The sequence below is a fragment of the Bacillus sp. DX3.1 genome, assembly GCF_030292155.1.
Taxonomy (GTDB): domain Bacteria; phylum Bacillota; class Bacilli; order Bacillales; family Bacillaceae_G; genus Bacillus_A.
Window position 1 is genome coordinate 2,672,110 of sequence record NZ_CP128153.1, and the last position, 57,671, is coordinate 2,729,780.

Annotated in this window: 59 protein-coding genes and 6 pseudogenes (2 of these 65 only partly in view); 17 read left to right on the forward strand and 48 right to left on the reverse strand. The window is 34.1% G+C overall.

The features are described from left to right. From QRE67_RS28665 to QRE67_RS13160, 9 genes and pseudogenes are all read right to left on the reverse strand, one after another. On the reverse strand, positions 1 to 220 hold the 5' portion of the coding sequence (locus QRE67_RS28665) for an RRXRR domain-containing protein (protein WP_353507038.1). 5 nt of this gene lie to the left of the window's left edge; 220 of the gene's 225 nt are visible here — the first part of the coding sequence; its start codon is at positions 218 to 220; the stop codon falls past the left edge of the window. Positions 221 to 483: 263 nt separating this feature from the next. Then, positions 484 to 645 (reverse strand): annotated as a pseudogene (locus tag QRE67_RS13125) (serine hydrolase); the annotation flags it as partial. 286 nt (positions 646 to 931) lie between these two features. Next, positions 932 to 1,270, reverse strand: coding sequence for a DUF952 domain-containing protein (locus tag QRE67_RS13130; protein WP_286125279.1), 339 nt, complete (start codon positions 1,268 to 1,270; stop codon positions 932 to 934). Positions 1,271 to 1,395: 125 nt separating this feature from the next. Beyond that, positions 1,396 to 3,494: pseudogene (locus QRE67_RS13135) on the reverse strand (HelD family protein). 451 nt (positions 3,495 to 3,945) lie between these two features. Next, positions 3,946 to 4,092 (reverse strand): hypothetical protein, encoded by a 147-nt coding sequence (locus tag QRE67_RS13140; RefSeq protein ID WP_502873984.1) that lies wholly within the window; start codon positions 4,090 to 4,092, stop codon positions 3,946 to 3,948. Between the two features lie 155 nt (positions 4,093 to 4,247). Next, a complete protein-coding gene (locus QRE67_RS13145) occupies positions 4,248 to 4,700 on the reverse strand; it encodes a DUF2691 family protein (protein ID WP_286120614.1) in 453 nt (150 codons plus the stop codon). 2 nt (positions 4,701 to 4,702) lie between these two features. Then, positions 4,703 to 5,107, reverse strand: coding sequence for a gamma-glutamylcyclotransferase family protein (locus QRE67_RS13150; protein ID WP_286120615.1), 405 nt, complete (start codon positions 5,105 to 5,107; stop codon positions 4,703 to 4,705). 24 nt (positions 5,108 to 5,131) lie between these two features. Then, a complete protein-coding gene (recQ, locus tag QRE67_RS13155) occupies positions 5,132 to 7,249 on the reverse strand; it encodes a DNA helicase RecQ (RefSeq protein WP_286120616.1) in 2,118 nt (705 codons plus the stop codon). A 283-nt stretch (positions 7,250 to 7,532) separates the two neighbouring features. After that, positions 7,533 to 8,030 (reverse strand): annotated as a pseudogene (locus tag QRE67_RS13160) (LysR family transcriptional regulator substrate-binding protein). Positions 8,031 to 8,099: 69 nt separating this feature from the next. On the opposite strand from QRE67_RS13160, the gene QRE67_RS13165 reads away from it, so the two are divergent. After that, positions 8,100 to 8,459 carry a cytoplasmic protein gene (locus tag QRE67_RS13165; protein ID WP_286120617.1) on the forward strand — a complete coding sequence of 120 codons (360 nt, stop codon included), beginning with the start codon at positions 8,100 to 8,102 and terminating at the stop codon, positions 8,457 to 8,459. Between the two features lie 317 nt (positions 8,460 to 8,776). Here QRE67_RS13165 and QRE67_RS13170 read toward each other — a convergent pair whose 3' ends face one another. Continuing rightward, positions 8,777 to 9,229: a DUF6884 domain-containing protein gene (locus tag QRE67_RS13170; RefSeq protein WP_286125280.1), complete on the reverse strand. Its 453-nt coding sequence runs from the start codon at positions 9,227 to 9,229 to the stop codon at positions 8,777 to 8,779. Positions 9,230 to 9,512: 283 nt separating this feature from the next. After that, the gene (gene ppaC, locus QRE67_RS13175) at positions 9,513 to 10,445 is read right to left on the reverse strand and encodes a manganese-dependent inorganic pyrophosphatase (RefSeq protein ID WP_286120618.1); all 933 of its coding nucleotides are present in this window, start codon (positions 10,443 to 10,445) and stop codon (positions 9,513 to 9,515) included. 205 nt (positions 10,446 to 10,650) lie between these two features. Here ppaC and QRE67_RS13180 point away from each other — a divergent pair, with 205 nt between their 5' ends. After that, positions 10,651 to 11,454, forward strand: a complete 804-nt coding sequence (locus QRE67_RS13180) for an alpha/beta fold hydrolase (RefSeq protein WP_286120619.1) — start codon at positions 10,651 to 10,653, stop codon at positions 11,452 to 11,454. 45 nt (positions 11,455 to 11,499) lie between these two features. Here the strand turns inward: QRE67_RS13180 and QRE67_RS13185 are convergent, their stop codons facing one another. The 3 genes from QRE67_RS13185 to QRE67_RS13195 form a co-directional block, all read right to left on the reverse strand. Beyond that, positions 11,500 to 11,865: a carboxymuconolactone decarboxylase family protein gene (locus QRE67_RS13185; RefSeq protein ID WP_286120620.1), complete on the reverse strand. Its 366-nt coding sequence runs from the start codon at positions 11,863 to 11,865 to the stop codon at positions 11,500 to 11,502. Between the two features lie 145 nt (positions 11,866 to 12,010). Continuing rightward, positions 12,011 to 12,319: a YxcD family protein gene (locus tag QRE67_RS13190; protein ID WP_286120621.1), complete on the reverse strand. Its 309-nt coding sequence runs from the start codon at positions 12,317 to 12,319 to the stop codon at positions 12,011 to 12,013. Next, positions 12,307 to 12,756 (reverse strand): hypothetical protein, encoded by a 450-nt coding sequence (locus QRE67_RS13195; RefSeq protein WP_286120622.1) that lies wholly within the window; start codon positions 12,754 to 12,756, stop codon positions 12,307 to 12,309. Before QRE67_RS13195 ends, QRE67_RS13190 begins: the two co-directional genes overlap by 13 nt. A 618-nt stretch (positions 12,757 to 13,374) precedes the next feature. Between QRE67_RS13195 and QRE67_RS13200 the strand changes: the two genes are divergently transcribed. Together QRE67_RS13200 and QRE67_RS13205 are read left to right on the forward strand one after the other, a co-directional pair. Continuing rightward, positions 13,375 to 14,136 (forward strand): DUF1836 domain-containing protein, encoded by a 762-nt coding sequence (locus tag QRE67_RS13200; protein ID WP_286120623.1) that lies wholly within the window; start codon positions 13,375 to 13,377, stop codon positions 14,134 to 14,136. 523 nt (positions 14,137 to 14,659) lie between these two features. Next, positions 14,660 to 14,827, forward strand: coding sequence for a hypothetical protein (locus QRE67_RS13205; protein ID WP_286120624.1), 168 nt, complete (start codon positions 14,660 to 14,662; stop codon positions 14,825 to 14,827). A gap of 563 nt (positions 14,828 to 15,390) precedes the next feature. Here QRE67_RS13205 and QRE67_RS13210 read toward each other — a convergent pair. Beyond that, entirely contained in the window at positions 15,391 to 16,227 is an 837-nt protein-coding gene (locus tag QRE67_RS13210; protein ID WP_286120625.1) for a S1 family peptidase, read from the reverse strand. A 754-nt stretch (positions 16,228 to 16,981) separates the two neighbouring features. Here QRE67_RS13210 and QRE67_RS13215 point away from each other — a divergent pair. Further along, complete coding sequence (locus QRE67_RS13215) at positions 16,982 to 17,299, forward strand: hypothetical protein (protein ID WP_286120626.1); 318 nt, start codon at positions 16,982 to 16,984, stop codon at positions 17,297 to 17,299. Between the two features lie 63 nt (positions 17,300 to 17,362). Here the strand turns inward: QRE67_RS13215 and QRE67_RS13220 are convergent, their stop codons facing one another. From QRE67_RS13220 to QRE67_RS13245, 6 genes are all read right to left on the reverse strand, one after another. Next, positions 17,363 to 18,985, reverse strand: a complete 1,623-nt coding sequence (locus QRE67_RS13220) for a peptide ABC transporter substrate-binding protein (RefSeq protein WP_286120627.1) — start codon at positions 18,983 to 18,985, stop codon at positions 17,363 to 17,365. Positions 18,986 to 19,169: 184 nt separating this feature from the next. Further along, on the reverse strand, positions 19,170 to 20,186 hold the full coding sequence (locus QRE67_RS13225; protein WP_286120628.1) for a C40 family peptidase: 1,017 nt from the start codon (positions 20,184 to 20,186) through the stop codon (positions 19,170 to 19,172). A gap of 130 nt (positions 20,187 to 20,316) precedes the next feature. Continuing rightward, entirely contained in the window at positions 20,317 to 21,366 is a 1,050-nt protein-coding gene (locus QRE67_RS13230; protein ID WP_286120629.1) for a dipeptide epimerase, read from the reverse strand. A gap of 67 nt (positions 21,367 to 21,433) precedes the next feature. After that, on the reverse strand, positions 21,434 to 21,760 hold the full coding sequence (locus tag QRE67_RS13235) for a DUF3870 domain-containing protein (RefSeq protein ID WP_286120630.1): 327 nt from the start codon (positions 21,758 to 21,760) through the stop codon (positions 21,434 to 21,436). 443 nt (positions 21,761 to 22,203) lie between these two features. Further along, positions 22,204 to 22,968 carry a serine hydrolase gene (locus QRE67_RS13240; protein ID WP_286120631.1) on the reverse strand — a complete coding sequence of 255 codons (765 nt, stop codon included), beginning with the start codon at positions 22,966 to 22,968 and terminating at the stop codon, positions 22,204 to 22,206. A 250-nt stretch (positions 22,969 to 23,218) separates the two neighbouring features. Beyond that, positions 23,219 to 23,578 (reverse strand): FtsB family cell division protein, encoded by a 360-nt coding sequence (locus QRE67_RS13245; protein ID WP_286120632.1) that lies wholly within the window; start codon positions 23,576 to 23,578, stop codon positions 23,219 to 23,221. Positions 23,579 to 24,157: 579 nt separating this feature from the next. On the opposite strand from QRE67_RS13245, the gene QRE67_RS13250 reads away from it, so the two are divergent. Further along, on the forward strand, positions 24,158 to 25,084 hold the full coding sequence (locus tag QRE67_RS13250) for an aldo/keto reductase (RefSeq protein WP_286120633.1): 927 nt from the start codon (positions 24,158 to 24,160) through the stop codon (positions 25,082 to 25,084). Positions 25,085 to 25,129: 45 nt separating this feature from the next. Here QRE67_RS13250 and QRE67_RS13255 read toward each other — a convergent pair whose 3' ends face one another. Together QRE67_RS13255 and QRE67_RS13260 are read right to left on the reverse strand one after the other, a co-directional pair. After that, positions 25,130 to 25,729: a DJ-1/PfpI family protein gene (locus QRE67_RS13255; RefSeq protein ID WP_286120634.1), complete on the reverse strand. Its 600-nt coding sequence runs from the start codon at positions 25,727 to 25,729 to the stop codon at positions 25,130 to 25,132. Between the two features lie 240 nt (positions 25,730 to 25,969). Then, complete coding sequence (locus QRE67_RS13260; RefSeq protein ID WP_286125281.1) at positions 25,970 to 26,449, reverse strand: ankyrin repeat domain-containing protein; 480 nt, start codon at positions 26,447 to 26,449, stop codon at positions 25,970 to 25,972. A gap of 776 nt (positions 26,450 to 27,225) precedes the next feature. Here QRE67_RS13260 and QRE67_RS13265 point away from each other — a divergent pair. Next, positions 27,226 to 27,330, forward strand: a pseudogene (locus QRE67_RS13265) (site-specific integrase); the annotation flags it as partial. Between the two features lie 139 nt (positions 27,331 to 27,469). Then, positions 27,470 to 27,613, forward strand: coding sequence for a hypothetical protein (locus QRE67_RS13270; RefSeq protein WP_483298679.1), 144 nt, complete (start codon positions 27,470 to 27,472; stop codon positions 27,611 to 27,613). Positions 27,614 to 28,192: 579 nt separating this feature from the next. Here the strand turns inward: QRE67_RS13270 and QRE67_RS13275 are convergent. The 3 genes from QRE67_RS13275 to QRE67_RS13285 all read right to left on the reverse strand — a co-directional run bounded on the left by QRE67_RS13275 (position 28,193) and on the right by QRE67_RS13285 (position 30,936). Then, positions 28,193 to 28,423, reverse strand: a complete 231-nt coding sequence (locus tag QRE67_RS13275; RefSeq protein WP_286120635.1) for a hypothetical protein — start codon at positions 28,421 to 28,423, stop codon at positions 28,193 to 28,195. A gap of 122 nt (positions 28,424 to 28,545) precedes the next feature. After that, on the reverse strand, positions 28,546 to 29,019 hold the full coding sequence (locus QRE67_RS13280) for a GNAT family N-acetyltransferase (RefSeq protein WP_286120636.1): 474 nt from the start codon (positions 29,017 to 29,019) through the stop codon (positions 28,546 to 28,548). Between the two features lie 108 nt (positions 29,020 to 29,127). After that, on the reverse strand, positions 29,128 to 30,936 hold the full coding sequence (locus QRE67_RS13285; RefSeq protein WP_286120637.1) for a Xaa-Pro dipeptidyl-peptidase: 1,809 nt from the start codon (positions 30,934 to 30,936) through the stop codon (positions 29,128 to 29,130). A 534-nt stretch (positions 30,937 to 31,470) separates the two neighbouring features. Between QRE67_RS13285 and QRE67_RS13290 the strand changes: the two genes are divergently transcribed. The 3 genes from QRE67_RS13290 to QRE67_RS13300 all read left to right on the forward strand — a co-directional run bounded on the left by QRE67_RS13290 (position 31,471) and on the right by QRE67_RS13300 (position 33,840). Then, positions 31,471 to 32,088 carry a DUF47 domain-containing protein gene (locus tag QRE67_RS13290; RefSeq protein ID WP_286120638.1) on the forward strand — a complete coding sequence of 206 codons (618 nt, stop codon included), beginning with the start codon at positions 31,471 to 31,473 and terminating at the stop codon, positions 32,086 to 32,088. A gap of 56 nt (positions 32,089 to 32,144) precedes the next feature. After that, on the forward strand, positions 32,145 to 33,131 hold the full coding sequence (locus tag QRE67_RS13295; RefSeq protein ID WP_286120639.1) for an inorganic phosphate transporter: 987 nt from the start codon (positions 32,145 to 32,147) through the stop codon (positions 33,129 to 33,131). A gap of 289 nt (positions 33,132 to 33,420) precedes the next feature. After that, positions 33,421 to 33,840 (forward strand): hypothetical protein, encoded by a 420-nt coding sequence (locus tag QRE67_RS13300; RefSeq protein WP_286120640.1) that lies wholly within the window; start codon positions 33,421 to 33,423, stop codon positions 33,838 to 33,840. 131 nt (positions 33,841 to 33,971) lie between these two features. Here QRE67_RS13300 and QRE67_RS13305 read toward each other — a convergent pair whose 3' ends face one another. The 3 genes from QRE67_RS13305 to QRE67_RS13315 all read right to left on the reverse strand — a co-directional run bounded on the left by QRE67_RS13305 (position 33,972) and on the right by QRE67_RS13315 (position 37,856). Beyond that, a complete protein-coding gene (locus tag QRE67_RS13305; protein WP_286120641.1) occupies positions 33,972 to 35,018 on the reverse strand; it encodes a serine hydrolase domain-containing protein in 1,047 nt (348 codons plus the stop codon). A 169-nt stretch (positions 35,019 to 35,187) separates the two neighbouring features. After that, positions 35,188 to 36,840: a M3 family metallopeptidase gene (locus QRE67_RS13310; RefSeq protein ID WP_286125282.1), complete on the reverse strand. Its 1,653-nt coding sequence runs from the start codon at positions 36,838 to 36,840 to the stop codon at positions 35,188 to 35,190. Positions 36,841 to 36,995: 155 nt separating this feature from the next. Continuing rightward, on the reverse strand, positions 36,996 to 37,856 hold the full coding sequence (locus tag QRE67_RS13315) for a DegV family protein (RefSeq protein ID WP_286120642.1): 861 nt from the start codon (positions 37,854 to 37,856) through the stop codon (positions 36,996 to 36,998). Between the two features lie 314 nt (positions 37,857 to 38,170). On the opposite strand from QRE67_RS13315, the gene QRE67_RS13320 reads away from it, so the two are divergent. After that, complete coding sequence (locus tag QRE67_RS13320; RefSeq protein ID WP_286120643.1) at positions 38,171 to 38,818, forward strand: cupin domain-containing protein; 648 nt, start codon at positions 38,171 to 38,173, stop codon at positions 38,816 to 38,818. A 9-nt stretch (positions 38,819 to 38,827) separates the two neighbouring features. Here QRE67_RS13320 and QRE67_RS13325 read toward each other — a convergent pair. The 3 genes and pseudogenes from QRE67_RS13325 to QRE67_RS13335 all read right to left on the reverse strand — a co-directional run bounded on the left by QRE67_RS13325 (position 38,828) and on the right by QRE67_RS13335 (position 40,021). Beyond that, positions 38,828 to 39,144, reverse strand: a pseudogene (locus QRE67_RS13325) (hypothetical protein). A gap of 276 nt (positions 39,145 to 39,420) precedes the next feature. Continuing rightward, positions 39,421 to 39,813, reverse strand: coding sequence for a DUF2178 domain-containing protein (locus QRE67_RS13330; RefSeq protein WP_286120644.1), 393 nt, complete (start codon positions 39,811 to 39,813; stop codon positions 39,421 to 39,423). Beyond that, positions 39,806 to 40,021: a helix-turn-helix transcriptional regulator gene (locus QRE67_RS13335; RefSeq protein WP_286120645.1), complete on the reverse strand. Its 216-nt coding sequence runs from the start codon at positions 40,019 to 40,021 to the stop codon at positions 39,806 to 39,808. The genes QRE67_RS13330 and QRE67_RS13335 overlap by 8 nt, the downstream gene beginning before the upstream one ends. A 492-nt stretch (positions 40,022 to 40,513) precedes the next feature. Between QRE67_RS13335 and QRE67_RS13340 the strand changes: the two genes are divergently transcribed. Beyond that, positions 40,514 to 40,834, forward strand: a complete 321-nt coding sequence (locus QRE67_RS13340) for a hypothetical protein (RefSeq protein ID WP_286120646.1) — start codon at positions 40,514 to 40,516, stop codon at positions 40,832 to 40,834. 75 nt (positions 40,835 to 40,909) lie between these two features. Here QRE67_RS13340 and QRE67_RS13345 read toward each other — a convergent pair whose 3' ends face one another. The 5 genes from QRE67_RS13345 to QRE67_RS13365 form a co-directional block, all read right to left on the reverse strand. After that, the gene (locus QRE67_RS13345) at positions 40,910 to 41,629 is read right to left on the reverse strand and encodes an MIP/aquaporin family protein (RefSeq protein ID WP_286120647.1); all 720 of its coding nucleotides are present in this window, start codon (positions 41,627 to 41,629) and stop codon (positions 40,910 to 40,912) included. 344 nt (positions 41,630 to 41,973) lie between these two features. After that, the gene (locus QRE67_RS13350; protein ID WP_286120648.1) at positions 41,974 to 42,132 is read right to left on the reverse strand and encodes a hypothetical protein; all 159 of its coding nucleotides are present in this window, start codon (positions 42,130 to 42,132) and stop codon (positions 41,974 to 41,976) included. A gap of 839 nt (positions 42,133 to 42,971) precedes the next feature. After that, the gene (locus QRE67_RS13355) at positions 42,972 to 43,202 is read right to left on the reverse strand and encodes a hypothetical protein (protein ID WP_286120649.1); all 231 of its coding nucleotides are present in this window, start codon (positions 43,200 to 43,202) and stop codon (positions 42,972 to 42,974) included. A gap of 1 nt (position 43,203) precedes the next feature. Continuing rightward, entirely contained in the window at positions 43,204 to 43,443 is a 240-nt protein-coding gene (locus QRE67_RS13360; protein WP_286120650.1) for a hypothetical protein, read from the reverse strand. Between the two features lie 6 nt (positions 43,444 to 43,449). Next, positions 43,450 to 43,593 carry a hypothetical protein gene (locus tag QRE67_RS13365; protein ID WP_286120651.1) on the reverse strand — a complete coding sequence of 48 codons (144 nt, stop codon included), beginning with the start codon at positions 43,591 to 43,593 and terminating at the stop codon, positions 43,450 to 43,452. Between the two features lie 725 nt (positions 43,594 to 44,318). Between QRE67_RS13365 and iscB the strand changes: the two genes are divergently transcribed. Together iscB and QRE67_RS13375 are read left to right on the forward strand one after the other, a co-directional pair. Then, positions 44,319 to 44,945, forward strand: a complete 627-nt coding sequence (iscB, locus tag QRE67_RS13370; protein ID WP_286120652.1) for an RNA-guided endonuclease IscB — start codon at positions 44,319 to 44,321, stop codon at positions 44,943 to 44,945. Next, the gene (locus tag QRE67_RS13375; protein WP_286120653.1) at positions 44,927 to 45,565 is read left to right on the forward strand and encodes an HNH endonuclease; all 639 of its coding nucleotides are present in this window, start codon (positions 44,927 to 44,929) and stop codon (positions 45,563 to 45,565) included. The genes iscB and QRE67_RS13375 overlap by 19 nt, the downstream gene beginning before the upstream one ends. A 250-nt stretch (positions 45,566 to 45,815) precedes the next feature. Here the strand turns inward: QRE67_RS13375 and QRE67_RS13380 are convergent, their stop codons facing one another. The 5 genes and pseudogenes from QRE67_RS13380 to QRE67_RS13400 form a co-directional block, all read right to left on the reverse strand. Further along, a complete protein-coding gene (locus QRE67_RS13380; RefSeq protein ID WP_286120654.1) occupies positions 45,816 to 47,351 on the reverse strand; it encodes an MDR family MFS transporter in 1,536 nt (511 codons plus the stop codon). Positions 47,352 to 47,374: 23 nt separating this feature from the next. Beyond that, on the reverse strand, positions 47,375 to 48,082 hold the full coding sequence (locus QRE67_RS13385) for a cytoplasmic protein (protein WP_286120655.1): 708 nt from the start codon (positions 48,080 to 48,082) through the stop codon (positions 47,375 to 47,377). A 24-nt stretch (positions 48,083 to 48,106) separates the two neighbouring features. Next, positions 48,107 to 48,820: a polymer-forming cytoskeletal protein gene (locus tag QRE67_RS13390; RefSeq protein WP_483298703.1), complete on the reverse strand. Its 714-nt coding sequence runs from the start codon at positions 48,818 to 48,820 to the stop codon at positions 48,107 to 48,109. A gap of 10 nt (positions 48,821 to 48,830) precedes the next feature. Further along, a complete protein-coding gene (locus tag QRE67_RS13395; RefSeq protein ID WP_286120657.1) occupies positions 48,831 to 49,454 on the reverse strand; it encodes a YhbD family protein in 624 nt (207 codons plus the stop codon). 169 nt (positions 49,455 to 49,623) lie between these two features. Then, positions 49,624 to 51,401: pseudogene (locus tag QRE67_RS13400) on the reverse strand (SgrR family transcriptional regulator). A gap of 60 nt (positions 51,402 to 51,461) precedes the next feature. On the opposite strand from QRE67_RS13400, the gene QRE67_RS13405 reads away from it, so the two are divergent. Further along, positions 51,462 to 52,667 (forward strand): MDR family MFS transporter, encoded by a 1,206-nt coding sequence (locus tag QRE67_RS13405; protein ID WP_286120659.1) that lies wholly within the window; start codon positions 51,462 to 51,464, stop codon positions 52,665 to 52,667. Positions 52,668 to 52,690: 23 nt separating this feature from the next. Here the strand turns inward: QRE67_RS13405 and QRE67_RS13410 are convergent, their stop codons facing one another. The 5 genes from QRE67_RS13410 to QRE67_RS13430 form a co-directional block, all read right to left on the reverse strand. After that, positions 52,691 to 53,086, reverse strand: a complete 396-nt coding sequence (locus tag QRE67_RS13410) for a cytosolic protein (RefSeq protein WP_286120660.1) — start codon at positions 53,084 to 53,086, stop codon at positions 52,691 to 52,693. A 94-nt stretch (positions 53,087 to 53,180) separates the two neighbouring features. Then, positions 53,181 to 53,429 (reverse strand): GlsB/YeaQ/YmgE family stress response membrane protein, encoded by a 249-nt coding sequence (locus QRE67_RS13415; protein WP_286120661.1) that lies wholly within the window; start codon positions 53,427 to 53,429, stop codon positions 53,181 to 53,183. Positions 53,430 to 53,775: 346 nt separating this feature from the next. Next, positions 53,776 to 53,964: a DUF3970 family protein gene (locus tag QRE67_RS13420; RefSeq protein ID WP_286120662.1), complete on the reverse strand. Its 189-nt coding sequence runs from the start codon at positions 53,962 to 53,964 to the stop codon at positions 53,776 to 53,778. Positions 53,965 to 54,035: 71 nt separating this feature from the next. Then, entirely contained in the window at positions 54,036 to 54,821 is a 786-nt protein-coding gene (locus tag QRE67_RS13425; protein ID WP_286120663.1) for a class I SAM-dependent methyltransferase, read from the reverse strand. A gap of 102 nt (positions 54,822 to 54,923) precedes the next feature. After that, on the reverse strand, positions 54,924 to 55,772 hold the full coding sequence (locus QRE67_RS13430) for a hypothetical protein (RefSeq protein ID WP_286120664.1): 849 nt from the start codon (positions 55,770 to 55,772) through the stop codon (positions 54,924 to 54,926). Between the two features lie 234 nt (positions 55,773 to 56,006). Here QRE67_RS13430 and QRE67_RS13435 point away from each other — a divergent pair, with 234 nt between their 5' ends. Beyond that, positions 56,007 to 57,209 (forward strand): MFS transporter, encoded by a 1,203-nt coding sequence (locus tag QRE67_RS13435; protein WP_286120665.1) that lies wholly within the window; start codon positions 56,007 to 56,009, stop codon positions 57,207 to 57,209. A 71-nt stretch (positions 57,210 to 57,280) separates the two neighbouring features. On the opposite strand, the gene pduL is transcribed toward QRE67_RS13435, so the two are convergent. Further along, positions 57,281 to 57,671: the 3' portion of a phosphate propanoyltransferase gene (pduL, locus tag QRE67_RS13440; protein WP_286120666.1), read on the reverse strand. The gene runs 179 nt beyond the window's last position; only the last 391 of its 570 coding nucleotides appear in the window; the start codon falls outside the window, past its right edge — the gene reads right to left on this strand; the stop codon is at positions 57,281 to 57,283.

The window sequence follows — 57,671 nt, forward strand, 5'->3', positions numbered from 1 at the left end:
ACTTTTCCTCTGTTGTAATCGCGACCCCCACATATTTTGCACCGCTATCGACACCAATTGTAACAGGTTTCAATGTTTCACCGGTGGCATACTGCAATTGAATTGTAAACGGTGTATGCCTAAAAATCTTAGCTTTTCCTTGTTTAAGAAGAAGCCGTGCCTTACGAGTACTGCAAGGCATGAGCGGTTCTCCTCGTAAATTCTTGACAAATACACGCATGTTTTGTCCCTCCTAAGAGTTTGTTTCCCTTCGCCAATGTTTGTAGGTGTTAGCAACTTCTTATGAAAGAAGGCCTGTGGTTGACCGTCCCTTCCCAACCAGAACTGTTACAGAGCCACCATAGAGCCAAGAACTAGGGAATTATTCTTGGGTATGCAACCTACGAACGTAGTCTACAAAAGGCTGAGGCTAGACAATCAGGGCTTTTTGCAAGCCCCCACTTCAAAACGCGTTAGCGTTTAAGTGGTGGGTAGTTGACTCCACTTCGCTAAAGCAAATCCAATCGCAACCTTTGCAGCAGACGCTAGAGGAACCGATAGTTCACTATTATGCGAAGCTACAATACTTTTGTTTTTTGGAGAATAAACAACGATTCCTACTTGACCCGATTCGATTTCTTTTATTTTCTGGATCAATGCATCCATATGTATACCCCTTTTCGATTCCATTTTCCCACCCTCAATATTTCTATAACTGAAATCGAAATTCCTTTTATTATGTTAACTATATAAATCCATTTTGATTTTTCGACATATAGCCGCGACTATGGATAACAACAGGTGACCTGCACTCGTTTTCTCTCTTTGTTTTCACTTGGCATGGGACAGGAAAAGGATCTGACCGTTTCTATGCATGGCCGGATGCTCTCTCCCACCTAAAAAGAAGGGGTTTATGTCGGTTTTTTAATTTGTATTTATATAAATTACTCTTCTACTTATAATCTAGTGTAGCTGGTAAAACAAAGGCTCCATTTTCTTTACGAAATGCTATCACATTCACCACAGCATCTACATTTAATACACCGTAAATATGCGGATACTTCTGTCCATTGGAAGCCACTTCATATTTTATCTCCGCCTTAACAAGGTCTGGATCGATTACTAATAGTACTATTTCTGTTTCATTACTAAAATATTTCTTTGCAACTTCAGTAGATTGCTCTAAACTTGAGCAATGAATAAACCCTTCCTCTCTAAGAGAATCTTCAATGATTTCACCTGTCGTTTTTCCTTTTTCCCAATCTTTATGATTCATAACTTTTGTGATGATATTCATTCGCTTTTTCTTCCTTTCCGTTACTGTGTATATTCAAATTCAACAGTATATAAAAGAAAAAATCAAGAGGACTTTCCCATGCATTACGATGAAAAGCCCCTTGATTCATACATCTACTTCTATATTCTAGCCTCATATAGGTCATCAGGAATTTTCTGAAGTAACGGTGAACGCTCTCCAGAATAAAAAATCCATAAGTCATGCAGCGATCTCGTACATCCTACATATAATAATTTGGCATCGTGTTTCGTATCTTTATAATGCGCTTCATCCACATCTACAAGCAATACTGCATCAAATTCTAGGCCCTTTGCTAGGTAAACAGGAACAACTGAAATGCCGCCCTCATATTTGCTTTGATTGGCTTCTATCACATTAACAGAGATACCCGCTTTTGTAAGTTTTTCATAAATGTCACGACACTCTGCATCAGTTCTACCTACGACTGCAATGGTTTTCACATTATCTTTTTGCATTTTTTGTAGTGTAGAGAGAATGGCTTCAAATTGATCCTCAGCTGACACGATTTTCACTTTCTCTCCGCTACGGAAAACAGGTGTCGCAAGACCCACTGGTATTTCAGCACTTCGAATCACTTCATTTGCAAACTGAATGATTTCTTTTGTAGAACGGTAACTTCGCGTCAACTCGTAGTATCCCGATTCTTGAAATACCTGCTTAAAATCATCCCAATCCTCAATGCCTTGATAATCGTAAATAGCCTGGGATAAATCTCCTAAAATCGTAAAGGAATTTCCAAGCGTCATTTCCTTTAATATGAATAATTGAAACGGAGAGAAGTCTTGTGCTTCATCAATGACAACATGATGAAATTTCTGTCCTAGTTTAATTCCTTCTAAATGATGATGAATATAAATAAGCGGTGCTAAATCTTCTAATTGGACTTCTTTTTTTCTACAGTTTTTCGCTGTTTCTTGAACGAGTTCAGCTGGTAAGATTTCTAACAAATTTTCTTGTTTCATAAGCATACTGTAAAATGACAGTGCACTCATTTTCGGCCAATATTTCATATAAGCATTCAATCTCTTTGTTGCTTCTTTTTTCAGTAGTTTTTTCTCGTTCGTTCCTTCAAACTTTTTCAATTCCATCTCAATCCAGCGCTTCATTCGTCCGATAACACGTTCTCGTCTTTTTGCCACCGGATAATGTTTATATTCTATTTGAATCCATTTCTTAATTTCATCCATCTTAATAACCGCTCGGTCCCAAGCCTCAAAATCTTTTGTTGGTAAAAGATTCTTTTCAAAATGAATACAGCTTTCCTGAATGAACGATTTGAATTTCATCGTTCCCTTTAATTTACCAAGCAGAACCTTTTTCTCATCACGATTTATTGAAAAAGCTTGTTCCAATTGTGTTTCCGTACTTTTCACTTTCACTGGATCATTTAATGTCTGCAGTGCCCAGTCCTGAAATGTCGTTTGGCTAATATCACCTACACCAAGCTCTGGAAGGACACTAGAAATGTAATCAAGGAATAAACTATTTGGCGCAAATACAATCATTCTTTCCGCTTTCAATTGTTCCCGGTATTCATAAATTAAAAAAGCAAGCGATGTAAAGCGATCGTTGTTTTTCCGCTTCCTGCAACCCCTTGAATTATAAGTGGCATATTTTTTTCCGCTCGAATGATATCATTTTGTTCCGCTTGAATCGTCGAAACGATATCTTTTAACTTGTTATCTTTATTTTCACCTAATCGGTACAGAAGGAAATCATCTGCAAGCGATAGATCGTTGCTCCCTTTTACATATGTATCAACAACACGTTCTAGCTCTCGTTTGCGAATAGAAATGTTTCTTTTTAAATAAATATTCCCTTCAATTAATCCGTCTGGTGAATGATAAAAGGCTGGTTCCTCGCCACCGGTAAATGAATAAAACATACTAGCGACAGGTGCACGCCAGTCAATAACAATCGGCTTCATTGTATCTTCATCTGAAACGCCGACCTTTCCAATGTAAATAGGATTTGGTTCTAACTGTCCGTCTTCTTCAAAATCTAAGCGACCAAAGTATGGTTCTTGCACGCCAATGCGAAGATTTTTCCGACTTGACTCTCTCATACTTTCAAGTACTTGCTCTTTTATATCTTCTCCGTAATAGATCGGAACTTTCTCCAGTTTTTCTAATTGCTCATCCATTTTAGATAAAGTATCATTCATTCGCTGTAGCTCTTGTTTATAGATACTGTTCATTTCGATGATTCCCTCCTATTCGCTCGAAATTTTCAGTCGAACTATAATTTTATAAAAAATACAATTGTAAAGTCAATAGATAAGAGTTTTCTAAACCATAACAAAAAGACAGATAGTATCATCCTCTTAATAAAGGAACTGTACACAGCGAATGATATTGCAATCATCGAAAAAACGTATTCTTTCTCATTGGAACAATATGAAGATAGCAACAGCCGATGTTATGTCAGTGATGAACGTTTCAGGAAACTCCAGTAATGGAAAATATAAAAAAGGAAGCTACTCTACAGGATGGCTTCCTTTTTTGTTACACTTTGTCCTCGCTGTTTCAATATATAAGTCCTTAACAACCTCTTACTTTCTAAGTCACTCCATGAAATCATGTAATTGTAAATGAACCGACTTAATTTGTTTTAAACGTACTTTATTGTTACGCAATACATCGATTGTACTAGTCCTCAGTCGTAATATTTCTATTTTCTAAATAAACTGGTTGTGTAATCCGGTCGTATAAATCCTCTTCTAAGTTTCTCGTATACTCTTCTAGTTCATCTAATGCTTTGAGAGACTTTCTTTCCCACTGATTATTAGCCTTCACCAATTAGGCTTTTACGGGGGCATTTTATCTACCATCTAACTTCTTTGCTTCCTGCTGAACGTTGAGGTAGGGATATCGTCGCCCGCAAATAGCGGGATATAAACCAAAAAAAAACGAAATCTATCTAGATTCCGTTTTTCATAAAACTTCATTTATCAAACACTCATCCCTGTTCGATCGTCATTTAAATCTGTAACATATTCAACATCTGTAAAATGTTGTTTTATCGCATTTTCATACAATTGATTCAACATATTTTTATCTTTACAATACAGAGTTACATATTCACACTCTGCAATTAATAAAATAAGTTCGCAATCACTATGAAGAAATTCTTCATATGTTTCAATTTCTGTAATTCCCCCATGTTTAGGATAGATCTTAAAGTCCGTAAAAACGATATAATATTGTTGCTCATTGATTATTTTATGGACTTTAGTCCCCTCTATTACATAATTCTCTTTTGGAAATAAGTGCTCTTGTTTTCCATCATAAATTTCTACTGTTTCAATCGAAATTAGAAAATCTTTTAAATCCACAGGTTGCAAAATCTGAGACAAATACATTCCATATTCATTTGGAATCATAAAGCTAATGCCTCTTTCCAACTTTATCCCCCCTGCTTATTTCCACTTAATAACTTATTATAACGCACCCAATCACCAGAAATAATAGGGCGCTGCAGCATTTCCTCACTTTGTGCTACATATACATATGCCGTAATATTTCTATTTTCTAAATAAACCGATTGTGTAATCCGGTCGTATAAATCTTCTTCTGGGTTTCCCGTATACTCTTCTAGTTCATCTAATGCTTTTAGTACAGTATCGCTTACTTCATACACTTCTCCATGTACTTTTTCATCTATAGACGGAACCATTGCGGGATAATACTCGTTCGTATCAAATAGTTTTCCATAAGTCCATGCTTCTGCTGCGATACATGTTGAGTCTTGCAAATAATGAGCATTTATTTCATTTTTTCTTAGTGTGCCATACACAAAAACGTAGTGCATATCCCCTATCCCCTTAACACTTTTCTATTTTCGTATTTGCAAATAAGCTCGGATCATAAAATAACTCACAGCATTAGGAAGTTGTTCCTTCATAGACTTTAAGCCACCTTCTGCATTTTTCACAGCTGCTTCAATGAGAGATTCATATTCTTTTGGCACAAAGCTTGCCCAATCTACTTCCATTCCTTCTTCAAAGCTTCGAATCAAATGATTTTCAACTGTTTGACGAGACAGTCCTCTTTCTTTCGCAATCGCATCAAGCGCTTCGCCTTTCTTGTACATTTCATACGTTTCAAGATGAGAATTTTTCGATGCTTTTGCTGACTGTTTTCGTTCCGTTACAGTTTCTGTCTTAAGATTTTCCGCATAATCCGGATTTTTTTCAATAAAGTCGATCACTGCTTGTAAAAATTGAGAGCCATATTTGGCAAGCTTATGTTCCCCAATCCCTTTTACTTGTAGTAACTCGCCATCACTTTGTGGCATTTTCGCACACATATCTTTTAACGTCTGATCAGAGAAAATAACAAACGGTGGTACACCTTCTCCTTGTGCAATTTCTTTACGAACATTACGCAGCTCTTCAAATAATGGATGATCTTGAACAATTTGTCTCGTTTCCACTCTTTCTTTTCGTAGGACTGCTTCATTACCAAGCAATGCATTCTTTCCTTTTGCGGTTACTTTTAACGTTGGGTATGTTCCATGTTCTACCGCAATGAGTTCTTCTGAAATTAAAAACTCGATAAACTCACTGACCTCTTTTACACTGCGATTTGATAAAAGACCGTAAGTTGGTAATGTATGAAAATTAAATTCGATTACTTTTTTGTTTTTAGATCCCGTTAACACTTGGGCAATCATTTGTTTCCCAAAACGTTGATTTGTCCGAATCATACAAGATAAGACCATTTGTGATTCTCTCGTTACATCAATGCTTTCACGTTCATCTGTACAATTACCGCAGCGTCCGCAGTCTTCTTTCGGCTCTTCACCAAAGTATTGCAAGATGAATGATTGTAAGCATTGTTCTGTATGACAATAATCCGTCATATTTTGCAGCTTTTCTAGTTCATTTGAAAACCTTGATTCTCCTGTAGATTGATCAATTAAAAAGCGCTGCACCTGCACATCTTGTGAAGCATACAGCAAAATACATGCACTATCTAATCCATCACGACCAGCACGGCCTGCCTCCTGATAATAACTTTCCATATTTTTAGGAAGCTGATAATGAATAACATAACGAATATTCGATTTATCAATCCCCATCCCGAAAGCTGATGTAGCTACCATAACGCTTACTTCATCACGTAAAAAACGCTCTTGCTGTTCATTCCGATCGTGATCATTCATGCCCGCATGATAACGTGAAACTGACACACCCGCTTTATATAAATCTTCATACAGTTGATCGACAACTTTTCGAGTCGCTGCATAAATGATCCCGGATTCCTTTTTATTTTGGCGAATATAGTCCGCTAAAAAAGAATAGCGATCTTGTCCTTTTACAACAGAAAAAGATAAATTTTCTCGTTCAAAGGTCGTCATAATTGTATTGCTTTGATCGATTTCTAGCGTACTACAAATATCCTCACGCACTTGCGGTGTTGCAGTTGCGGTTAACGCAAGTACAAGTGGTTTTTCTGGAAGATAGTCTAAAATACGATGGATATGTAAATAACTTGGGCGGAAGTCATGTCCCCATTGTGAAATACAGTGCGCTTCATCAATCGCAATCATTGGTATTTTCATATCAATAAGCTGATCAACAAACTCCATTGAATCTAAACGCTCTGGTGCGATATACAACAATTTATAATGACCTTGCTTCGCTAATTGAATACGTTGATTTGCTTCTGTAATCGATATAGAACTATTAATATAAGTAGCTGAAATACCATTTTGTACTAACGTATCCACTTGATCCTTCATAAGTGAAATCAGTGGCGAGATAACTAATGTCGTTCCCTCAAATACTAATGCCGGAATTTGATAACAAATCGATTTACCACCGCCTGTTGGCATAATACAAACGGTATCTTTTCCATCTAATACATTTTTAATTGTCTCATCCTGTCCTCTGCGGAATGATGAGTAACCAAAATAGGACGCTAAAAGTTCTTGTGCTTTTGTAAACAAAAAAGATTCACCTGCTTTTCTTAGTCTTTCATCTACTAATATTATATCATTAGTTAAAAATCATTGTACTCTCTACTTCTCTCCATCTCTTCGCATGCTTACGAATAATCATTAAAAACTCGTGTAAAGTAGGAGAAAACCATTTATCCCGCATTAACGGGCAGTAATACCCCCACCTCAAAGTTCAGCAGAAAGCAAAGAAGTTAGGTGGGGGATAAACTGCCCGTAAAAGCCCGATTGGTTCAACTAATAATCAGTGGGGGATGAAGAAAACCCCCACTGATTAAAGTTTCACTTTATTTTTATGGTATGCAAGTTGTGTTGCAAATTTTGCTTCACTTGAAATGACAGCGTGTAGTTTCTTGTCTTTCTGCTCTTGCTCAATCGTAATAATTGGCAATAAAGAAATTCCTAATCCGCACATTACACATTGCTTTATTGCCTCAATGCTCCAAAACTCAAATGTACTTTCATGCTGAATCCCTTATCTTTGTAAATAATATTCAAAAAATGCTCGGTAACTGCATCCGCGTTCTGTGTACAAAAAGGTTTCCTCTTGAGAAAATTGGGCATCATACGAATCTGTTTGTGTAACAATGTAATCTTTCGGAAAAACAAACGCCATTTGCTCCATTACAAGTTGCTCAATATGTAAATCCTCTTCATAACGCTCGGTATCTAAGAGGAAAGCAATATCTATATTTCCACTCTTTAAATCATTTCTCAATTTCCTACACGTCGAAGCTTTTAATGTAATTTTCACTTTTAAAATCCTCTTCATCCCTTTACATTTAACATATATCGATATATTTTATTAGTATCTTTGTTTATATTTGTAGGAGGCAACATTTTGATTAACGCAATAGGTATCGCTTTTATTCTTTCTAATAAACTCGAAAACAAGAAAAAAGTTTATCTTAATGATAGATTTGCACTACTAGACATTATTGAATCTAAAGATGCATATGATTCTGAAGGCAACCCATTAGTAGAGCTAACCTGTAAATATAGTATTTATTTGGATGAAAAATACTACTGTAAATCTCTTGAAGACTATACTGGACAAGTATTCCCTTTCCTAAGTTCAAAAATAGGAAAAGGTCTTGTTAGAAATTTAAATTATTATTTTTCATATGTTGACGCATATAATAAAAAACCACCAGTTAAAGAGATAAGAAGACTTATGGAGCAAGTAATAAATTATAAATAACATTTAATGTGTTCTAAATGGAAATGCTCTTTAAAATAAGGGGGTATCCCTAAAGCCCCCTTATTTTTCAATAACTAATTATTAATCTTCATCTCGATATGTTAATTCAGCTAAAAATTCTTCCAGTGAATCACTATGTAATATCTAAAATTTCCACCTCATGATTTTCTAACCGCTCGAGCATACATAGCAATTTATCAATTTCATTCTTGTAGGACATTTTACTCTCTCCTCATCTAGCTTTTCGCCTTATAAGCCTATATTTCTAACGATACACAACACACTTATGTACAATATAAATCGAATTCTTTTAACTTTTACTGAATCTCGGTATGATTTTCAACCGCACACTTCAACTTCTGCAACATATACCCAATGCCTTTACAGCCTTCTAATGGATAAGAAATGATCTCTTCTGGATATAGCTTTGTCACTACTTTTTTATGTTTCTTTCCTGCAAGCAAGATAATTTCATCAAAGTCTAACAGCTTTTTATTAATCATCTGTTTTTTTAGTTGTTCTATACTAATAATCTCATCACTTTTCGAATCAAAAGCAAGATCATAGTTTTCTTTCACTATATCAGTTGGAAGTAAAAATCCATGCTTTGCGGATAAAATAACCCAATGTGTAAAGAATTGAGAAGCATACGCTTGGCACGCCTTTCCGAATGGACTAATGTATACATCTTTCGCTTCTGTTGGTCCCTTATCAGAGTACTTATCCCAAATTTTCTTTTTTCCACATGGAATGATGCATAGCCTTTTCATTGTTACGTTCTTACCTCTTTTCTTTTTCAATCCCATTTATAATCTGCTTCATTTTTTCATTATTACTTTTAAGATATGACATATTAATTACCAATAAGATCATAGCATTTTTAATTCTAAGATAAAAATATCAGGTTTTTCTTTTCTTCCTATCCAAGTTCCATTTTTCCTATATAAAACATTAAAATAACAGACGTTAATGTTTGGAATTTCATCCTTCCTAAAAACAAAAAAGAACAAGCAGACTGTATATCTGCTTGTTCTTTTACATCCAAAGTTACTCTTATAGAGCTTGGAATGTTTCTGTTAATACAGGAACGATTTGTTTTTTACGAGAAACAACACCTTTTAAAGTAGCTGTATTGTTTTCTAATGTTACATTATATGCTTTCTCAACAACTTGTGTTGATTTACCAATCGCAAGACCAACAGAATCGTTTGTTAAGATGTCAGTTACAACAAATAAGAATAGGTCTAAACCTTTTTCTTCTACTACTGCAGAGATTACTTTTTCTAATTCTGCTTGGTGTACAAGAACGTCGTTTGTATCAACAGCGTTTACTTGCGCGATTTCAACTTTTGCATCGCCCATTTGGAATTCTTTTGCGTCAAGGGAGATTAATTGCTCCATTGTTTTACCGCTTAAATCTGCGCCAGCTTTTAACATTTCTAAGCCATAGCTATCTGCATCAACACCAGCGATTTCTGCTAGTTCACGAGCTGCAGCTACGTCTTGTTCTGTGCAAGTTGGAGATTTAAATAATAAAGAATCTGAAATGATTGCAGATAACATTAATCCTGCAACCTCTTTACGAATTGCTACGCCGTTTTCTTTGTACATTTTGTTTAAGATTGTTGCTGTACAACCAACTGGCTCACAACGGTAGTATAAAGGATCGCTTGTCTCAAAGTTAGCAATACGGTGATGGTCGATAACTTCTAATACACGAACAGATTCGATATCGTTAGCACTTTGTTGACGTTCGTTGTGATCAACTAAAATAACGTTGTCCACTTCGTTTGCTACTGTCTCAACAAAACGCGGTCCTTCTACTTTAAAATGATCTAACGCAAATTGAGTTTCACCGCTGATTTCACCTAAACGTACAGGTTCAGCATTCATTCCTAATTCTTTTTTCAGTTCTGCATAAGCAATTGCAGAACAAATTGCATCTGTATCTGGGTTTTTATGCCCGAAAACTAGTACTTTTTCCATAATTTCCACCTCTTCATGAAAAGGATATCTTATAGAAGCAAATATGACAATATTTTAAACACATTTTTTTATAAATAAACAAAATTTCTTTCCTATTTTGTATAAAAAAACAGCTAATCCACTTTACCTTTAAGGAAATATAGGATAACGTGTTGAATAAATTTACTTATAACATATATTTTCAAATAAAAAGGAGGTACCATATATGCCGCATATTACGCTTGAAAATAATGTAAACTTATATTACGAAGATAAAGGTAACGGCACACCTATTTTATTTATACATGGTGTTTGGATGAGTAGTCGCTTCTTTCAAAAACAAATGCCTTATTTCAGTGAAAAGTATCGTTCGATTTCTGTTGATTTACGTGGTCATGGCCAATCATCCCATGTAGAAACCGGACATACGATTTCTACTTATGCCCATGACTTACACGCTTTTATAGAAGCATTATCTTTAAAAAATGTAATACTAGTTGGCTGGTCAATGGGAGCTTTTGTCGTGTGGGAGTATATAAAACAATTTGGAGAACAAAATTTAAAAGCGTCCGTGATCGTAGATGAATTGGCTTCGGATTACAAATGGCCTGATTTCCCTATTGGAGCATTCGATTTTCCAACACTGATTCACTTTATGAGAGAGGTTCAAACGAATCAAGTTGAATTTCTAAAAGGATTTATCCCTCTTATGTTTAAAGACCCTCTTTCCGAAGATGATTCCGCGTGGATGCTAGAAGAAGTTACGAAAGTTCCAGCATCTATTGCAAGCGCTATTCTTTTCGATCAATCCGCCGTTGATTATCGTGAGGATTTAAATAAAATTACGAAGCCGACTTTACTTTGTTTTGGGAGAGAAGAAAAATTAATTCCAGTTGCTGCAGGAGAACACTTACACAAACATATAAACAACTCTCAATTCGTTATTTTCGAAAATAGCTGTCATTGTCCGTTTTTAGAAGAGACAGACCACTTTAATAAAGTAGTAGATTCGTTTATTCAGTCTTTGTAACTGAAAAATTGAAAACTCCTTCATCACGAAGGAGTTTTCAATTTTTCAATGCTTTTGCTGGCGTAATTCTCCCATACATTCCTGTACAAGAGTTACCGCTTGACTCATCGCAGCTCCACCCGCAAATGCTGCTGCAACACCGCATGCCTCTAAAACTTCTTTATCAGAGCAACCTTGATCAATGCAACCTTTAGTATGATAAACGGTACAATACTCATCTTGCATCGCCAGACTAATTCCTAAGGCAATGAGCTGCTTTTCTCGTTTTGTTAATGTTCCTTCTTGAAAGCAAGCTTGTGTAAAGGCATTATACGCTTCTGCAACTTCAGGAATTTGTTGTGTGAATTTCCCGAGACCTTCTTTATAATGCAGCAGTGTTTCATTTGTAGAACCTTGTTGCTGGTAATCCATATAGCTATTCCCTCCACACTTCATTATGTACACGGTTTAGTATGTACGTGATTTTTAAACGTATTCAATATTAACGTTAAGTGTATATATTTTCTTTACAAACCAAAAATAGCTGTTAGGATAAAATCCCTAACAGCTATTTTTACTACTCATCTGAGTTATTTAAATTCGCTAAAGCGAAAATACCTTCTTCATCATCTAATTCAAGTTGTAATCTTGCTGCGAATGGATTTACATTGTATTCCGTTTCGAGCCATAAGCGAAGTGCTTCAATTAAGTTTGCTTGAATTAAAATTTGCTGACGACCATTGACTTCTACTTCAGCTGAAAAACCATAGTCATCATCATACATCAGTTCAACAAGAACTGCTTCAGGATCAACTTGTCTCTTTTCCGCGATATATACGCAAAGGGCGTTAATGAGCTCTTGCTCAGAAATTTTTATCGTTTCCATGCTGCTTCTTCTGCCTGTTTCTTACGTTGGTTTTTGAAATATTTAAATGCACGAACTGCTAACATTACGATACCAGCCATTACTAACATATTTACCATAAACGCTAATACAGAACCAAGAGCACCCATGTTTGCAAACAAGCTACCCATTAATAAACCACCAAGACCACCAAGTAATAATCCTTTCATGAAGCTTCCTTTATTACTTTTTGGCGCTGTGTTTGTTGCTTTTGTTTTTGAATCTGGTGTTGTTTTCTTCGCATTTACATTAGAATCTTTTTTGTTTAAATTTACTTTTGAATTTTGACCTGAGCTTGGAGTAAATGATTTTTTACCAGATTTATAGCTTTTCGCAGCAACGTTATCTGTGAAAACAAAGCTACCTGCAGCAAATACAACCATAAATGCAGTCAATACTGTAACGAATTTTTTCAACATATTATATCCATTCTCCTTTTATTATAGATATATGTGATATCTATCTTTCTTAAAAAATGAAAGATAGATGAACTTTAAAGTTAAATTAAAAGTTCATATGAACTTATTATATGAACTTTTAATAGAATAAGCAAGTATTATTTCTTAATCATGTTAACTTTATTTTAGATTGTTGTTTAAAGAAGACTTAAAATAGAAGCTCCTTTAAAGGATAAGATACAGCTTCCCTAATGGTTTTCTAAACGTTACTGTTTCTATTTTTATCTATATAAATCCATTTTGATTTTTCGACATATAGCCGTGGCTATGGTTTTCTCTCTTTGTTTTCACTATGTCTGGGCAGGAAAAGGATCTAACCGCTTCTATGCATGACCGGATGCTCTCTCCCACCTAAAAAGAAGGAGTTTATGTCGGTTTTTTAATTTGTATTTATATATCTTACCTCTTCAATACAAACATTGTTAACCTCTTTATGATATTCATTTTGCCTTCTATTGTAATGAAGCTAGTTTTGTTTTGTTAATCAAAAGGAAAAATCATGTAAAACAGAATTGACTTTGCTAGAAACAAAACATATTATAAGGTCATAAGAACTTTTATTATTTTGGAGGTGAATAGATGGAAACATTTCATCTCACACGAAACGAAATGGCAACGCTCCTTCTTTCTCTTAGAGGATGGAATACGAAAAAGCCTCTTAGTATTTTACAAGAAGCTTGGGCAAAGTCACATAAAAAAGATATTGAAAGTGGGCAAAGCGTTACAGCTTTTATTACAACTGCACTTTCACCTATTTTCGAGAAATTGATTAAAATTGAAGATACAGATATTGGTTTTTCTTTAAATGAAATCGTTGCTCTAGGTAATCAAATCGAAAATTCAAACTTCTCAATAACCGCTATGCAGAATTGGGTAAAACGAGATATAAAAGAAATGATTGGTTCTCCGCAAAAAGGTAAGAAATATTCTATCGAACAAGCAGCCTTATTATTCATTGTCGAAGATTTAAAAACAGCACTTGATTTTGAATCTATTCGTAAACTGTTAAGATTAATTGTAAATGATCCTGCTGATCGTAGCGATGATTTAATCAATCCGGTTCATTTATATATCGCTTATTCCTCTTTATTCGAGGAATTAAATCAAGAAGGTTGTTTACAATTTAACGCAACCGATACAATCCATACGATTGAACAAACTGTAAAAGAAAAAGCAGATAAAATAGCAAGTACTTTTCAGCAAATCAATAGCGATCAACGCGAAGCCATTCGTAATGCCATCATTATCGCAACGTTATCTGTACATACCGCTTATGTACAAATGTTAGCGAAACGCTATGTATCAGCAACTTTATTTTTACAGCAACTCGACATAAAGTGAAACTTTGATCAGTGGGAGCTTCATCCCCCACTGATCATTATTTTTACGAGCAGTAATCCCTCCCCTAACTTCTTTGCTTCTTGCAAAACTTTTAGACGGGGGTATTACTGCTCCTATTTTCCCCACATTATAATCTAAAAATCCAGTCAAAATGACTAATATACCTTAGATCATAAATCAAAGGTTTGAACAAATAATCCATCTTCTAGCCATTCTGCAATAAATGTAAATGGTGTAGCCTGATTTATTATTTTTTTACCAAGTACCTTTATAAGTATAAATATAAGGAAAGAATCCTGTTACCAATTCCACTGTTAAGTCAGAAATCTTCATTATAAATAGCTAACTCCTATCACTCAGTGTTAGTACAGTTTTATCCAAATTTTGAAATTTTATTAATTACTGCAAACTCAGTATGATAAAACTCTATTCAATACCAAAAAAAGTAAAGAAAAAATCCTACATAGTATCCTCTTTTAAACAGATATTAATGAGAGTAAGATGAAAAAGGAGGTACAGTACAATGAAGAAAAGAAAATATTTATTTGTTCTTATGTCCACTATTTTATCAACAGGATTATTATTCGGCTGTAATGGTGATGGCGTCGATGAAAACGAACCAGATCCAACAGAAGAGCCTTCTGAACAAAGAGAGCAAGATGAACAACAAAATGATAATAACAACAAATAATTCAGCATAAAAAATGAGAAAACTATAAAGTGAAACTTTAATCAGTGGGGTATTACTACCCGTTACTGCGGGATAAATAAACAAAGTAATCAGCCATCAAGTTACTGCTATGCTTATTTTTCTAACGTACACTTACGGTTATATAACCGTAAGTGTATTCACACTCAAATCCCTCTGAGGATATTCACCCTCAATTCAGTCGGACTCAGTTGACTAGCCATCCTTCCTTATTACTCCAACTCCTACAATGATTTACTGGAGGAACTGCAACAAATCCTCAAAAAAATCGAAGAAGAATACAGCGGTGACTTTGAACAGAATGACACAGGACGTTACCGTTTTTCATATATATCGGTCTCATCGTTACTAGCTTTTTCTAATTACATTTTATAAAATACAGAAAATTCAATTAAAAACTATTAATACACAAAATACTCAATGGTGTTCCCACCCCATTGATTCTAACGTATTCTCACCTCACTCTACTCCCCTCTTCCTGATAATTCGATAGTGGTTACTTTCATCCATTAATATAAAATATTATATACTAATGTTAAGTTATCCTAATCTTTCAAATATCCTGGTACCGTGTTGTAATACGTTTCATAAATCCAATCCTGCATTTCAGCAAGCCGCTTTGCCTTAATAACGCTCCCTAGATTGACCTCGGTCTGTATACGTGTCGTACCGATTTTTTCTCCTGACTCGTTATTTGTCTGTGCGTCAACTTCTTGTTTCACGGTTGCGAATACTATCCCAAGCAACGTATAAAGATGACCCTCTCGGTAGGGAGCGTCTTCACGCTGCAGTTCGACTTCCCGAACCGAAAATACAGGACTTCCACTACTCCCTTGATAACAAGCGCAATATATTAAAAATTCTTTCTTTCCATTGTAATCATAATAGGGATGCGTTGCTGTATATCCTCTTCGAAAAATCGGGAAATTATGTTGTTGGTCCCATAATCCAACGGGGTATCCAATCATAATAATGTCTTCCATCGGTGGTAAACTATCTTCAAATGATTCTGTAGGAAGATCAGCAAGATTCAGCATGGTGCAGTCCAACTCTTCCCCTTTTTCGCGAATCTCTTGTAACACATGTATCAAAGGTATCACTGCAAGATCTACTTCCTCATCCGGATGAAGAATCGCAGTGTTGTGCGCATACCCACATCCATTTTGAAAAATGTTCGCAACTTCATAATAATCATCCTCTGTATGTAACAATAATCTGATGAATGCTGCGTCTTTTATAACGTGCTTATTGGTTACAAGAAAGGGCAAACTACGATCTTGTTTTTTAGAAAAATCAAAGAAAAATCCAGTTCCTCTTCCGAGATTCGTTTCAATTTGTGCTGTTAGATATAATAAATGCTCTGCTTTCTTATCTAGTATCATATGTGTCCCTCACTCTTTTTTTCTATCCCTCCTACCTTACCATAGTTGAAAATTTCAGAAAACTAAAAAATATTTTATGTATGTTTCTATCCTGTCTTACAATGAAAAAAATCCACTATAATAGGAAGAGGACCCCATATGGCGCAACCATCCTACATACGTAAGTTAGAATTTTTGCATATCTAAATTGGAGCCTATACACCCCAGCGATTACAACAATATCAACAGCAATACACATCACAAGACTTTCATGACGGGGATTTATTCGACCTCCCTGCTCATCTTGGCCACCTCATTCTTCCAACACTTCAACGCTATAAAGAAAGACATGAAATCGACATTTCACGCCTTCACTCTATCGATGATATGATTGACGCCTTTACAATCCTACAAGATTCAGATTATGACCGCTGGGCACTTCGATGATGAAATTTAATCATAAACAGGAGAAATGTGTTTCGAACCTTTTCTACATTACCTATCTATTTTGAATTAGATTGTACTAATCGTTCCTTTTCTCAAATGCTACCCTTTCCTATGGAAAGGGTAGCATTTGAGAAAAGAGCATATATAGCTTACTTAAAAATTGTTCATATCATCACCAAATCCTTAAATTCCCTTTAAAACATCTCCTACACCTAATACCTTCATACTTATAATTATGAGCGATAAACATATACAAGATATACTTGTAATTTATATACTAGGTAACATGAAGTGTTCTACACTAACAAACGAAAAGAGGTTTCATTTTATGGACGAAAAACAAGATATACAAAACCTACTATTATCTCAGATAGAACAACTATCTCAATCATTTCATTACGATTTTTTATACGAAAAGGAAGAACAGGGTTCACTTTGCCAAATCCTTTTAAGAGATGATAACGGATCAATTGTGGCAACACCACTTAGTTTTCGTATGTTTGTTAATGAAGTAGCTGGTAATGGAGAACTTATTTTTTATAGTACTCAAGGTGAATTTAGTCGCCAAAAATTTGATATATATAAAGAAGACAGTATCGTCAAGTTACTATTATTTATACAAGAACGTTTAAAAACAAACCATTAACTAAAAAAGATAAACATACTAAAAATGAAACGAGACACCTGATGATAGGTGTCTCGTTTCATTTTATTTCTCCATATCCGTCCACTTCAAGCTAGTTGCTGGGCCAAATTGATGCACATATAAATCTTTCACATATGGTTTTTGTACATAAGACAGTCCGCGCTGGAAAACTGGTGCAATAACCGCATCATCTAACAACATTTTTTCTGCATCTTGCATTGCTTTCCATCGTGCTTTTTCATCATTTCCTAATTCCATTTTTGTCTTTTCGATTAATGCATCGTACTCTGGATTTGCGTATCCAGTATTATTGACTCCACTTTCTGAGATGAAAACTTCTAGGTATGTCATTGGATCTGGATAATCAGGTAACCAGCGAGATAACGACATTTCATATTCTTTCTTTTTCTCTAATGCTAGTTTTTGAGAGTGGGGTTGCAATTTCACTTTCACCGTTAATCCTGGTAAGCTTTTCTCCAGTTGCTCTTTAATGTATTCTCCTACTTTTTTAAAGTTTTCTAAATCATAGTTTAGTAATTCTAACGTAACTTCATTCGTTCCTGTTTCTTGTTTTGCATTTTCCCAGTATTCTTTCGCCTGTTTTACATTCGTTTTATTAAATTCAGTTGTTGTTGCGCGAAAATCTTTTTTATCTGGTCCTTTTAAAAATCCATTTGGAACATAATAGTTTGCTGGTACTGATCCATCATTTAAAAACGACGTCGCTAACCCTTTTTTATCAAAAGCCATACTTAGTGCCAAGCGAGCATTCTTATTTTTAAGCATCGGTACGTTTTCATTAAAACGGAAGAAATACATAACAGGGTCTGTATATTGCTTTAATCCCTTATCATTTTTATATTTATCTACAAATTCTGTTGAAATAACAGCACGATCAATCTTATCTGTCTCATATAAATTCACAACAGTAGAAATATCTTTTACAATTTGATAGTTTACTTCATCTAATTTCACTTCTTTTTTATCCCAATATTGATTATTTTTCTTCATTGTAAAATTCGCTTCATGCTTCCATTCTGATAATGTAAATGGTCCATTATAGATTGTCGTATTTGCTTCTAAACCATATTTATCTCCTTGTTCTTTCGCATACTTTGCATTAATCGGATAAAAAGATGGTAAACAAAGTAATTTTGTGAAATATGGAACAGGATGCTCTAGTTCAACAACGAGTGTTTTATCATCTTTTGCCTTAATTCCCAATTCATCCACTGCCAATTGTTTCTTATTTATTTTTTCTGCATTTTTCACATCGTACATAATATATGCATATTCAGCACCCGTTTCTGGATTCACGAGTTGTTTCCAAGCATACACGAAATCATGAGCTGTGACAGGATCTCCATTTGACCATTTTGCATCCCGTAAATTAAATGTATAGGTTTTCCCATCTTTACTAACTTCATACTTTTGAGCAATACCAGGAATAACTTCATCCTTTTTCGATAATCGGAATAATCCTTCCATTACATTATTTAATACGTTAAACGAAACGGCATCCGTTACTTTTAAGGAGTTTAATGATGGAATTTCACCTGTCTCTGTTAACTGTAATATTTTCTTCTCATCTTTTGGCTTGGTAGCAGTATTTTCTTTTCCACAACCAGCTAAAAATGAAGAAATAAGTAAAGTACTAACTAATGAAAAGCGAACAGCCTTTTTCATTCAAAAACCCCCTTTTCTAATTTCACTAGCTATCATCATTCTTATTGCGGTAAAGTGAAACTTTAATCAGTGGAGGTTTTCTTCATTCCCCACTAATTATTAGCCTTCACCAATCGGGCTTTTATGGGCAGTTTATCCTCCACCTAATCTTCTTGACTTCCTTCCGAATTTTGAGGTGGGGGTATTACTGCCCGTTAATGCGGGGTAAATAACGACGAGCACCAGCATATTCTTCAATATAACCCGGTGTATTCACAGGGATAATCTCCACTGTTTTCGCTGCATTTGGAGAGTGAATCATCTTTCCGTCCCCGATATACATACCTACGTGATGAACACTGCCCTTTCCTTGATTGTACGCAAAGAATAGTAGATCTCCTTTTTGTAAATTTTCTTTCTCAACAGCGATGCCGGCTTTCGATTGCGGTCCAGAGTCACGCGGAATAGTAATGCCATGTGATTTGTAGATTGTGTGTGTAAAGCCCGAGCAATCAAAACCAAAACCACTTGTTCCAGCCCATATATACGGCAATCCTAAAAATAACTTTCCAGTGTTCACCAAATCATCCCCCGTTGGAACAGGTATATCATTTTGTGTTGCATAAACAGTTCCATCATTTTTTCGCAACCATGCTTTTTGCCCATTTGGTAATAGCACACGATACGAAATATTATCTTCACTTAAAAGTGGTAAACGTGTGTTATAACTCACTTCTAATGATTTGTATTTATCAGAAGGGTTAATATATAAAATAGCTGTTGGTTTTGTAACGAGTACAAATGGTTGCTGTTTTTTATCTGCGAAATCTTTGTTATAAGTTAGCTGTTTCGCTGGCATCCAGCCTGGATATCCTTGTTCATTTCTAGGTGTTGGTTGCCCAGGTACAACTACTTTGACCCAATCACCTTGACGTTCAGTAATGGTAACTTCCTGTCCTAATAAAGCTTGCGTTTCTAATTTATTTGTACTTGTTAACCATAGTTTTTCATCAAGAGTCATTGATTTTGTCCATTTCCATAAATCAACGGGATTTGCCACTGAAGGTTCATCAATAGGACGAATTAAATTCGGGCCAGTCCATAATGTTGCCGCTGCAACATCTACAAATGCTTGATCTCCGTTTATTTCTTCAGCATTCGCTACGGAGAAAGAGGTAAAAACCAATAGACATGTAAATAATAATGAAACAACTTTTTTCATAAACATCCTCCTATTAAGATTTTATCCTGCTTTAACGGGCAATCCCTCTCAAATAAGTATGATAAGAAATAAGTGCCCGATTGATAAGAACTTTCCATCAGTAGGTAAGTTATACCTACTGATGGAAAGTTCACTTTATATTCACTGCATGATGCAGATTTACCATTGGTCCGCTAAATGTCATTCCAGTTGGTTCTTCCATTAACCATAAAGGAGCATCTAGATCAAAATAGTGTATGTTTGGATGAGCAGCTGCCACATGTGCAATTGCTGTAACTGAAAGTGATGATTCCATCATGCTGCCAACCATGCATTTCACACCAGCCGCTTCTGCAATATCAGCAATTTTCCAAGCTTCCCGTATGCCGCCACATTTCATCAATTTAATATTTAATAAATCGGCATAGTTCCCTTGTACAAGTTTTAAAGCATCCTGTGCTGAAAAAACACTTTCATCAGCCATAATCGGTGTTTGTACATGATTTTTTACATATTTCATCCCTTCCCAATCTTTCGCATGAACAGGTTGTTCAACAAATTCTATAGCTAGATTCCTTCTCTCCATTTCTTGAATTATCGCAACAGCTTCTTTTGGACTCCACCCTTGATTCGCATCTAATCGCAATGTGATATCTTTTGGAATACTACTTTTTATCGCTTCGATACGTTCTAAATCTAAAGTTGCTGTTTTACCAACTTTTATTTTTAGTGTTAGAAATCCTTTCTCCACATGACTTTTCGCTTCTTTTGCCATTACAGAAGGTTCATCAACACTTACAGTAATATCCGTTCGTATATCTTTCTTTCCACCTAATAATGCATAAAGTGGCATGTTATGAAATTGGCAATACGTATCATACAAAGCCATATCAACCGCTGCTTTAGCACTTGTATTGCCAACACAGCTTAATTGAATGTGTAGCAGAAGTGTTTGAAGTTGCAACAAATCCTTCCCAATTAATGCGGAACGAATTGGTCCTAAAATCGCTTCTTCAATCCCATTTGCAAAATCCCCTGTAATCACAGGAGTTGCAGTTGCAGCGCCTTTCCCGACAACCCCCTCATCTGTATGAACAAAAACATCAATACTTTCAATTTCAGTAACGGTACGCAAGGCTGTTTTAAATGGCTTATGGAGCTTGATATAGCGACGATTCACGGTTAAATCCATTATTTTCATCTCATTCATCCTTTCTGTTCAATAAAAAAATCCAGCCATAAGAAATGCTCTTACGGCTGGATTTTGTCTATGAAAGTGTAGACAAAGCAGCAATTTGATTATATTTTTTTTGCGCATCTTTTAATGCAACAAGCAATGCTTTTTGTGAAGAACCAAAATAGCGATTTTTAATTTCTCCCATTAAATTAGGATCGTTTATATTTCTATGTAAAAATAAATGCTTCACAAATTGAACAGTTAATGAAATCGTTGCCGAACAGTCCGCATCAACGATCTTCCCTGTATCCTTTTCAACAACGAATGCTACGAAGTAACTTTTAAATTTTTCTGTAATGGGATTATTTTGAGGTGCTTTTGCGTCCCCTACGATATAAATCGTATTAGAAGCGTACACATAAATCTTCCTTTCTCATATAAGGATAACGGTTTTCTTAACGGGCGAATGAGCTGGGAACTCATCGTTGATCAAGAAATGTATCCGCTTACCATACATTATATATAATTGACTGAATTTTAACAATATTTATTTTGATACAATGAAACTTCTATTAGTATGGAATTTCTTACCCCATTACTGATGATTAATCGGGTAAGAAATTCCATGTTACTTCCTTGATTCCCTTTAATTTTAATATATATAAATCCATTTTGATTTTTCGACATATAAGCCGCGGCTATGGATAACAAAAGGTGACCTGCACTCGTTTTCTCTCTTTGCTTTCACTTGGCATGGGGCAGGAAAAGGATCTGACCGCTTCTATGCATGGCCGGATGCTCTCTCCCACCTAAAAAGAAGGGTTTTATGTCGGTTTTTTAATTTGTATTTATATAGAAATTTTAATGCCCATTAATGCGGGATATATATTGCGTGATTAAATATCCAATCTCTGAAAATATATAATTCATATAATTTACACGTTCTACATCCGAGCTTAATACGGCTATATATACGGTTTGTTCTTTTATTTTAAATCGTGCTACATCATGCGTAGCGCACTGCAGTTCACCGGTTTTATTTGCTATTTTTAATCCTTCTATATTTGCTAACCTCCCGCATAATTTATGAGTAAATTGCTGTTGTAGCAGTGGCTGATAAAACTGTTCTTCTTTATCATAATGACGTAACAACGACACAATATCTTCGGCCGTCGTGAAATTATCTTTACCCGATTCTTTAGGAGCGTGCATCATATATCGCTGTATTTTCGTTCCATCTAGTTGTAATGAATCAATATGATTTTGAATCTGATTCATCCCTAATCGTTTTATGAACCAGTTTGTTGCTGTATTATCAGACACTGTAATCATAAATGTCAGTAAGTCTTGTATCGTTACATTCGGCGTGTACAAGGAAGATATAATACCACTCCCGCTCGTTTTCGGAAGAGATGAAACAGGGATTAATTCATATGGATTTAAACAGCCCTTCTTTATATGTTCTATTGCACACGCAAGTATTGGCAACTTCATAAGACTAGCAGATGGATGAACATATTGTTCGTTGTAACGATACGTTATCGATCCCTGTATCATGACACTTACATTTCCTTGTATGTTTCTAATCAATTTTTCTAATTCACATACAAATTCCTCTTTTTTCATATTGCCCCTCCTCTTTTGGCCATTATAGTACCCTATCTTTCTTACATTATTTATACAAGATTTCTACTTATTAAGAACGAATGATTATAATACAGTCATTTCTCATTCAATTAGTACAAAAGACGTTTATAATTGGTTCAATGACTTCGAATGATCTTACCAAAGAGAATCCATCAAAATATTCCAAAAAGACCACTATATCCCATGCATAATATATGCATGAAATATAGTGGTCTACATACTAATTTTCTTATTTAGGTATGACGAATACTGTTTCATTTGGTTTTGAAAAATGATATTCCTTCCTCGCAAATTTTAAAATTTGTTCTTCATTATCTGTTAAATTCCCAACCTCTTTCTTTAAATATTCCCCATCTTTTTTTAAAGAAATTACTTGTTGTTGCTGATTTTGTATCTCTTTTTGTTTTTCTTTAATCATTGTTTCTTGCTTATACAGTATATATTGAAGGTAAAAAGCTGTTGAAAATATAAATATGAAAACTAAGATAAACCGCCGTATTTTTTTTTTATTTATTGTCACTCCGGGTTCAATAGATTGCGATGAATTGTGCTGTACATTAGGAACATTTATTTTTCTGAGTTTCCTCATATTTTAAATCCCCCTAACCATTTTAATTATTTCTGTACTGCCACTAACATTAAAGTATATATAGCTTTATTCTCTTCACTTTAAATAACCTCCTGTATAAAGAAATCTCGTAAATCAATCAATTAGAGATACCTTTCGACGGCATCCCCATATAACTGAAGAAAAATTTATTTATTCGTGCTAAAAAATGATATTTTATGTATTTCCTTTTATTAAAGGTACTTTCTTAGCATCGTAGAATTATTATCCTATGCTATGACTAATTTACTAGAAAGAAGGTTTCAACATAGGCAGAGTAATTGGATTTGAGCTAAATAATCAAGAACCTGAAAAAGCCACTAACGTTTTATTCTAAAATTTTTAATTGGAAAGCTGCTACGCCTAATTTTGATTGTTGGGCTATTACAACAGGAAATAATAGAATTCCTGGTAGCATTCCAGCACCATACACTTATAATTATTTAAACTTAAATTAGTATAAAAATTCATTTTTTCTAAATCACTACATGTTCTTCAAACATATTACTTCCCCTCCCTAAATAGTTTAAAATGGATGGATTTTTTCAAGGAGGATAACAAATGAACTACCGTACACTAGGAAAAACAGGATTAACTGTTTCCGAAATTGGATTTGGAGCTTGGGCAATCGGCGGTGATGAGTGGGGTCCCGTAAATGACAATCATTCCATTGCAGCGATGGAAAAAGCGGTTGAACTTGGAGTGAATTTTATTGATACGGCGGATGTATACGGATTAGGTCATAGTGAAAAGCTTGTTGCACAAGTAATAAAAAAACGAAGAAATGATATCATTCTTTCCACAAAAGGTGGTTTAATCGGGCACCATTATGATCCAAACGGAGAACCTGTTTATGAAACAGCTGAAAAAATAATTGCTGTATGTGAAACAAGTTTACGTCGACTTCAAACAGATTATATCGATGTTTATTTTTGTCATATTTGGTGGGATAAAAAGGAGGAAACAGAAGCATTCCTTCGTGCATTTGAAATATTAAAGCGTGATGGCAAAGTAAGGGCAGTTGGTGTTTCCACCCATGATTTACAATATATGAAACACTTTAATAAAGATGGCGGTATCGATGTTGTTCAGCTAGATTACAGCATACTGAATAGAGATCCAGAACTGGATATTTTCCCATATCTACAGGACCATAACTTAGGAGCTGTCATTCGTGGACCGTTAAAAATGGGTATATTAACAGGAAAGTTTAGTGATCAAACAACATTCCCAGATGGCGATTTACGACAAGATTGGCCAAAAGAATCCTGGTTTAAGAATAGTCTACAAAAGGTCGAACAATTAAGATCATTATCTCATCAAAAACGAAGTTTAGGACAAATTGCACTTCGTTATGTACTCTCTCATCCTTCTGTATCTGTTGCGATTCCTGGAGCAAAAACAGCATTACAGGCCGAAGAAAATGCTGGTGCTTCTATACGCCCTCTCCTATCAGATGATGAATTAGCATATATTAAAGAACTGTAAACTAAAATCATCAGTGGAACTTAAGCCCCACTGATGATTTTTTATCTATACATAAAGATCTATATCATATTCCATTCTTTTTGCTGTTCTTTCTGCAATTTCTACACCTAATAAGTTTTTAATGATATGAAATGACATATTGATACCCGCAGAAATTCCTCCAGAAGTGATAATATGTCCCTCATCTACATATTTAACATTCTCAATCACTTCAACATTTGGAAATTCACTCCTAAACAATTCAATACTTGCCCAGTGTGTTGTCGCCTTTTTATAATCCAGTAAACCCGCCTTCGCAAGAAGTAAAGCCCCTGTACAAACAGAAGCCATTAATTTTACTTCTTTCATTTGTTCACGAATCCAATTTATAATATTTTCATTTTTAATTTCATATTCTCGTACACCTAACCCACCAGGAATAATTAATATATCCACTGTTGGCATATCTAAAATACTATAATCAGGTAGCACAATTAATCCATTTCTCGCTTTTATCGCTTTTCCATCTTGCGTAACAGTATGAACTGTAAACGGTTGGTTCCCATTCTTTTCAGCTGTAACGGAAAAAACTTCAAATGGACCTGCAAAATCCAATACTTCTACTTCATTGAATAATAAAATTCCAACAGTCCAATGATTCTTCATTTTCATCGCCCCTTTTTCTATATAAATCCATTTTGATTTTTCGGCATATAGCCGCGGCTATGGATAACAAAAGGTGACCTGCACTCGTTTTCTCTCTTTGTTTTCACTATGTCTGGGCAGGAAAAGGATCTGACCGCTTCTATGCATGGCGGACGCTCTCTCCCACCTAAAAAGAAGAGTTTTATGTCAGTTTTTTAATTTGTATTTATATAAGTATATATTCACTTTGCTATCATTCAATTAATTTTGTACAAGATGTAAAAGATGTTGATGCTCTTTTTCTAACGCAATATCAAAAGCTGTTTTTCCATCATCTCTCTTTATGCTTATATCAGCGCCCTTTTCAATTAACAGTTTTACAAGTTCTTCATCCCCTAGTAATGTAGCTTCATGAAGGCTTGTCCATCCACCACTTTGTGTTACATTTATATTCGCACCACGATCAATTAAAAACTCAACTAAACTAATTTTTTTATTCGCAACAGCTGCTTGAAGAGGTGTATTTCCATTGCGATTCTTTTCTTTCACATGAAGAGTTGCACCCTTTTCCAGCAATAAACTCGCAATTTCTATGTGGCCAAAATAAGCAGCTAAGTGTAATGGCGTCCACCCATCTTCACTGAAAGAATCAACGAGTGACTGATCTTTGTTTACCAATTCACTCACTTTTTCATACTCGCCGTTTATTACCGCATTTGTAATCGTAGCAATTTGATTCATCATTTCTCCTCCTATCTATGTATTCCACACATTACAACTATTCATTTTTCCAACTACATATATTTCAACAAAAATATAAATATTCCTTTTCAGACACAATTGTTGTTAACATAATATTATTATTGATAATGAACACTTGCTATTCTAATATTCTTTTCATTCTATTTTTAATAAAAGTTATTTAAAGGTCTTATTAATCCCCTGAACACGTTTTATGCGTATTAAGTACTATCCTATTATAAGGTTGATGAAAGAATAGTACACGTCGATTTGAAAGGCCGTTTTTTTATCAAACCAATTTTTTTGTATATTAAAAGACTTATCGTATCGATAAGTCTTTTAATATTTAATTGCATAGCGTTCTAGTTTTTCTCGAATCGCATTCGTAATAAAATTATCAATAAGTTCGTAATATCCAGATACTCTTTCACTTGGTTTGTATCTAAATATTGATTACCTGTTTCATTGTACATATATTTAAACCCTTTCTATCCAAAAATTAAACATTATTAAATACACATTCATTCTATTTTTATATAAAAATAGAATACAAAAACGTATTTTTATTTTTGTAATTCAACGTAATGATAATTAATTTTTATAATAAAAGAAAACCGTAAAAATGTGTGATTTTCTATGGTTTTCTTTTATTATTGTATTTTTACTACATAATCTTTCAGATAAATGAAAGATCTATCATTTATTTTTTTATAGAGAATTTAATCATAAATTAAAAAAGATTTGATTTAAAATGGAGTCTAATTTAATAGAAAATAATAACGAAAATCATTCAAGAAACTAATCTCAAATTTACGAAAGAAATAAAGATAACACCTCATTTCTTTAGACATTTCTATGTGCAATATTTATATGACTATAAAGTGAAACTTTAATCAGTGTTTTTTTTTCATCCCCCGCTGATTATTAGTTGAACCAATCGGGCTTTTACGGGCAGTTTATCCCCCACCTAACTTCTTTGCTTTTCGCTGAACTTTGAGGTAGGGATATTACTGCCCGATAATGCGGGATAAACAATTAGCACCCCGTCAAATTGAAGCAGCAGTTGATCATAAAGATAATCGTACAACGAAAGGAAATTACTTAAAGCAAAAGTTGATGAAAGATCAGGATACTGGGGGTTTAATTGGAGAAGATGAATTTTAAAAGGTGTACATATGTTACTATCAGTTACGTTAATTAGCTTACAATAATTATATTATGTTTTTTATTGTATCTACTCTTTCTAATAAGATTTCTATCCATAAAGTAAAAATAAAATGAATAAAAACGATAAATTATTATGTAATTTTTAAACAATAATTTATTGTTTTTATTTAAAAATATTTATACTACCTAGATAATTGGTCATTCCCTCTTCCTATTATCTTTTTATATTACTTCGTCCGGATGTATAAAATTTATGATCCTCATTTATCATTATGTACATCGGCATAATACTCATATATCCTTTGTAGGTTTTACCTTCAACCTACAAAGGATATATGAATCATGACTAACACATACTTTTATATTTTTTAATTGACGATTTATTAGATTGTGAAGTTGCTACAGTTTATTTTCGCATTGTTTTTTATCCAATATTTTTAAATTTAATTATAATTAGGAGCATTTTATTCGTAAACAAAAGCAAACTTTTCAAATAAATAGAAAAATAATATTTTAGTTTTCATTTGATTTATTATCAAGATTTAATCATTTTTAATCAGAAAATCTTACATGAAACTATATTAATCTATAACAATTTTGCCTTCTCCCTTTTCCTGTCTCTTTTACTATATAAGATTTCATAACGAGCCTTGTTAAAGAATCTGTTAGTGTTTTATATGATAAATTCGATAATACCAGTAAATCGTTCGTATACAATATTTTATGTTTTTCTAGCAATAATAATACAAGTCGTTCAGAGGGTTTTAATGCTACATCGCTTTCCAATATAAAATCTATATTTTTCATATAATAGAATACTCCTTGTAGTTAAAGTTAATTGTCATTTTATCTATTATTAATATAGAAATATTATATAATAAATTATTGATTATACCAATATAATTATATGATAGTGGATATCATGAGTTTTATGATAGTTTTAGTTCCCATATTTCTTCAATTACCTCTTGATCTGATAATACTTTCATTGTTGTATCTACAATTTGAAATCCATACTTTTCATAAAGAGACCTTGCTGCTTTAAGGTCACGGTTGGTACATAATTTTATGACTTTATAATTTTGTTTTTCAGCAAACTCGATAGCTGTTTCCACTAGTTTTTTCCCATATCCCCCTCCTCTTAAGTGCGGGTTAATAAGAAACAACCTTAATTGTGCTACTTCTTCATTTACTTTTGTTATGGCAATGGAACCATTTTCTTGCCCATTTACTTCTAGAATCCAAATACACTCTCGTGAATTGCAACTATTCTTCATGTAATCATCTACACTTTTGGCAATAAATTCTTTGAAAGTTTCATTATAATTGTATTCTTTGTTATAAATTTTATAATGTGATTCAATTACATACTCTCGATCATTTTCAGTGAATACACGGATCATATGTATCTTCCTTTCCTATTTTTTAACATCATTATATCAAAGTATTCATATGTATTTATGAATATCTTTTATTGCTAAATAAAAAACCTCCAAAAATGGAGGCTTTGTTTATTTTACAATCGGTAATATGAGTTCACTTAATTTTACCGTGAGTTTTGTTCCTGCTTTTGGGCGGATTGTATAGTCATAGTCACTAGAAATTAGCACAACTCCAATTTGATGTCCTGCCGGGAATACATAATCATCCGGCTGCATGTCCCATTTAAAAGCATAATCTTTTCCTGGTGTAAGTGCTGTTGATTGCTCATTTCCATTTAAATTTTGTGGATCCATCCACCCTCTTGTTACAATTTCTGGCTTTACTCCACCATAATCAACAAGTAAAGCTGTTAAGTTTGAAACAGGACGATCAAGATTTGCTTGTATTGAAATTTCAGGTGTGCCACTTATACGCATTTCTTTTTGTAATGTAGGTGTGACATATAATAAACGGTTTGGTGATTCTAATTCTGGATTTTCTACTAATTGATTTGATTGGATTTTTGCATCATCTAATAATGATTGAACATTTTGTGGTCTATTTAAGCCTGGCTCCATTTTTCCTGGTAATTGTGCAGTAGTATTTTTTAAATTCAAACGCATTTTTGTTGGAACTGCGGCAGGATCAGGCCAATTTTTTAACTTTTGCCATGTTTTATTTTCACGCTGTACATCTACCATTGGCTCATCCATAATTCCATTTTCAATCCCATACAACCAATAATCAAACCATTTATTTTGTGTTTGTTGCCAATTATTGCTGGATGTTCCTCCATGCCCACCTTGATGTAACCACATTTTACGAGGAATATTATTTTTTTCAAGAGCATCCCACCACTGTGAAAATTGCTTTGTTTTTACATTCCAATCATTTAAACCATGTACAACAAACACACTTGCTTTTACGTTTTTAGCATCTTTCACATAATTACGCTTGTCCCAAAAATCATTATAATCTCCAGTTTTTCGGTCTTGACCATCTGTAAGTTCTTTTATTATTTTCTGACATACTTCAGGATTTTCTCTTGTTAATACAGCTTCGGCCATATTATCCGCATCTTCTCCTTGATAGCCTCCAGGGGCAATTACTGCACCATTCGCACGATAATAATCATACCAATTACTAATAGCCGCAATTGGAATAATTGTTTTTAATCCTTCTACACCCGTTGCAGCGACAGCATTCGGTAATGTTCCATTATAAGAAGCACCTGTCATTCCTACATTTCCTGTAGACCACTCAGCTTGTACTTGTTTACCATCTTCTGCATATGCGTTTGCTCTTCCATTCAGCCAATCAATGACTGATTTTGTTCCAAGAATTTCTCGCTCATCACCAGTTGTCGGACAGCCGTCTGATTTTCCAGTACCTATACTTTCACCTAAAATTACCGCATACCCACGAGGAACATAATAATTTCCATAAGAACCGAGATTAACTGGTTCTGCGAAAGGTTTTCCTCCGACAGCATGTAACTCTTCATCAACATTGTATACAGGTACATTTTTTAATCCTGCTCTATATGGACTCATTTCATAAATAACGGGTACTTTCACACCTGGTTCTGTTTTTGGGCGCATTACCTTTACAGATACACGATCTTTTTGACCATCCCGATCACTATCAATCTCTGTTTCTACATATAGATTCTCTACAATTGCTTCGTCAAGTGAATAAATCGGTTTTGTCATTCCATTCTCTAGTTGAATTTTTGTTGATTCAGCTATCGTTTCAAACACTTTCCCGTTCAACGGAAGATTCGCTTCAGTTGAACTATTCTCTTTCTTTTCTGCATGTACTGTCATGCTAGACACTCCTGATAGTAGTGTTAGTGACAAAGCTGTGGATATTGCAATTGCAATCTGTTTTTTCTTCAAATCCCTTCCCCCTTTTTGTATAATTTCACTTCCTCTTCCAATATACAATAAAATAACAGAAAATTCGGTTATTTTCGCAGAAAGAGTTTGAGAAATCTATAAAAAAGGCTTCGTTAATATAAATTATTGGTACTTTGAGATATAAAAATCACCACCTAATGTAGCTTTTGAATAAAGATTGATAATGTAGTGTTATCTCAAGACGAATTAAAAAAGTTAGCTTGGGAGACACTTTTTTTGTGACGAAAATGGCTGTTTTTTGCCTTTTAAAACACTTACAGGAAATCAACATTTTTGCTTTAGACTGTGTTAAATATTAATGTTGATATTTAACACAAAGAAAAGGCCTAATTTTTTGTTCTTTTTATATGTCTTCTTCAACTAACGCAACCCGTTTATCTTAATATGAGGTTAATTGTTTTGAGACCTTAATTTAATAAACATTCATGGATTAAATTGCGCTACAAGGAAATATTAAGGCTGTATTATTCACGCTTGATATTTAAACCCATTGGACAAAGTGGAGGTAATAGCATGGCCATAAGAAAAAAAGACAAGTTTACAGATCATTTAAGTAATATTTCTTTAAATTTAAAAGAAAGTGCTAATTATTTCGCGGACTATAAACTAAAAAACGTTAGTGACCTTAAAATTTTTTCTGAAAAAATGAAGGAATATGAATCGAAGGGGGATTCTTTGGTTCATGAAGTTATCAAAGATTTACACAATGCTTTCATTACTTCCATTGAACGAGAAGATATTTTATCTCTTACCTTGAGCATGGATGATGTTTTAGATGGGCTGGAACATACTGCTGCTCTATTTGAAATGTATTCTATAGTAAATGCTGATAATTTTATGCTTAAGTTTGTTGATGCCATTCGTAATTGCACTGCTGAAATTGTGGCAGCGGTTGAAATGTTGGCAACAAAGAAATTACTAAACATGAGGGATCATGCCATCAAAATTAAAGATTTGGAATCAAAATGTGATGGGATTTTGCGTGAATCCATTAAAAATCTGTTTGCTAATGAAAAAGACCCTATTCGTATTATTCAATATAAAGAAATCTATGAAGAGCTCGAAAACATTGCGGATTTCTGTCAGAATGTAGCCAACACATTAGAAAGCATTATCATGAAGAATGCTTAACCTAATATAGTTCTGGAGTGAAAATTAATGTAGTCAAAAAATATGTGGAGGTTCTAATGACAACAATAATTGTTATCCTTATTCTTGGTTTAATTTTCGAATTCATTAATGGATTTCATGATACGGCTAACGCAATTGCAATGTCAGTTTCTACAAAGGCTTTATCACCACGATTTGCGGTTATTTATGCAGGTGTATTAAATTTTATAGGTGCTTTAATATCAGAAGCCGTAGCAAAATCGATTGGCGGTAAAATTGCTGATCCTTTTCAGGTTGAAAATGGCTTGTTAATCGTCATTGCCGCTCTTATTGCAGCTATATTTTGGAATCTGTTTACATGGTACTATGGGATTCCTTCTTCATCGTCACACACTTTAATCGGATCTGTTGCTGGAGCTGTTATTTTTGGCTCAGGAATACATTCTATAAACTGGAAAGGTTTCACAGATATTATAAAAGCCCTAATCATTTCTCCTTTTTTAGCTTTTATAGTAGGATTCATTCTAATGAAAATATTAGCAATTGCCTTCAAAAACGTAAATCCTCACCGTGCAACTCGTGGTTTTCGAGGGTTTCAAGTCTTAGCTTCTGGTTTAGCTGCATTTTCTCATGGAGGAAATGATGGACAAAAAACAATGGGAATTATAGTTTTTGCTTTAGTAGCAGGTGGTTACCAAACCACATTAGATGTACCACTTTGGGTAAAAGTTACTTGTGCAGCGACCATTGGTCTAGGAACAACGGTTGGTGGAATGCGGATTATTAAAACTGTTGCTAAAAAAATATTTAAAGTTCAACCTATCAATGGATTTGCTGCAGATTTAACATCATTTACAGTATTACAAGGTGCTACTATGTTAGGACTACCAGTATCAACTACACATGTATCTTCATCTGCCATTTTAGGTGTCGGTTCCGCTAAACGTGTTCGGGGTGTAAATTGGGGAGTCGCTCTAAAAATTGTGACGACTTGGGTTATTACACTGCCAATATCGGCATTAATAGCTGGTTTAGTAATGATTATAATAAAAATTTTCATATAAGGATGTTAAATGAAAAAACAATGGTTAAGTGTCTAATAATGGAGATGTCTTTCGTACGACTATCTATTTGCAGTTGTATGCCTTTAGACTGTAATTCAATTTCATGTTTTTGAATGCTGGTATGAACGAGCGATTCAATATTAATTATCTCTTTCTGTAAAAGGTCTCTTTCTAATTTTACAAACCGTAACACTAAACTTTTTATTTGAACATAGGAAAATCTATGTAAATGCTAGATAATAAAGTATTTATATCATACAAGGGTATATTAATCATGAGGTGTTGTATCATGTTAAAAAAAGTATTTTTCGCTTTAATATGTATCTGTTTTCTATCAACAAATACAATGGCACAAACAAATAAACAGATTGAAGTATTTGACTGTCAAAAAGAAATGGTAATACAAAAACAATCTCTAGATACGACTATACAAAAAGAAGCTATACAATATGCAAAATCAATCACTGGTGTATACAGAAATCTGAATGTTGTTCCAAAAATCGGACATATGATAAAAATCCCTTTATCCAAACCTGTTACAATAACAAATCAATGGATACATACGAATATAGATGAAGTTCTCATTTTGCTTCCACTTAAAGAAAAACCGTATATCATGATTTATGATGATGAAAATAATCCTCATTTTTATTATGTGCAAGGTCATCCTGAAGGTTTGCTAAAACAATTGAAAATCAAATCATACTGAATACGTATATTAAAATTGGGTTCTGTTAAAGCTTATTGTTGATTTTAGAAAATAGGAAAGAGGGCTTCCATTAAGCCCTCATCTTTCTTATAGAATAAACGCACCCTAAATGAAATAACGTATCTTTGTATTTAATTTAATTGTGGTACTAGTGACTTGACTATTTCTCCAATTATACCCTTAGTTTGATGAATGCCTAAATCTGAATTTGTCATAATAACAGCACCCGTTTCTAAATAGGGAAACGCAATCATCATACATTGATATCCAACTCCCCAACCTAGTGATGAAATTTCAAGTTCTTGACCTGATTTGTCAAGAAAGATCCCTAGGCCAGTCCACTTTGAACACCCTTGAGGTGTTAACATTTCCTTTATCATACTTTCAGAAAGACCAAGTTTTCCACTACCTTTTAATGAATTAATTAATTCGATTACCAAGATAGCTAAATCTGTCGGTGTTGTCCGAAGTCCAGCAGCGGCTGGATATGGATATATTGGATACTTTTCACCCAATAATTTCCCATCTTTATTGTGTCCACAAGCAAAATTATTTCTTTTTACTTCTGGTATAGAATATTCTAGCTTGCTATTTTTCATATTTAATGGTTCAAATATCAACTCATCCATTAATAGCTTAAAAGGTTTTCCGGAAATGTCTTCTATAAGTTGTTCTATTATACAAAAACCAGCGTCTGAATATTGAAAATCACTTTCAGGTTCATACTTAACTTCAATAGGTTCTGGACAATATGATTTTCTACCCTCAAGAAGGTCAAGCATTGTAGGGTTGCCTTGAATAGAATCATATTCACAAAAACTTCCTTCAGGGTCAATTACCCCGGATTGATGACTAAGTAGTGTCCGTAAAGTAACTTTTTTATATTGAGTACATACATTTTCAGGAACCTTCCAAGATATAAGCCGTTCATTTACATTCTCATCTAAGTCAAGGATACCTTGTTCAGTTAATTTTAATACTAGCATTGCCGTGGCAAACTTACTTATGGAACAGGCATTGAAAATGGAGTCACTGTTTACTTTATTGTTGGTTCCCGCCTCTAGTACACCAAAACTTTCTTGCAAATCAAGGATACCATTATTAATTAAGGCTATACTTAAACCCGGTATATTGTAATGCTTCATTCGTTCATGAATATTTATGTTCTTTAGTTCCAAATGAATTTCCCCTTTTTATCTACTAATTGATAAAGTTTAACTATACATTCTGTTCAAATACAGTCCTCTTCAAATTTATTTAATAGAATTTCCCCTTCTATTTACATTCACTATATTATTAAAATCGTACAACCTTCGCTAAATTATTTAAATATAGCCAACAATCAATTTAAAATTCTTCCTTTTCAAGCTGTATGTAATCATCAATATCTTTATTTATTTGAAGTAATGATTCCCTCCAAAAATCAGGATTCGCAAGATCAATTTGAAAGTACTGGTTCACTAACTCTTCAACTGGTCTTTTCCCTGTGTCACTTAAGAACAGTTTATATTTACGATTAAATTCACTACCTTCCTGTTTTGCAATCTCTAATAAGCCTAGACTTAAGAGATAACCAAATGTATAAGGGTAATTATAAAAAGGAACGTTAGCAGTATAAAATTGATCGTATTTCATCCAAACAAAAGGCTGATATTCAGTTAATCGATTTCCATATGCGATTTGTTGTGAATCTATAGATAATTTCTCTAATCCATCCGCACTTAAAGGTCCTTTTTTTCTTTCTTCATAAAATGACTGTTCAAACATAAATGAAGCTCGAATGGCCATCAAATAATTAAAGCTATTTCTAATTTTCCAGTTAAGTAACTCTTTTTTTATCTCTCGACGATCTGTTTTTTCAACCAAATGATCCACAAGTACCATTTCAAAGAAAATAGATGCAGATTCAGCCATACTCATTGGAAGATAATCATCTAAAAAGGAATTAGACGGATTTTGACTGATTTGATAAAAGTGCCAAGCGTGCCCTAATTCATGAGCTAAAATTCTTACACTATTAAGCGTACCATCATAGCGTAAAGAAATTCTAGATTCCCTTTCACTTAAAAAAGGAACACAACATCCACTTGATGATTTACGGTCTCTCGGTTCTGCATCTACCCATCCATATGTAATTGCCTGTAATGCAAATTGCGCTAGTTCTTCATCAATATTTTTTAACGCATCATATATTTCTTCCACACCTGTTGAAAAAGGAATTTCAATCTGTTCATTTTCTCCCGTTGTCATAAATTCATGCCATGTTAATGTGTCTGAATTATTTTTTTGGAAATCTAGAAAACTTGTTAATTTTTCAAGGTTCTCTTCGATTGTATTCCACATTTCAGATAATACATGATGAGAGATCCCATTCACTTGAAGCGATTCTGATAGTACATCTTTCTCTATCAACATTTGATTTTTCACATTTCGTAATCTTCCCATGTGATTGAGAACTAAAGCAAACAAATTTTTCTCCTGCTCCAATGTCTCTGTTAAAGAATGAAATACAGTTGAACGTGTATTCATGTTTTCATGGTTCATAGCAAGATGATTTGCTTTACCAAATGAAAGTATCTCTTTATTTCCTTTATTATCATAGTGAATTTCTAATTTGTTTCTTAATTGTATGTACATATCTTCCCAAGCTTTTAATTCATCTCTCATAAAATTGATATTTTTGTTTTCAGTGAAGTTACTCATATCAGTTTTTGAGTCTTGTAATAGTATACGAGCTTCTGTTTTGAGGTTATTTATGTTGGTATGCAGTAAAGTGATTGCAGATTGATCAGTTTTTTCGATAGTAAGACAGTAATGGTAATACTCCGCTTTTTCAATTCTTTGTATGATTTGAAAGAGTATTTTCGAGTCTTTATTTTCTTTATATTCTTCTATTAACTGTTGAATTGCTGCTATTTCTGTGGAAAGAATAGGGTCTTTATTTTCAGGATACAACCTATCTAAATCCCAGCGTGTTGGATGATGTACCGTTTGATTGATCATACAAACCTCCATAATAAGTTTTCGATTCTTCGTATATAGTTTACTTACAAATTTAATTATATATAAAATATTCAGAATAATAAATATTAAAAACTTATAAATACATATATCATTTACCATTAAAAAAAGGATTGATCAAAATGATCAATCCTTTACTCTACCTCATTTAAGAATACTAATGTTAAAACGCCTGGTCCTGTATGAGCTCCAATTACGGCCCCAATTGTATTTATTACAAATACTTCACAACCAAATTTTTCAACGATTAATTCTTTTAGTGCGTTTGCACTTTCTATGTCGTCACCATGTGTAATTCCGATGGTTTGACTCTTTAAGTCTTTTCCACGTTCATCCATTATTTCCACGATTCGATTCAAGACTTTCTTTCTGCCTCTCACTTTTTCAAGTGGAACAAGCTTTCCTTCATCAACATTTAAGATCGGTTTAATATTTAATAAGCCACCAATAAATCCAGCTACTTTACTTAAACGGCCACCTCGAACTAAATACTGTAAATCAGCTACTGTGAAAATATGCTCCATATGTTTTGTTAGAAAAGCAACACGGTTCAAAATTTCTTCTTTCGTTGCACCATTTTGTGCCATTTTTGCTGCTTCTAACACTACAAGTCCTTGACCAAGTGAAGCGCATTTTGTATCAATAATTTCTAAATCAAAACCTGCATATGTTTCTTTTACTTCTTCTTTTATAACGACCGAAGATTGATATGTACCCGATAGTTCAGATGAGAAAGCTAAATAAATACAAGGAATATTTTGCTTAGCATATGTAACAAATGTTTCTTGAAACGCTTCTAATGATGGTAGCGATGTTTTATATACTTCGCCTTCTCTCATTTTCTGTAATAAGCGAACCGACTCTAATGTTACTCCGTCTAAATACTCAGTTTCTGCTTCATCATATACACGAAGTGGAATCAAATCTATATCGTAAGTACGCAGCAATTCTTTTGGTAAATCAGCCGCACTATCCGTAATAATTTTAACGCTCATTCTTAAACCTCTATTCTTTTATAAGTATACTAAAATAAGACCATTCTCTTTTAAATTATATACGTAAAACGATGATGAAGAAAGAGATAGTGTTATCAAAGTATTCTATATTCTATGCACGGAATGTTAAAGAATTCACTCTATTTATAATGACTATTAGGGAAATCGACTTTTATTTCAACAGCCACAAATATTAATTATGTACCTTGTTTTAGCCCTAAAGTTACAATCCCTTCTGCACAATAAAATAACTAGACTCATATCCTATTCCGTATATCTAAACCACTTACGAAACAGAAGGGCAGGAAAATTAAATGACTTCTTATATGGATTACACCTCTCCCTCTACCCGTTTCACTCATGATCTAAGCACAAGTAATTTCTTTAAAAAAGATGAGCACAATTATATAAATGTGTTGGGCATTAATCAATTGAATACATTAGAAAATACTTCTTTACTAGACATTTTTTTAAGTGCGGATAATGTTGTAGAACCTCATGTACATCAGAATGCCGCTGAACTTGTTTACTGTATTTCTGGTGCAGCTGTCGTTTCATTACTCAACCCATTTACGAATCAAATTCTTAATTTCCCTATAAAACCAGGTCAAGTTGCCAACATACCGCAAGGCTGGTGGCATTATGAAATTGCCTCTATTGACAATACACATTTATTGGCCATTTTTAATGCCCCTACTCCAGAAGTTATTTTCGGATCTGATATTTTAAGATTAACTCCATCAAATGTAATGGCTCATACTTATTGCCTCGATGAACAACAATGGAAACAAGCGATATCACCTATTCAATCTACTACCGTAATTGGTCCTCCAAAAAACTGTAATCAAAATCAAAACCGAAATGAGATGCACAATATACCATATCAAAACCAAACGCATACACAGCAGCCCTCTCCTTATTACCAACAACAATTTCCAATTCATCCATATTGGGGCTATTAATACAGAGAGTTATACAAACAAATCATACTTAGCTGCCAGTTGCTCCAATTTCTTTTCTCTGTATTTTGTAAACCTAAAGAAATGGATTACTGGCATCTTCCCATTATAAATTCGCGTGAATTCTTCATGTTTTTTTAACTTCTCTTCACCTTTTGAATCCAATCCACTTCTACTGCAACGTATTTCCGTTTCAATTTGCTAATCATCCGGACAGAATAATTGTAATCAAGTTTCATTTTTTAAGAGTGCATGAGCCCTTTTCCTTAGAGAAACAACCTTTGGCCATTACCAAACAGCCAATGATCTTCTTTATTTAAATAGTGCATACATTCCTTCCCATACGGTACATGAAGTTTTAATCTTCTCTCAATCACTTGATGTTGTTTTATACGCTTGCACACCAAATGTTGGTTTAAATAAAGTTTGTTTAAATTGATGCTAATAACCATTGATGACTGAACAAAAGGAATGAGCTTGTTTTGAAAAAAGATTGCTCAAAACAAACTCTAAACATATTTTATAGAATCAATTTTTATAAAAAAGATTGATTATTTTGTGCTGCGTTCTTCAACTAGGGGTTGCATTATTTGTTGTAGCATATATTATTTATACTTCCTTGAATATATAAACTCTGTAACTGGAAGTGTCACAAATGTAAGGCCGACCACAATAAGTAAAGGATAATTCTCAATATCATTTAAATTAGATACCCCTTCAGAAATAAAAAGAATCAAACCTGACAATATCATTAACACAAAATAACCTATCTTCGCACTCTGCGTTTCAATATGCCGATCTAATTCGTCTTTCTCTTTAGCTCCTTCATGGTTGCCCCAATTAAGAGAATTAAGAAAATATGATAAGGTAAGGAAACTAAAGAATATAGAACTACCATCTATAGTTCCAAATCGCACCCATCTGTATACGGTGATTCCCACAAGCGTACAAAAAACAGCAAAGGTTAAAACAACAATGATTTTTTTTGATTTATCCATTCCTTTTCCCTCCATTCTCCGATGGTATAAATAAATCCTCCATAGTGATTCCTAAATGCTTTGCTATATCAAATGCCAGCTGTAAACTTGGATCATATTTGTTGTTCTCGATTGCGTTAATCGTCTGTCTGCTTACATTACATAACTTTGCTAATTCCCCTTGTGAAAAACTATTTTTTTCTCTGTATTCCTTCATTCGGTTTTCCATTCCATATACCACCGCCATATTTGCAAGGTGTAAAAAACTTTTTACACCTATATGATAAAATAAAACAAACGAAGTGTCAAAAGTATTTTACACCTTATTTGTCTTATACGTTTTTATAGAAATTGACCCTTTTTGAATTAAACTTCTCTTTTAGTTGAAGAAGGGCAAACAAAAAGGGGCTGTCTCATAAATCTATTTTCCGACTATGAGACAGTCCTCAAATAGCGGGATAAATTGTTCCAAGCCTTAATAAAACTTTACTCATTATCCATTCCCCTTCAATTATTATATAATCTTTCAATACCACTCATATTTTTCTCCTTCCATCCTTACATATATCTTCGTAGCACTCACAAAGCTTCTACTTTTCTAGCTAGAGTAGTATTACAAACAATTTTTTCATATAATTTCTCCTTACGATTTCATGTTTCTTATAAAAAACGTTATAATAAACTGTAGCCTCTACGATTACGTTATAAAGGAGAATGAAACATGGCTAAAATTAAAGTATATCAACCAAAAGAAGAAAATATGGATGCAGTAAAGAACATCATAGATGTAGAAGAACAAAACCCAACTACTGATGATTTACAAAATCTATACGCATGTGTATTAGACACTGAAGATATGGCTCTACCTGATTCTTACATTGAAGAAGATATTTTAATCGATTCTATTGAAGTTATGGTAAATGTATCTCAAAACAAACTAAGAGACTTAACTACTTACGATGTAATTGAAGTACAAAACAAAGGTAAAAAAACACAAATCTTACTATTAGCAGACGAAGAATACGAAATTATCGAAGGATAATTTTCAAAACTTACATAACAAGAAAAGCTCCTTTCCAATTAGGAAAGGAGCTTTTTCATATTCTATGCCTTTAATTTATCCAAAGATGTGAAAGTAAGTGAATACTGCTACTGTAGCACCTACGATTGGCGCTACAACTGGAACCCAAGCATATCCCCAATTTGATTTACCTTTACCTTTGATTGGCATAATCATATGAACAAGTCTTGGCATTAGATCCCTTGCAGGGTTTAAAGCACAACCAGTGATACCGCCTAATGAAAGAACAATACCCCATACTAGAAAACCGATTGCTACGTGTGCAAGTAATTTATTATCTCCCATAAGTGGAGAGTGTATGATACCTAATGCACCGAATGCTAGAATGAATGTACCAACAAACTCAACTGTGAAAGCACGTGCCTTAGAAGTTCCTTTAGCAGGTACTGTACCGAAACATCCTAAAACTTCTCCTTTCTCTTCTGTTTGTTCCATAAACGGTTTATACATTACCCATACTACGAATGCACCAACGAATGCACCAAGTAATTGTGCTGTAACGTATGGAATAACCTCTGACCAAGGGAATTGACCGTTAATTGCTAATGCAATAGTGAAAGCAGGGTTGATATGGTTTCCACTAATGCCACCAAAGATTATTGCAGGAATCATTACTGCAAATCCCCAAGCTGTTGCAACAACCATAAAACCACTTTGATGACCTTTAGTTCCTTTTGAATGTACATTGGATATAACACCAAGACCTAAAATTACCATTAACGCTGTAGCGAAAAACTCTGCGATGTATTGCACCATTACTTTTCCCCTTTTTATACATATTGTCATGTAACTCACGTACTGCATGTTCTAGTCTTTGAGTTTGATTAACTTTAAAACCCGTCTTCTCGGAATAGTGGTCTACTCTCTTAAATCGTTGGTAAGTCTTAATGATATAGATTTTTTCTTTACCATATGATTTTACATTCTTCATTTTTTATCCCAAACTGTATGACAATGTAGTACGTTGCCATACAGTTTATCAATCGTCCCCATTCATAAATAGTGCTAATACTAGTTCTAATACAGTTGCAAATAACATTTGTTCATTCCCCCTTCTGTGATAATCTTTTTATAAGACTCAAATACTTCTAAGGCTTCATTTAAACGATTTTTAGTATAGCCATACCGTCTTTACCTCTATAGTGAATGGTAAACTTGTCGTCATTGAATCCAATTACCTTCATACCTTCAGCGGTTTCTTTAATTAGTTGAAGTAATTCTTTATTTACTTTCAGTTCCTTAATAATTTCTGTTGCCACCCGTACTACCCCTAAGTTATATAGATGTATATACTAAACGTGTTCACTTTTTCACATATTTTTATAAGAAAAATGGTGACACAAGCCACCTATATAGCCGTTACTTCTGCATCCTTTTTGCATAACTCAATCATATAATTCTTTCTAACATTTGCGACTGGTTTAATTCAATATGAGTATCTTCACTGTAATACACTACTAATTCATCAAACATCCGCTTAACTTCGTTAGTTGTTTTAAATGATATGCTAACCTTTTTATTCATCTTACCATCTCTTTTATTTACAGTTAGCGGTGGTTGTTACTTAGTTTGTGCTTCGTAGAATGTTGCGTGGTGATTGTTTCAGTTGGCGTGTTTAGAGGTTGTTATCTGTTTTACAAGACGTATATTACATTAGATTACATTAGATTACTGTGAACAACTAATGAACAAATACCTTCAGTAAATATTGGTAAGACCACTATAATATTGACGGATTAAATAAAATATAGTATACGTGTGTACGTATTATATATAGGAAAGTATTTATCAGTCGCTTTATTTTCGATTATAAGAGACTTTATGTATTAGGTAGTTTTTAAAAAATATTAGGAATGTGTTAAAATCGCTTAAAATTGAATTATAGAGGATATTTTTGATATGTAGGAGGAAAGTTATATAAAGTTACTTGCCGCCTAATTATATTTTCAAAAAAATAAAAATGGAAGCCGGGTAATGTTTAGAGAATATTATATATGTTAACACCTAAATTAGTGCAAAAGTTGTTGTTGTAGTATCTTTTCCACCTGCCATAAATGAACCAATTACCATCCCAACTACTACGAATCCTGCTGCTTTTTCATTGTTGTTTTCCTTCTTTCAATTTTGTAAATACCTTTCCGTTATTTAATTCACACCAATTTAAATTTTCAATTTCAAATTCACTATATTTTTCTAGAAACTCTTTCTTTGTTTCAAATAATTCCATTGATCCATTTTCTAATTTTACTAACATATCATAAGCGTTTAATTCAAATATTCTACTAACTGCAATCAATTCACCTATAATTAATTTATCTGAAAAGTTCATCTCATTTCACGTCCTTAATTTCAGTTTGGAATAGAATGTTATTGTTTGAATCTATAATGAAAACTTTCTTTAGTTCGAACCCTTTGCTTTTTGCGGCTTCCATTGTATTAAAGTAGAATTGGTGAGAAGAATTCATTACAACGTTTTCCCAACTATTGATAGGGGCATTATCTTTTACAGTAATAATAACGCCCTCTGTTGTAACTTCCATTTTTGCATGAGTTGTGTTATTAAATTCCATGTCTTTTTATTGTGCTTCTTTTGTTTCTACATTAATCTTTTCAGCTTGTTTTAATTCTTGCATTGCTTTTTGTTCAGATGCTTTTAAATCTTCTTTTACATTAGTTCCACAACCTGTCAGTAAACCAATTGTAACTAGTCCTGTCCACATGATCTCTGCTAATAATTTTTTTATTTTAGTTGTCCTCCTTTCCTAATAGAAACGATGCAACCAATTCAATGATTATATTAAATAACATTTTGTTTACCTTCCTTTTCATATTTGTTTTTATTTTAATACAGTCATCTATACAAATTATGTTTAAAATATCACATACTTGTTTAAAGAAATAGTGAACAAATACCATCAGTAAATATTGGTAAGACCGCTATACTATTGACGGATTAAGTAAAATATAGTATATGTGTGCACCTATTATATATAGGAAAGTATCTATCAGACGCTTTATTTTCGATTATAAGAGACTTTATGTATTGGGTAGGAAGATTTGATTAGGACCTTTACCACTCTGATTTTCTTTCACTGCTTTTATTTTAAAGTCGGCATGGTAGGAATAGAACGCTCGGATACCTTCACCACATTTTCATTTTCTCTAGTTGTTTCAGTTGAATTTCAGTCAACTACCCCCCACTTAAACGCTAACGCGTTTTGAAGTGGGGGCTTGTAAAAAGCCCTGGTTGTCTAGCCTCAGCCTTTTGTGGGCTACGTTCGTAGGTTGTGATACCCAAGAATAATTCTCTAGTTCTTGGCTCTATGGTGGCTCTGTAACAGTTCTGGTTGGGAAGGGACGGTCAACCACAAGCCTTCTTTCATAAGAAGTTGCTAACACCTACAAACATTGGCGAAGGGAAACAAACTCTTAGGAGGGACAAAACATGCGTGTATTTGTCAAGAATTTACGAGGAGAACCGCTCATGCCTTGCAGTACTCGTAAGGCACGGCTTCTTCTCAAACAAGGAAAAGCTAAGATTGTTAAGTATACACCGTTTACCATTCAATTGCAGTATGCCACTGGTGAAACCGTGCAACCTGTTACAATTGGTGTCGATAGCGGTGCGAAATATGTGGGGGTCGCGATTACAACAGAGGAAAAAGTACTAGCGAAAGGAACCATTGAATTACGTCAGGATGTGAAAGAGAACCTTACTCTTAGAGCCACATTACGTAGAAGCCGAAGACAACGTAAAACCCGCTACCGAAAAGCACGTTTTCTCAATCGAAAAAAGAAAGAAGGCTGGCTTCCCCCATCGATTCAAAGCCGAACCGATAACATCATTCATTGGATTGAAATATTCAAATCGTTATTAACTTCTCCAACAGTCATTGTAGAAGTTGGCAAGTTTGATGTACAAAAGCTTAAGAACCCTGATATACAAGGAAAAGAATATCAACAAGGAGACACATTTGGCTTTTGGAATACAAGATACTATGTGTTTGCGAGAGACAAATATACATGTCAAATCTGTAAGAAAAAGGTGGCATTTTGCATACGCACCATGTGATTGAGCGACGTAATGGCGGTTCAGATATGGCAGATAACCTCGTGACGGTACATGAAGAATGTCATCAAAAATTCCACCAAGGGAAAATCAAGCACGTTTTTAAGAAACCAAAACAGTATAAAGAGACCGCCTTTATGAATATTTTGCGGCTTCAAATCATGAAGCGTTTAGATTGTGAGATCACGTATGGCAGTTACACAACACCGAAGCGAAAAGAATTAGGATTATCGAAAACTCATGTGAATGATGCGATTGCGATTACCAATCCGAAACAATTACAAGAATATCAGCAAAGTGGTGAGTTTCGCATCAAACAATTTAGAAAGAAAAAACGGTCATTACATGAAGCAACTGCAAGAAAAGGAAGAAAAACGAAAAATAGAACAGCGAAAAGAAATAATAAAAATACACCGTATGTAGGCACAACGTATCTAGGTGATAAGGTGAAAGCGTTTGGACAAATAGGATTCGTGACAGGATTTACAGGGAAGATGGTGTATGTGCAAGATTTGGACGGCCATTATATACAAAATCCTGCTAAATCTTATAAACAAGTGAATATATCGGATATTGAATGTATGCATCACAATCATAATTGGTTATTCTTACAAGTCAGTTAGGCGATGCCTAACCGAAATTCATCCCCACCTTATCGCTTGGCTATCGCCCGTCACGCGCTTGAAGATGGGACTTCTTTCGGGAAGTACATTAAAAATAATTTTACTCATTTCCCGTACCTCACTTTTATCATTGTTTACATTATAATGAGGAAATAGGTGAAAAAACACACAAAAACCCCGAGTCATGGACTTTTTTTAAGTGTCCACGATTCGGGGTAGAGTCCAATTAGGAAAGGAGCTTTTTCATATTCTATGCCTTTGATGTTTCACCTGGCGCTTCTTTCTGTTCCTTCTTGTATACCATTCTTTCATTCCCCATAAAGAAAATAAATACGAATGCCAGCCCAGCTGGAGCTAATGCCCACATGAAAGTATAGACGATTGAACTAGAGAGTGCTTCAATAATTTTATCTAATATTTGAGATGGAATTTGAGAACGTGCTCCTTCTGAAAGAATAGCTCTTGAATCACTGAGAGAGTTACTACTTAATCCGCCTCCCATACCTTTAAATGCTTCTTCTAATTGATCTTGAAAACCTGTTCGTTGAATCATACCAAAGATTGTAATGCCAAGTGTCATCCCTAATGAGCGAATAAAATTACTTGTTGATGTTGCCGATCCACGTTGATTCATACCAAAGTTATGAATCGCCGCCATACTTAATACGGAGAATGAGAAACCAACACCTAAACCAATAATAATCATATAAATCGTTAACCATACACGACTCGTTTCAGGCGTTAATGTGCTTAACAAGAACAATCCACCAAGCATGATCACAGCTGATATAATCATGATATTACGGTAGCTTAGCTTTGAAGTTAAAAAACCGCCTAACTGCGCTGTTACAACTGAACCAAGCATCATCGGTAATAATAAAAGTCCTGAGTTTGTAGCAGATCCTCCGTATACACCTTGAATGAAGAGTGGAATATATACGGTCGCTGACATAAAAGCAGCTCCGTAAAATAAAGCAACAATTGTACTCGTGGTGAATAAGCGCTGTTTAAACATTTTAAATGAAATGATGGGTTCTTCTGCTTTTCTTTCAATAAAAATAAACATAAAAATTAAAATAGCAAAGGCTGCAAATAGACTTAAAATAAAGTTAGAATCCCAATCATATTTTTGTCCACCCATTTCTAAAGCAAACATTAAACAAACCACTGCTCCGACTAATGTAATTGCCCCAAACCAATCAATTTTTTGTTTTTGATGCACTCTTGATTCTTTATAAAAGAACACGATCAAAATAAGCGCTAAAATCCCGAGAGGTAAATTAATATAAAATACCCAGTGCCAACTAATATAATCTGTAATATATGCACCAAGTAATGGTCCAAAAATACTGGATAATCCGAAGACTGCCCCAAACAATCCACCCATTTTTCCACGTTTTTCTGGAGGGAATATATCAAAAACAATTGTAAAAGCAATTGGTACGAGCGCTCCCCCACCAATCCCTTGAATCGCACGGTAAATGCCTAACTGTGTAATGTTTTCCGCTGTACCACAAAGCGCTGATCCAATCATAAACACAATTAAACCGAAAATAAAGAATCGCTTTCGTCCGTACATGTCAGATAATTTCCCAAAAATCGGCATACCCGCCATTTCTGCTACCATATATGCAGAAACAACCCAAACGAAATTTTCTAATCCACCTAGATCACCAACAATTGTTCCCATAGCTGTTACGACAATCGTGTTATCCATTGATGCCATCAATATTCCAAGTAATAAACCAGCGACAACAAAGCCGAGTTTACTATCCTTTGCAACCATATGGTTTACTCTCCCTTTTACAACTAAATTTGTTTATGTTCTTTCACAATCGATGTTCCTTTTTGCTTAAAACTAGTATGATATTCAACGACACTGATTTCACACCCAGGTCCAATCGTAACATTGTTACCTCTAACAGTATCTGCTTTCGTATATTCTAAGTAAATATCATCGCCTTCTATACTTGTTGTATGAAGCTCACCAGCATGATTTGTAAAAGGAATGAATGCAGATTTTTTTCGTACAGTAATCTTCTCTCCGCCAATTTCTTTCACTTTACTTCCTTCATATTTTAATGTGATATCAATTTTTCCGCCGTTCAGTAAACCTTCACTTTCAAGCCCACCACTTAGTAGAAACTCTTCTACCTCAATATCTTCTTTTACTGTAAGGCCGCCTTTGATATCTACATAATTTCCAGATAGTTTTCCATTAACTTCAAACATTCCTCGAATTTTTGTTTTGTTTATGTGACAATCATTCTGTACTTGTGTATTACCATATACTTTCACATACTCAGCATTTAAACTGCCTTGTACTTCACTATCTCCATACACAATATACGAGTTTGCTGTTATATCACCACGAACATCACTTGTTCCGTATGTTTTAAATTCATTACAACTAACGTGATTTGAAATTGTTCCTTCGCCTCGAATTTTCACCTTATTATAAGTTCCGCCTGATGAACTACCAGAGCCATTCAAAGTAAGACTATGCCGCTTTTCCATATCCATTCCTCTCTCCATAAAAAATTAAACTTGCTGAATTTCTTTTACTTTTGCATTTTTATCGACATGAAGAACTCCCGTATATTCAATGAGTCCGATCTCACAATTTGGCCCAACTGTAACATTGTTACCTCTTACTGTATTGATTTGCACATGATCAATATCAATATTGTCACCTTCTAATAGTTCAGCCTCTAAATGTGATCCAAACATTGTTTTAAAGAGCCTACTAAATGCAGACAATCTCTGCCTTACTTTAATCGTTTGTCCCCCTATTTCTTTCGCTCTACATGTACCATGAATATCAATATCAATTTCATCCGCGCTCAGTAAGCCACCGATTGTAAACTGCCCTTGTGACGAAAAGACATCCACTTCGCAGTTACCATCTATAGTCGCTTGCCCGCGAACCTTCAATTCTTCTCCAGTCAGTGTGCCACCAATTGTCCCTTTACCAGAAATCTTCATATTACTAGCACTTACATCCCTTGTAATCGTTGCTTTCCCATCAATTCGCATGTTTTCAGTGTTTACTTTCCCATCAACTTTTCCAGAGCCACTAATTCTTGTACGTTCACTTTTTAAATCACCATTTACATTACCTGATCCATTGCATTCAAAATCATCGCAATCGATATTTCCATTAACAGTTCCTCTTCCATTTAACTGTACTTTATGGAACTCTCCACCATTGGAAGAACCGTAACCATTTATAATTAAATTTTCTGTTCGCATTATTTTTCCCCCACTATAACAGCTTTGTTTTTAATGCTTCTGTATAGTTCATGATTGTTATACGTACAACAACCTTCGTACCTTTTTCAAAAAACAAGTCATCAACATTTGAAACTAAGAAACAAGTCGAAATACCTAGTTTACGAATCACCACTAACTCACTATTCTTTTGTTTCATTTTTTCGTAGTGCTCATGTAAAACCTGTAGCACCATCTTTCCTTCTTCTAAACTAATTTCTCCGGATTGAAGCAGTTCCTCTAAAATGTACAAATAGAGAATATCAACAAATTGAAATTCCACGGCTTTATTCGTTTGTTCTATAAAAAACTGTATAACCGATTCTGAGGCAATTCCTTTTCGTAACATATCTTCTTTCGATAAACAAATTTCTGTTACACTCGGCGAAAACATATTCGCTAATTCATCAAGTGATAAATCCTCTTTCATCGTTTGAATTTTATCAATACGCTCTAATATCTTTTCTTTTGGAAAAAATGTTTCTTGTCCTGTAAAAGTTGATTTTCTCACAAACCAATCTTCCGGTATTAAATTCTTTCTTTTCCACCTATATAGCTGCCCATATGAAATACCAGTCAGTTCCAATAAATCTTTTTTTGAAATCAAATCCGTACTCAATTGCATAACACTCCTTTCTGATAACAATGTAACATAACACTGTTACGTTGTAAATGGGCACTTATAAAAATATGCGCAACAGCGTTCAAAATCAGAATTTGATTCCATACAAAAAGGTCCTTTCGATTTTCATTACAAACCGAAAGAACCTTTATCTTATCCCTATATACTAGGGCTTAAACCATATATTATAAAAATCAATCCAGCCTTGCGAATTAATCATTATATTTTGTATTTTTTCATGTGTACGTATCTGCTGTTTATTCCGATATAAAGGAATGATATGAATATTACGTAACAATGTGTCTTCCACAGCACGTAACAGTGTAATCCGTTTTTCCATACTAGGTTCGGCAAAGAATGTAGTTAATTGTTCATTAAAATCAATAAGACTATGTTGATATATAAAACTATTTTTTGAAAGAAACATGTACAGAAAACTTAGTTCTATCTGCTCACTTATTGTAGCGCTATCATGAATGATATCTGCTTGTTTTATCGTTTCAATCTGTAATAATTCCTGCGCATCAAGAAACTTTATTTCAATTGTAACCCCATATTTTGCACATTCTCTTTGAATCCAATGTGAATCTTCAACATGATCCTGTTCCTTAAACGTATACAAATATAATATTTCACCGTTATATTTGCTCTTTTGCATGAAATAATTAATATTCTCTTCCATCCTCATAGGAGAGCTATTCCCTAACAGCAATTCATTTGCTGCTTCACCGCGTTCTCCCTCTAACTCATCCATCATTTTCTTACTATGAATAATTTGATATAACGCTTGCCGGAATTCAATATCCTGTAAAGGTCCTTGTTTTTTTGTATTTAGCGTAACATACGTTACATTGGCTTCTAATTTAGAAAGATCTTTGTGACGACTCTCTGTTTCCTTATTTTGTGCTCTCATTAAAACGTCGTATGCATCACTGCTTTCAAGTACATTCCATAATTCAATCCGATCAAGGAATGGGCGTTCACGAAAATACGAGTCATGTGCTTCTAAGACAAAAATGGAATCATTATTTTCACTCCGTTTAAATGGTCCCGTTCCTATTAGCTTGTTTTCCTCATCTGCCGTTACAATAGAACACCGTTCTCCGCCTAAAATATGTAATAATAATTCATTTTCTGTATGTAAATGAATCTCCATTGTATATTCATTTACAATATGTATTGTTTCAACGTGTTGCAGCATCCACAAATAAGGATTATCCTTTGTACTCATAAACCGCTGAAAGGTGTAGTAAACATCATGTGCGGTAAAGGCTTTGTCATTATGAAATCGAACCCCTTTTCTCAAATAAAACGTCCATACTTTTCGGTCACGATTACATTCCCAGTAAAATGCAAGGCGAGGCTCTATTTTATTTGTATTTTCGTTCACATATACAAGCGTATCATATAAATGTTTCACCATATGACATTCTGAACGTAATGTTGCATATACGGGATCCGAATGAATAATCAGATTCATTTCAACTTGTAAACGAAGCACATCTTGTCTTCCTTGAGAAGTTATTTCAACTTGATAACCAAAGATTGAGTCTATCCATGCTTTGAATTGTTTTATCAGTTGTGGAAAATATGAGCTATATTGTTCAACGAATGTTTTTCCACCCTTTACATCTCCTTGTTTCGTTATCTCTTTCCCCTTTTCTAAAATTAGAGTGATGGGGTCTTGTTGAAATGCTATCTTAGATCGATTTCCTCTCCCCCGACCTGGATACCAATAAATCCAGCCCGCCTCTTCTAATTTCTTTATAATAAATTTGCTATTACGATCTGTACAAAACAATGTTTCAGATATATTTTGTAATGCTATCTCTATTTTCTCCCCGCGTGTTCTCCCTTTTGCATACTGGAGCCACAATTGTATGTACTGCTCCATAATGACCATACATATCCCCCTCTAAAAGATGAAAAATTTCTTCCTTTCATTCTACCCTTTTTCAAATGTTGCTTCCATTTTAAAATTTCAATATAGAAAGGAGGAAATTCATGAATCGTCTTATGAAACGGTATAACAAGCTCATTTTGATTCGATTATTTGGTGAATTATTAACGAGTACAACGGGTGCCATGTTAGCTATCATCTTTATTGTATACGTCAATAAAGCTTTAGAAGGAAACGTTATACTCACGATGCTTCTTTTCGGATTACAGCCACTTACTGATATTATTTTTACACTATTCGCTGGTGGCGTGACCGATCGATATGGCAGAAAGAGCATTATGTTAATAGGACTATGCCTGCAAGCAATTGCAATGGGAGGGTTTGTATTTGCTGAATCAGTTCCCTTATTTGCTTTGTTATATGTAATAAACGGTATTGGCCGTTCTCTTTATATCCCTGCGCAACGTGCTCAAATTGCAGATATAACGGAGCATGAAAAACAAGCAGAAGTCTTCGCTCTTATTCAAACAGTAGGTGCTATTGGTACAGTGATCGGCCCGTTAATCGGTTACTTTTTTTATGAAAATCATCCTGAATTCCTATTTATACTTCAAGCAGTTACTCTCGTTCTCTATGCTATTCTCGTCTGGACACAGCTTCCGGAAACAGCTCCAACCATTCAAACAAGTGAACATGGTGCACAGTCAATTACATGGAAGCAGTTCATTTTAAGGCATTATGCTGTATTTGGTCTTATGGTATCTACTCTTCCTATTAGTTTCTTCTATGCCCAAACCGAAACGAATTATCGTGTATTTGCAGAAGATATTTTCCCAAATTTCCTATTCGTTTTCACATTCATCTCAACTTGTAAAGCTGTGATGGAGATTATACTACAAGTTGGGCTTGTCAAATGGTCAGAACGTTTTTCTATGCCTAAAATAATCATCATCTCATATATTTGTTATACGTTTGCAGCAATTGGATACGGCTATTCCAATACATTATGGACACTATTTTTCACATTGTTTCTCTTAACAATTGGTGAAAGTATTGCCTTAAACCATTTACTGCGATTTGTTGCAGAAATGGCTCCTAATCATATGCGCGGACGCTACTTTTCTATTTACGGAATCCACTGGGATATTTCCCGAACATGCGGGCCAGCTGTAGGAGCTGTTATATTAAATCATTTTAGTGGTGGCTTTTTATTTACCATTTGTGCATTATTTTTATTATTCGGTGGTATTGCTCAAACTATCTTCGTTCATTCGCTAGAACAGCACAGAACAAAAAAGCTGTCCCTTTAAAGGACAGCTTTACTCTATGTATTTTACGCTTCAATCTGTTTTCCATCTTCAACGATATGATACAGTAAGTGAGCTAAATGATGAATTGGACCATATTCTTCCTCTTCTTCATCCGTTTCACCTTGGTATTCAAGATCATTTAAGTATAGTGCTAAAAATTGATAGTATAGTTTTAAATCAAAGCCGTAGCAAGCACTTGGTTCTTCTTGTTCACCTTCATATTGTAACATTAAGTATTGTTCATTTCCCTCTGCATCTTCTGCATCAAAAAATACAAAGAAACCTACATTTGTATCTAAATCAAATAAATGACGCGTTCCTTTTTCTGTCGCTTTGTTGAAATCCTCTTCACTTAACTTATGTACTGTTGTTGCTTTTGCATTGTCTTCTTGATGGAAGTTTACTGTAAATGTTTTCAATGCTAACACCTCCTGATTGTATACGAGTAGCATAACAGATTAAAGTAAATAATACAAAAAGGACCACTTACAATAGTAAACAGCCCCCTACATACTATTTTCTCATCGCACGTAGCAAAAAGCTGACAATAAAGATTAAAATAATGGCACCAATTAATGCGGGAACAATGGCATACCCTCCAATAATTGGACCGAAATTACCAAGTAATGACGTACCGATCCAAGAACCGATAATACCAGCAATAATGTTTCCAATGACACCACCTGGTACATCTCTTCCTGTAATTAAACTTGCCAACCATCCTAAAATACCACCTACGATTAAAGACCATATAAATGACATGAAATTTCCTCCTTAATTTTTGAAAACTGTAACTAATGATAAGAACAAATCATTGCTTACCATTAGTTATGTTACTTTTATCATTAAGTTATACTTCATATGTTTAATGGATCTCCCTTATCTAAATACACTTTCAGATGCAAGTAGCTTACATCTAAGGATAATCAGGTTTCAGCGTTGTGCTCATGAACTCCTTTTTAAAGACACTGTAGCTAAAATCAATACCAAAATTACCGAAAAAGATTATTTTTTATTCACTTGTCTCCCTCTCATAATCATTTTCTTATAATTATTAGTATGGTAAATAAGACAAGAGTGTGAAATCGTATATAGCAAAAAAGCCGCCTTATTTATTGGCGGCTTCCATCTTTTTATAGGAAAGATATGCTAATACGTTCTTACTTGTTGTATATTTTGGATTGTTTCCTTTTCTTGGTTCTCGAACATGCGTTTTTTCATATCCAGGAACTTCCGGCATGTTCTCCAAAAATTCACCAATCTCATTTTCAGTTCCTTCAATACGTACACGAATCATAATAAACTTACTCCTTACTACATATTATTCCTGTAATAAGTATAGCGGACAAAAATAGGACTGCAAGCAAATTATCGTTTAAATGTTGAGCTTTTTCGACAAACAAATAATGCCATCTCTGTGTAAAACGATTCTACCTTTTTATTTTCAATGTGAATTTTGAAAAACTCCTGCATTTCCTTTGACGTTTTCATCATACAATCCGTTAGCTTTGAACGCGTTTGTAGTGGTACATCCATCATATCGCACCACCAATCAAAATTGAATTGTTTCTCAAATGTAAGACAAGATTGCATTTGCAAACCGTTCTTTTCTAATAATGAAATCCATTCTGTTTTCTTAAGTGCTCGGTGATGACTCGGATCTCGTTTCTTTTCAATAAAATTATAAAACGTATCATATTCTGTATCTTCTGGTGAAACATTATCAATTAATACAAACAGGCCCTTCTCTTCTAATGTCCGGTGCACCTCATGAATAAACTGAGGTGCGTTTGGAAAATGATGCGCAGCGATGCGGCAAACAACCGTATCAAATGATGCATCCGGAAACGGTAAAGCTTCTGCATTCCCTGCCACAAATGAAACATTCTCATGTCCATTTGAAATGATGAATTCTTTTGCTTTTTCTAACATATTCTCAGTTAAATCAAGGGCAACAACACTTTTAAATAATGAAGCTAACGTATTTGCAACATGACCTCCGCCCGTCGCAACATCTAGAAGTCGATCATTCTTATTGTTTTTAACTTGTTGGACCAAGTGCTGCAAATCCTGACCTTTTGCATGAATTTGACTCTTTACATATTTTTCGGCATTATTACCGAATTGCTTCGTTACAAGTTCTTCATTACTCATTCCACATCATCTTCTTTCTACATGTATTCATACATTGTCTTTTCAGCAAAAAGTAGAAAATTCCTGCTTCGTGAATGAGCATGATTTTAAGCGAACATTCTATCAGTGGTACACTTCTTTCGAAATATTCATCAGCTGTTGTTGTACTGAATTTGAAAAAGCATGAGAAAGATGTTTTCCGAGCAATGCCTGCTCTATTGGTGTAATACCGATTTCTATCAAAAATTTTTGAAACACTTTATATTGTCTTGTTTCGACTCGAGACAAATTTTTTCGACATTTTAATTTGTATTCCTTTTGGATTCTATCCCATAAATCATGTGCATATTGCTGTTCTAAGCGAAACGCTTTCGCCTCAGCATTTCGTTTTCTTTCTTCTCCCTCAATGAATGCTCGAACTTCTCCATTATATTTATAAATAATATAGGACATCGAATATGTAAATAGCTGATTTATTATTCTATCTTCTAAAACATAAAGATACTCCTCTATTTCTCCACAATCATAAACCATCACCGTTTCATAATCTGCCGATTCAATTTCAGTTTCATTTGCCCCAACTTCTATCAACATCTCTTTACATAATAATGAGTGTTGCTTAACAAAAGAATTAAGATAATTAGAATAAATGATATGCAAACACTTTTCACGTATACTTTCTTCTATTTTAATATGAAAAAGACCTATTCCTGAACAAGAACTCCCTCTCGTTTCTCCACTATATTCATTTAAAAAATCTTCTATCGTATTATACATGTGTTCTTCATGAGATTGGTTCGTATTTATTAATCTCCCACTATATTTCCAAGGTGAATCATCACTATGATTTACAACATATCTAGGCGTTTTTATGAAATAGTATACAATCCAAAAACAAACTTTCCCTAATATTTCCTCTTCATGCCTTTGTAAAAACTGACCCAACATTTTCTTGAAAAATTGCTGTATCATGATCATTCCTCCTCTAGGTAAGTATAACTTCATTTCACTATATTTTCTAAAATGGATGTTTAAATTTCGCACCTTATAAAACACAGATTTATCCAAATCAAAAAGATTGAGTTTCTACATTGAAACACGTAATATAGACTCTGACTCTAAAAAATAGCAGCATTAAAAATATATACATAAAGGAGGATTTGTTATACGATTTTCCCCTAATTTAGCAGACTGAGAGGTTTTATTATGTGGCGTAATAAAAATGTTTGGATTATCCTAAGTGGTGAATTTATTGCTGGCTTAGGTTTATGGCTTGGTATACTAGGTAACCTTGAATTTATGCAGCAGCATGTTCCTTCTGATTTTATGAAATCTGTCATTATGTTTATCGGACTATTGGCTGGGGTTCTTGTTGGTCCGATGGCAGGCCGGGTAATTGACCAATATGAAAAAAAGAAAGTACTTCTCTATGCTGGGTTCGGCCGTGTCGTAAGTGTTATTTTTATGTTCCTGGCTATTCAATATGAAAGTATCTCTTTTATGATTGCCTTTATGATCGCCATTCAAATTTCGGCGGCTTTTTATTTTCCAGCATTACAATCTGTCATTCCCCTTATCGTTCGGGAGCATGAACTATTACAAATGAATGGTGTGCATATGAACATCGGAACAATCGCTCGTATTGCTGGTACTTCATTAGGTGGTGTCCTTCTTGTAGTAATGAGTTTACAGTATATGTACGCTTTCTCAATGGCTGCATACGCGCTGTTATTTTTATCTACTTTTTTCCTAAAATTTGAAGACCAAAAACCAACCACATCTAACGAGCAAACATCTAAAGACAACAGTTTTATGGAAGTATTCCGTATTTTAAAAGGGATTCCTATCGCGTTTCGTGCACTTATTTTAAGTATCATTCCTCTTCTATTCATTGGCGGTTTTAATCTAATGGTTATTAATATTAGCGAAATGCAGCATGATCCAACGATTAAAGGATTTATTTATACAATTGAAGGTATAGCCTTTATGCTTGGGGCTTTCGTAATTAAACGTTTATCAAATTATATTTCACCTGAAAAATTGCTGCATATCTTCGCATTCTGTACTGCTTTTGCTCATCTTTCACTATTTTTCAGTGATGTAAAGTGGATGGCACTCGTATCTTTCGGTATGTTTGGGTTTAGTGTCGGTTGTTTCTTCCCTGTTATGTCGACAATATTCCAAACAAAAATTGAAAAAAGCTATCATGGACGTCTTTTCTCATTCCGCAATATGTTTGAACGAGTGATGTTCCAAATCGTATTACTTGGAACTGGTTTTTTCTTAGATACAATCGGATTACGATATATGGTACTAATTTTCGGTGTCATTTCATTGTTCATTATATTCACATCCCTAACTGGGCAAAAACAAGTAGATAAGCAGCCTTCACAATCTGCAAACATGTAACAACCATCTCTTTAATAGAGATGGTTGTTTTCAAATGGTAACTAAGTTTTTTCCTAATAAAAAGCCTCACTTTATCTTATTAATTCACCCTTATCACCTGTTTTAATATTTGCAGCATTAGCCTCATCCGTATCAATATGCATATCTAGTGCGTATGAGTCTCTCACTCTTATTAATACTTGCTGAAAAATAAGCGCTCTTTCTCCTTCAACTTTCACATTTACATATTGACCATCTTGTACGCCAAATTGTTCAGCATCTTTCGTTGTCATATGTATATGCCGTTCCGCAATAATAACACCTTTTTCAATTTCAATTGCTCCTTTTGGACCGATGACCGTTATCCCAGGAGTTCCATTAATATTGCCAGACGAACGGATTGGAGCATCAATGCCAAGATGACGTGCATCTGTTTTAGAAATCTCAACTTGTGTAAATTTACGTACTGGTCCGAGAATACGT

Bases quoted from the DNA above. Each gene is read 5' to 3' on its own strand.
- QRE67_RS13430 (WP_286120664.1), bottom strand. From the start codon at position 55,772: ATGATACAGCAATTTTTCAAGAAAATGTTGGGTCAGTTTTTACAAAGG.
- QRE67_RS13275 (WP_286120635.1), bottom strand. From the start codon at position 28,423: ATGAAAAATATAGATTTTATATTGGAAAGCGATGTAGCATTAAAACCC.
- QRE67_RS13260 (WP_286125281.1), bottom strand. From the start codon at position 26,449: ATGAATCAAATTGCTACGATTACAAATGCGGTAATAAACGGCGAGTAT.
- QRE67_RS13420 (WP_286120662.1), bottom strand. From the start codon at position 53,964: ATGATTCGTGTACGTATTGAAGGAACTGAAAATGAGATTGGTGAATTT.
- QRE67_RS13345 (WP_286120647.1), bottom strand. From the start codon at position 41,629: ATGGTGCAATACATCGCAGAGTTTTTCGCTACAGCGTTAATGGTAATT.
- QRE67_RS13415 (WP_286120661.1), bottom strand. From the start codon at position 53,429: ATGTCATTTATATGGTCTTTAATCGTAGGTGGTATTTTAGGATGGTTG.
- QRE67_RS13315 (WP_286120642.1), bottom strand. From the start codon at position 37,856: ATGAGCGTTAAAATTATTACGGATAGTGCGGCTGATTTACCAAAAGAA.
- QRE67_RS13320 (WP_286120643.1), top strand. From the start codon at position 38,171: ATGACTTCTTATATGGATTACACCTCTCCCTCTACCCGTTTCACTCAT.
- QRE67_RS13295 (WP_286120639.1), top strand. From the start codon at position 32,145: ATGACAACAATAATTGTTATCCTTATTCTTGGTTTAATTTTCGAATTC.
- QRE67_RS13380 (WP_286120654.1), bottom strand. From the start codon at position 47,351: ATGGTTGCAAAGGATAGTAAACTCGGCTTTGTTGTCGCTGGTTTATTA.
- QRE67_RS13195 (WP_286120622.1), bottom strand. From the start codon at position 12,756: ATGTTGAAAAAATTCGTTACAGTATTGACTGCATTTATGGTTGTATTT.
- iscB (WP_286120652.1), top strand. From the start codon at position 44,319: ATGCGTGTATTTGTCAAGAATTTACGAGGAGAACCGCTCATGCCTTGC.
- QRE67_RS13180 (WP_286120619.1), top strand. From the start codon at position 10,651: ATGCCGCATATTACGCTTGAAAATAATGTAAACTTATATTACGAAGAT.
- QRE67_RS13435 (WP_286120665.1), top strand. From the start codon at position 56,007: ATGTGGCGTAATAAAAATGTTTGGATTATCCTAAGTGGTGAATTTATT.
- QRE67_RS13330 (WP_286120644.1), bottom strand. From the start codon at position 39,813: ATGGATAAATCAAAAAAAATCATTGTTGTTTTAACCTTTGCTGTTTTT.
- QRE67_RS13205 (WP_286120624.1), top strand. From the start codon at position 14,660: ATGAAGAAAAGAAAATATTTATTTGTTCTTATGTCCACTATTTTATCA.
- QRE67_RS13150 (WP_286120615.1), bottom strand. From the start codon at position 5,107: ATGCACTACGTTTTTGTGTATGGCACACTAAGAAAAAATGAAATAAAT.
- QRE67_RS13290 (WP_286120638.1), top strand. From the start codon at position 31,471: ATGGCCATAAGAAAAAAAGACAAGTTTACAGATCATTTAAGTAATATT.
- QRE67_RS13405 (WP_286120659.1), top strand. From the start codon at position 51,462: ATGAATCGTCTTATGAAACGGTATAACAAGCTCATTTTGATTCGATTA.
- QRE67_RS13250 (WP_286120633.1), top strand. From the start codon at position 24,158: ATGAACTACCGTACACTAGGAAAAACAGGATTAACTGTTTCCGAAATT.
- QRE67_RS13245 (WP_286120632.1), bottom strand. From the start codon at position 23,578: ATGAGGAAACTCAGAAAAATAAATGTTCCTAATGTACAGCACAATTCA.
- QRE67_RS13225 (WP_286120628.1), bottom strand. From the start codon at position 20,186: ATGAAAAAAGTTGTTTCATTATTATTTACATGTCTATTGGTTTTTACC.
- QRE67_RS13170 (WP_286125280.1), bottom strand. From the start codon at position 9,229: ATGAAAAGGCTATGCATCATTCCATGTGGAAAAAAGAAAATTTGGGAT.
- QRE67_RS13255 (WP_286120634.1), bottom strand. From the start codon at position 25,729: ATGAAGAATCATTGGACTGTTGGAATTTTATTATTCAATGAAGTAGAA.
- QRE67_RS13270 (WP_483298679.1), top strand. From the start codon at position 27,470: ATGCGGGATAAACAATTAGCACCCCGTCAAATTGAAGCAGCAGTTGAT.
- QRE67_RS13190 (WP_286120621.1), bottom strand. From the start codon at position 12,319: ATGGAAACGATAAAAATTTCTGAGCAAGAGCTCATTAACGCCCTTTGC.
- QRE67_RS13215 (WP_286120626.1), top strand. From the start codon at position 16,982: ATGGACGAAAAACAAGATATACAAAACCTACTATTATCTCAGATAGAA.
- QRE67_RS13385 (WP_286120655.1), bottom strand. From the start codon at position 48,082: ATGGAAAAGCGGCATAGTCTTACTTTGAATGGCTCTGGTAGTTCATCA.
- QRE67_RS13365 (WP_286120651.1), bottom strand. From the start codon at position 43,593: ATGTGGACAGGACTAGTTACAATTGGTTTACTGACAGGTTGTGGAACT.
- QRE67_RS13210 (WP_286120625.1), bottom strand. From the start codon at position 16,227: ATGATACTAGATAAGAAAGCAGAGCATTTATTATATCTAACAGCACAA.
- ppaC (WP_286120618.1), bottom strand. From the start codon at position 10,445: ATGGAAAAAGTACTAGTTTTCGGGCATAAAAACCCAGATACAGATGCA.
- QRE67_RS13425 (WP_286120663.1), bottom strand. From the start codon at position 54,821: ATGAGTAATGAAGAACTTGTAACGAAGCAATTCGGTAATAATGCCGAA.
- QRE67_RS13230 (WP_286120629.1), bottom strand. From the start codon at position 21,366: ATGAAAATAATGGATTTAACCGTGAATCGTCGCTATATCAAGCTCCAT.
- QRE67_RS13240 (WP_286120631.1), bottom strand. From the start codon at position 22,968: ATGAAAAAAGAGGAATTTGTATGTGAATTAGAAAAATTGATTAGAAAC.
- QRE67_RS13220 (WP_286120627.1), bottom strand. From the start codon at position 18,985: ATGAAAAAGGCTGTTCGCTTTTCATTAGTTAGTACTTTACTTATTTCT.
- QRE67_RS13335 (WP_286120645.1), bottom strand. From the start codon at position 40,021: ATGGAAAACCGAATGAAGGAATACAGAGAAAAAAATAGTTTTTCACAA.
- QRE67_RS13355 (WP_286120649.1), bottom strand. From the start codon at position 43,202: ATGAACTTTTCAGATAAATTAATTATAGGTGAATTGATTGCAGTTAGT.
- QRE67_RS13300 (WP_286120640.1), top strand. From the start codon at position 33,421: ATGTTAAAAAAAGTATTTTTCGCTTTAATATGTATCTGTTTTCTATCA.
- QRE67_RS13185 (WP_286120620.1), bottom strand. From the start codon at position 11,865: ATGGATTACCAGCAACAAGGTTCTACAAATGAAACACTGCTGCATTAT.
- QRE67_RS13340 (WP_286120646.1), top strand. From the start codon at position 40,514: ATGGCTAAAATTAAAGTATATCAACCAAAAGAAGAAAATATGGATGCA.
- QRE67_RS13360 (WP_286120650.1), bottom strand. From the start codon at position 43,443: ATGGAATTTAATAACACAACTCATGCAAAAATGGAAGTTACAACAGAG.
- QRE67_RS13280 (WP_286120636.1), bottom strand. From the start codon at position 29,019: ATGATCCGTGTATTCACTGAAAATGATCGAGAGTATGTAATTGAATCA.
- QRE67_RS13200 (WP_286120623.1), top strand. From the start codon at position 13,375: ATGGAAACATTTCATCTCACACGAAACGAAATGGCAACGCTCCTTCTT.